The following is a 57,311-nucleotide window of genomic DNA, read 5'->3' on the forward strand; positions in this document are numbered from 1 at the left end:
ATTTTACGTATCGTTTTGCCCAACCTAAACCGAAATTCGATGAAATCTGAATGTGTCGAAGGCTGAGCGCAAAGACTTTTTAGAATAAAAATTTGAGTCCCGATAGCTATCGGGATAGTTCCGATAGCTATCGGAATCATGACGTTCACCATTTTACGTATCGTTTTGCCCAACCTAAACCGAAATTCGATGAAACCTGAATGTGTCGAAGGCTGAGCGCAAAGACTTTTTAGTATTAAGATTTGAGTCCCGATAGCTATCGGGATAGTCCCGATGGCTATCGGGATTGCGACGTTCGCCATCTTACGTTTCGTTTTGCCCAGCCTAACCACAAATTCGATGGTGCATGAGCCGGTCGAAGGCGAATCTTTCACTTTTTTTCACTTTTTTCCCTTCTTTCGCTTCTTTTCATTTTTTCCATTTTTTTTCATTTTTTTCCATTTTTTCCTTGCGTAGCATTTCCGCGCGAACGGGTGCAGCGGCATCCTTTGGGCGATTTGGGATTTCCACTAAAGTTCTGGCCCAAAGATATAGCGGAACACGTGACGGCTTGCACCTCTTTTGCGCAGCGACGACTCGTTTGCCGGCGCGCCCAAAAAACAAAAAACAAGACTGTGAATTTTACCTAAAAGCGTCGTTGAAAACAAAAGAAGCTTAATTTCGCAGCCATGAAGCCGACTTTTAGCTACTGGGAAAAGGAGACGTTTTTGAAGCGCTACGACTATGTAATCGTGGGTTCTGGGATCGTTGGTTTATTTGCCGCGCTTAAGCTCCGAGATGCGCATCCTAACGCATCGATTGCGATACTTGAAAAAGGCATTTTACCCGAAGGCGCAAGCACAAAAAATGCTGGATTTGCCTGCTTTGGCAGCAGTAGCGAATTGCTCGACGACTTAAACACCTCGAACGAAGAAGCTGTTATTGAACTTGTTAGCAAACGAAAAGAAGGCTTAAACCTACTTCGCAAAACGCTGGGCGACAGCGCAATAAACTACGAGCCATTTGGTGGTTATGAAGTATTTCTTGAAAAAGACGAATCTCTTTTTAACAGCTGTTTCCTGCGTCTCGACTATCTGAACGAACTGCTACATCCCGTTTTTAAAGGAGCGGTATTCTCAAAAGTTATCGATCGATTTAACTTTTCGAACACTAAAGAATACCTGATTTACAACCAGTTCGAAGGACAATTACACACGGGTAAAATGATGCAGGCGCTCTTGCAAAAGGTGCAGGCAGCAGGCGTAGTTATTTTTACAAAACAAAACGTAACAAATTATCACGAAAGCGGTTCTCACGTTAGTATTTCTACAGACGATTTCGAACTAGAATGCCACAAATTGTTATTCGCCACAAATGCATTTGCATCGCAGTTACTTCCCGTTGCCGTGACACCCGGACGCGCACAAGTTTTGGTAACTAAACCAATACCCAATCTCGACATTAAAGGTTCTTTTCACCTCGATCGCGGCTACTTTTACTTCCGGAACATCGAAAACCGCATTTTATTTGGTGGCGGAAGAAACCTAGATTTCGAGAGCGAAACAACAACCGATTTCGGCACTACAAACCAAATTCAAAACCAACTAAAAACCTATTTAGAATCGGTAATTTTACCCAATACCCGCTTTGAAATCGACTATTCTTGGAGCGGAATCATGGGCTTAGGCGCAGAAAAGCGTCCGATTGTTCAACAACTAACTGAACGCACCTATTGCGGTGTGCGTCTAGGCGGCATGGGCGTAGCAATTGGCAGCTTAGTAGGAACCGAACTTGCAGCTTTAGTATGAAAAAACAAAACAAAACCACAGCAACGAAATCTACCCAAAAATTACCTTGGCATAAAAAGTTACTTCGAATTTTATGGAAGTCGGCTTTATACTTTTTTGCCATTTCAATTGGATTGGTCATTTTATTCAAATGGGTTCCAGTGCCATTTACACCACTAATGATTACCCGAGCTTTTGAACAAAATAGCGCAGGAAAAGACATGATTTGTATGCACGATTGGGTTCCGATAGAAGAGATATCGCCGAACATGCAACGCGCGGTTATCGCAGCAGAAGACGGCACTTTTAAAACCCATCATGGTTTCGATTTTAGAGCTATGCGAATGGCGTACGAACACAACAAAAAAGGAAAAAAAATCAAAGGCGGCAGCACGATTAGTCAGCAGACAGCAAAAAATGTCTTTCTCTGGCAAGGAAGAAGCTATTTGCGCAAGGGCTTAGAAGCTTATTTCACTTTTTTGATCGAACTAATTTGGGGTAAAGAACGTATTATGGAAGTTTACTTGAACAGCATTGAAATGGGCGATGGCGTTTATGGCGTGCAAGCGGCGTCGAAGTACTGGTACCGCAAAGACGCTTCTAAACTAACCAAACGGGAAGCAGCGGGCATTGCCGCTATACTTCCAAACCCGAGAAAATACACTGCTACCAACTCATCTTCTTATATTGAACGGCGAAAAAGTAGAATCGTAAAACACATGCGCTATGTCGGAAATCTCGATTACTAAATCGCTTCTTACACTTTATTTGACATTTATTTTTGGCGCTGTTTTTGGGCAAGAATCGCGTAATGAAATTGGTTTTGTAACAGAAAACGATTTGTACACGAGTTCGGTATACGATCGATACTACACAAACGGCTTAGAGATTTATTTTATTAAACCCATTTCAGCCCGAAAAGCTAAGAAAAGACTGTTGGGTTTTCGCGCGGGACAATACTTGTATAATCCACAAACGCGAGATGCCGATAATTTATTGGTTAACGATCGTCCGTTTTGTGGCTTACTGTTTGGCGAAGCAAGTATTTCGAGGTACTACAAATCGGAAAACTACCTTAGGACCGAGGTTCAGCTAGGTTGTATTGGCCCGAATTCGTTTGGAGAAGAAATGCAAGAAACCTTCCACAAGCTGTTCAATTTTAAAACCGTTCGCGGATGGCAAAATCAAATACATAATGCGTTCCTTGCGCAATTCAACGCCACGCATTACCTCGCTTTACCTTGGGTTAGCAATTCGAAATTTTCTTTTGGTTGGCAAAACAAAGTTCAGCTGGGAACAATATTGACAGGTGTTACATCGGGTTTTAATGCACGCATCGCCATTCATAAATTGCTTCCGATTTACGAAAGTAATTTATACCAAGCCTCGGCGGGAAAGCAAACGCAGCCAAAACCACGTGAACTCTATTTCTTTCTGAATCCAAACTTCAACTATCAGTTCTACGACGCGACAATTCAGGGAAGCTTATTTAGCGATTCAAGTCCGGTAACGTTCGATTTAATTCCGATTCGCTTTGTTTTTGAAGCGGGATTTAAATACCGATATAACCGTTTCAACGCACATTACACGTTTAATTACCGCAGTCAGGAAGTCGACAATAACGTAAATATGGCTTATTTTTACGGTTCCATCAAATTGGGATATTTGTTTTAATGGAAGCTGAAAAAGAACGTTGTGCTTGGTGTTTAAAGACACCGCTGTATCGCGAATACCACGACTTAGAATGGGGAAAACCCGTTCGCGACGATGCGAAAATGTTTGAATTTCTAATTCTGGAGACCTTTCAAGCCGGTTTAAGTTGGCTTACTATCTTGAATAAACGCGAGCATTTTAGAGCTGCTTTTGATCAATTCGATGTGCAAAAAGTAGCCGCATACGAGCACGACAAGATTATGGAACTGCTCGAAAACCCGGGCATTATTCGCAACAAGCTAAAAATTTACGCAGCGATAACCAACGCACAGGCTTACATCCGAGTTCAACAAGAGTTTGGCACTTTTTGCGACTACATTTGGGGTTTTGTGAATCATAAACCTATTGAAAACGAATTTACTTCTTTGAAACAAATTCCGGCAAAAACAGCACTTTCAGATGCCATATCTAAAGATTTAAAAAAGCGCGGATTCAAATTTGTAGGATCAACCACCATTTACGCACATATGCAAGCTACCGGCATGGTTAATGACCATTTGCTGCAGTGCGACTTCAGGTAAATTTTACTTCTTCTTTTTTACGGAAAGCGCTACGCCAATAAAAATCAAAGCGCCTGCCAAAAGCTTGTCGGTTGTTAACGCGTCTTTTCCCAAACCAATAGCGAAAATTGCTGCAAATACGGGCTGTAAATAAATGAAAACAGCAACAATAGTTGGTGATAATTTTCGCATGGTAACCAGATTTAATAAGTAGGTAAGATAGGTCGAACCTGCTATAATAAACACAATTTTCCACCAAATTGAAAAATCAAAAGCTGAAAATGGAACTTGCTGAAATTCGTTAAAGCCAAAAGGCAAAACCATCAGAAAACCAATTGTATAAATCCATCCAACAAAAGTGAATGCATTGTATTTATCCATTAATTTTTTGACGATAATCAGATAAAAACCATACGACAGCGCGTTGATGAAAACTAGTAAATTTCCCAAATTTTCGTTACTTCCAACGACAACTGCTTTCTTTCCAACAATCAGTAAAATAGTTCCTGCCAATCCTAAGATAATGCCAACCGATTTCACCAAATTTATGCGTTCTTTCAGCAATATGGCCGAAAGTATCATAACAATTAAAGGTGTAGAAACCATCAGTACTGCGGCACTAATTGGCGAGGTGTAACTCAATCCTTTAAAAAAAGTAAGCATGTTAAGCGCTACGCCAAAAAACGCAGCAGAAATAACAACGGGAATGTCTGCTTGACTCAGCTTTTCTTTCGGAATCTTACCAAAAAAGCGCAACAAGAAGAATGTAATCCAAAACAACAAACAAGCACCTGCAACTCGAATGAGTATAAAACCAAACGGCTGAATATGCGCAGGCATTACATCTTTTGCAATTGTGAATGTAACTCCGTAGATAATCGACACCAACGTGGCGCCAGCTAAAGCCGCAACCCTACTCTGCATCAGGTCAGTTTATTTACCATTGCTGCAACCGTTGAGCTGCTGTTTCCGATATAAATATGCGAATCGATTACCAAAATCGGACGCGCTAAATAACTGTAATGGGTAACTAATAGCTGTTCGCTTTGTGCTTCGGTAAGATCTTTCGAACTTATGCCCGAAATCTTGAATTGTTGCGATCTTTTATTAATCAATGCCGTAAAACTTCCGGAAAGTGCTGCTAATTGGCGAACCTCTTCCAGACTTAACGGATTTACTTTTACATCTCTAAAATTCAGATCTTTATGCTTGGGCAACAACTGCATGATGCGTTTACACGTACTGCAGGTCGACAGATACAAAAACTCCATTTCTTTTTTGGGTAAAATTACGGATAAGAAACCGGATGCAGGATCAAAACGTGCCGAATTTCGCGGTAATAAAAGGCTCCAGAATCACAATTGTGAAAATCGAAAATGGGAAATTGACTGGAATTGCAACTAAAATAGCTGTCGATTTAAACCAAAACGCCTACTTTTAACAATTATCTACTAACCGACTATAAACCCATGACCGATTTAGAACTCACGCTCGCAAACCGCAAAGTTTTATATGCGTATTTAGTAAACTATTCTACCGAAGAACTCAACACTATTCCGCCCGGACAGTCAAACAATTTGATTTGGAACATCGGTCATACCATAGTTATTCAACAACTATTAGTCTACCAATTATCTGGAAATAAATTACTTATTCCCGCAGAAATGGTTGGTTTATACAACAGAGGTACTATTCCGACGGGCACAACTAGTGAAGCAGAAATCGAAATGATTAAATCGCTTGTGTGCAACACCATCGAACAAACCAGTGCCGATTTAGCAGCAGGAAAATTCAGTAATTACACGACGTATCAAACCCTTTTGGGAATTCCGCTCGAAAAAGTAGAAGACGCGATTAAATTCAACAACTTCCACGAAGCTTTGCATTTGGCTTTCTGCTTGAAAATCAAAAAGGGATTGCGATAAACGGTTTGGCTTCTTCGTAGGAAATCAGAACTTCCTGCGGACCTTGCGCGTACGAAGCGATTTCGTAAACGTTGTAGTATAATAACAGTCCGTTTTTTGTGAAGAAATACGTTTGCGGTAGCTGAAATCTTTCAGTTTCAAACATAAATCCAGCTTCATTTAAAGGAGTTGTATTTGCAATTTTATATTTCTTACGAAAAGCGATTTCGGCAATTTTTAGAAATTCGGCCGGATTGGAAATCAGATCCTCCTCCGTAATACTTTTCCCACTTCCCGCATCAAACAGCAGCGAGCGCTTGCCCGAGTAGCCGTGTGCACCGCCTGTAAAAGTATAATAGTCGATTTCCAAATTTAATAGCGCATCCGATTCGTAACAAAACTTACCCACTGCTTTAGCTTCCCAAGCCATCTTATCGCCAGGAAATTCGGCCGATACCTTGTCGTACGTACTTATAAAATCATTGGCTAGTTCTTGGTAATTCTTTGAGGTAAAAGGTGTTTCGCCGTAGTTTATAATCTCTTTCATAACCGATAGGATTTTACGGTTTATCGAATCGGCTACTATAGGCTTATTCGAAGCAACAGGCAACGAAATTTCAACGCGAGCACCCTTGTTCTCATCAGCTCCTTTCGAGGTCGCCAAATACTGCTTTTGTTCAAACTTTAGTTCATTGTCGCAAGAAAAACAAAGCACCGCCAGCAGCAGCAAAACCAATCGATTCATAACACAAAAATTAAAATCTAAAGTTAAGGGATTTAAATCCGCGAAATAAAAAAATTACCTTTGCATCGCAATAAAATGTTATGAAATTTAATACCAAAGTAATCCACGGAAATCAGCATCACGACCCAGCAACAGGCGCGGTCATGACACCTGTATATCAAACCTCAACTTTTGTTCAAACTTCGCCCGGCAAGCCCGTAAACGAATTCGAATACAGCCGCGCTTCAAATCCAACGCGCTCTGCACTCGAAAACGCCCTGGCAAGTATCGAGAATGGCGGACGCGGCTTGGCGTTTTCCTCAGGTTTAGCTGCAACCGATTGCGTTTTACGCGGTTTGAAAGCTGGCGATGAAGTTATTGCATCCGACGATCTGTACGGCGGAACGTTCCGACTCTTCTCGCGCATTTACAAAGATTCAGGCATTGTTTTTCACTTTCTCGATTTAAATGAAATTGCTGCCGTTCAGCAGTTAATCAACGATAATACTAAGTTGATTTGGCTCGAAACGCCCACCAATCCGTTGATGAAAATCACCGATATCGAAGCCGTCGCCAAATTAGCCAATGCACGGAAAATCCTATTTGCTGTAGACAATACTTTTGCCACGCCTTATCTGCAAAAACCGCTCGATTTGGGAGCCGATATCGTAATGCATTCCGCAACAAAATACTTAGGCGGTCATTCCGATGTGATTGCAGGAGCTCTTGTAGTTAAAGATGCTACTTTAGGAGAACAACTACATTTTCAGCAGTTTGCAACTGGAGCAACCTTAGGGCCCATGGATTCGTACTTGGTACTGCGCGGAATCAAAACTTTGCATTTACGCGTTCAAAGACACAGCGAAAACGGACGGAAAGTTGCCGACTACCTGACGCAACATCCAGCTGTAGCGAATGTTTATTATCCAGGTTTGAAAACACATCCCAATCACGAAATTGCCGCAAAGCAAATGAGCGATTTCGGAGGCATGGTTTCGTTTACGTTTAAATCGGCACAAAAAGCCGATGCGATTAGCTTTCTTGAAAAACTGAAGGTTTTTACGTTGGCCGAGAGCTTGGGCGGCGTTGAATCTTTGGCAAATCATCCAGCGTTAATGACACACGCATCGATTCCCGAAGAAAAGCGCAAAGCCATCGGTATCACCGACGATTTGGTGCGACTGAGCGTAGGTGTAGAAGATATCGACGATTTACTCGCCGATTTAGAACAAGCTTTTCAGTAAGATTTTAGACATTTTTAGGGCGGCAAACGCGCTTTCGCTCATAGTCCTCGCCCATCCAAACACAAAAAATCCCAACCAAACGGGCTTCTTACAGGCGCCGTTTCGTTGGGTTTTTTGTTATTTGTCTTTGCTGCGGGCTAATCCGCTCTATCGCTGCCGCAAAACCGTTGCCAAAATGAGTGTTCTAATAGTAGGTTAATCGATATAATAAATGTAGCCTACATTAAACCACACCAACCAATCGTTTGCTTTATTTTCTTTGTAGATATCCGGATTCGGGTTTAAACCATCCACCCAATTACTGAAATAATATTGAAAACGTAAATCCACTAATAAATCGGATAAGGGCGCTAATTTGTAACGCGTTCCGATACTACTCACAATCGACCAAGTGCTCTCTGGATCGTTTGAAAATCCGTGGGGCTTTCCATCTGATGGAGTTAAATATTTTGGGAAAGTAGTTTGTGGCGAACCTAAAGGTCCAAGTTCTGATTTAGCCGTCGGATTGAAATAGTTGTAATGCGCTCCTAAACTCACAAACGGACCAAAACTGCCTACCGTAGCCGTAAAATCGCGTATACTTAGCGGGTAGTACTCTAACTGCATACCTGCCGATAATGTTGAAGCCGAACCGTAATGAGCGCGCAACTGTTGGACATCAAGCGAGCCATTGTCGCGATCTACCCATTGTCCGAAATGCTCTAATTTTGTATAGCTGTACGAAAGCTCAGTACGTAATTTGAAGTGGTCGTTCCAGAAGGTTTCAGGCGTATAATAGCTAGATCCTGCCGAGTACGAAAAGTTTAAGTAATGTACAATCCCTATTCCAAAGCCCGTATTTCCATCATTGGTGTCAAAATTGTATCGCTCGCCGTAATCCGACTGCATAGTTACTGGACCCATAATTAATCCTACCTCGGAAGATAAATCAAACTGAGCGACTGAGAGGCCGGGAAAACCTATCGCAAAAAGCAGCGCAAAAAGCATTTTCTTAAGCATTGGGACGATAATTCTTTCTAATTGTGACAAATATATAAAACAAGCTTCGACTTAGCCAATAAATATGTTAACATAACTTCTTTAGTACACGACAAAAAACATAATTGATTAAAAATCAATAAAATAAGTTCTTAAAAATTTTGACAAAAAGCTGATATTCAGTATATTAAAGGATTATTTACCAAGTAATGCCTTTAAAAAAGAACATCAGCTTAGTACACGAAGATACGCAATTATTAACCGTATTTCAAAGCCATTTTAGCAATCATTTAAATTTAGCTAGAATCCGTCTTATTTGTTTGTTTATTAANATTAAGCGTTACGATACAATTCCAACAATTGTTGTACCGCTGTTCGAGGTGTAATTTTACCGGTTTCTAAATCGACTACAACCGTTTCCCATTTGGCTTTTACGTTTGGATTGTTGGTAAAATCAAAGAGCAGTGCCTGTTCAATCATGCTTTGAAAGGCTTTAAGCACTTGTTTTTTGCGATGCCCTTCGAAATGTCCGTTTTCCTTTGCTTGTTCAAAATAGGTTGTAATTTCATCGAATACATCGGAAATGCCGCTGTGTTCCAAAGCACTCGCCGTAAGCACTTTACTTTCGTAGAAGTTTGTTTTGGGTGGAAACAAAGACAATGCGCTTTTGAGTTGCGCTTGCGCACGTTTTGCAGGTTTTACATTTGCGCCATCGGCTTTATTGATCACAATTAAATCGGCCATTTCCATGATGCCGCGTTTAATGCCTTGCAGTTCGTCGCCGGCTCCAGCGAGATGTAGTAATAGAAAGAAATCGGTTAGATCGGCTACTGTAGTTTCGCTCTGCCCTACTCCAACGGTTTCAATGATAATGAAGTTGTAGCCTGCCGCTTCGCAAAGTGCAATGATTTCGCGTGTACTTGCCGCAACACCGCCCAAGGTAGTTCCAGATGCCGACGGACGAATAAATGCCGACTCGGATTTTACCAGCTCTTCCATACGAGTTTTATCGCCGAGAATACTGCCGCGCGTGAGCTGACTGCTCGGATCGACCGCCAGCACAGCCACTTTATACCCTTTAGAAATGGCGTACAAACCAAAAGCTTCGATAAATGTACTTTTTCCAACGCCCGGAACGCCCGTAATTCCTAGCCGAAGGGTATTTTGTTTGGGCTCGAGCGTGTTTAAAAGCTGTGCCGCTTCGAGTTTGTGTTCGGGCAAACTACTTTCGATGAGTGTGATGCACCGACTCAAAGCCGCACGATCGCCGGAGCGCAAATCGGTTTGCAATTGTTGCACATCGATTTTGGATTTACGTAAATCTTTGATTCGTTGCGCGGCGTCGGAACTTAAAAAATCTGGGATTGCATCCACAACTATTGAATTTGCTCGTAAAATTAACGTGAATTCGCATTAAACCTACTGCTGGAAACGAATTTTCGGTAACGATTTTCCGCAAAAGCGATTGCAGTGGAAATCCTGCTTTGCCTTTGGGCTTGCGGACGGGACAAAGCAGATTGCAACGGAAAGCGCGACCCGACGGGCGGATTCAGGAAGGCGGAGGGATTTGCCCAAATAAAAATAGGCAGCAGAAAAACTATTTTTCTCTTAAAACTGTATCTTGTGAAAAAATAAACACAGATGGGATATTCAGATAAAATGCTGCGCGACGGCGCTTTAGAAGGCAAAACGATTATAGTTACAGGTGGCGGAAGTGGTTTGGGAAAGGCCATGAGTACCTACTTTTTGGAATTGGGAGCACAGGTGGTGATTACCTCGCGAAACTTTGAAAAGATTAGCGCTGCCGCAGAAGAAATGTCGGCTAAAACCGGCGGAAAATGTTTAGCAATTGCCTGCGATGTTCGCGATTATGCCCAAGTGGAGCAGATGATTCAGACTACTGTGGCGGAGTTTGGAACTGTTGACGTTTTGGTGAATAATGCCGCTGGGAATTTTATTTCGCCTACTGAACGATTGTCGGCAAATGCCTTTGATACGATTATTGATATAGTTTTGAAAGGCTCGAAAAATTGTACGCTCGCCGCAGGAAAATATTGGATTTCGGAAAAGAAAACCAACGTAAGTGTGTTGAATATTGTGACCACTTATGCGTGGACGGGCTCGGCATACGTAGTTCCGAGCGCTACTGCAAAGGCAGGCGTTTTGGCGATGACGCGTAGTTTGGCGGTAGAATGGGCGAAATACGGCATACGTATGAATGCGATTGCTCCGGGACCGTTTCCGACCAAAGGTGCGTGGGATCGGTTGTTGCCGGGCGATTTAGCGCAGCAGTTCGACATGTCGAAAAAAGTGCCGTTAAAACGCGTGGGCGATCATCAGGAGTTGGCCAACTTAGCGGCGTATTTGGTATCTGACTTTGCTGCTTATGTGAATGGCGAAGTAGTTACCATTGACGGCGGTGAGTGGTTACAAGGTGCTGGACAATTTAATTTGTTGGAGAAAATTCCGGCGGATATGTGGGACATGCTCGAAGCGATGATTAAAGCGAAGAAATCGAATTAAAACTGAAATTGTTGGTTACGAAACAGCGAAAATAATTGGTTTTCAGGCAGCTTACAGAAATTGAAAAATCTGATTTAAAAAAAGAGTCGCAGGAAGTATTGATTACGAACTTGTTAGTAGAACATGAAGGAATTGTTTACTAAAAAAAGACTTGTAATCAATGACTTAAAACAATTTTGAAATTGGTTAATAAAACGCGACTTGGTTAACAAATTAGACTTGATTACGCGGTAAATAATCGTACTTTTACGCCACAAAAATCAGACTACTGAATGGGTAAAATAATTGCTGTCGCCAACCAAAAAGGCGGTGTTGGAAAAACCACAACCACTGTGAATTTAGCTGCGGCGCTCGGTGTTTTGGAGAAGAAAGTATTGCTGATAGATGCCGACCCACAGGCCAATGCCAGTTCGGGATTAGGAATCGATGTAGATCAGGTTGAAATTGGTACATACCAAATTTTAGAACACAGCAACACACCGGAAGAAGCGATACAACAATGTACCGCTCCGAACGTGGATGTGATTCCGGCGCATATCGACTTGGTGGCGATTGAAATTGAGTTGGTTGACAAGGAAAATCGCGAGTACATGCTTAAGGAAGCGCTTGCGGAAATTAAAGATAAGTACGATTACATACTCATTGATTGTGCGCCCTCGTTGGGATTATTGACTTTAAATGCGCTAACCGCTGCAGATTCGGTACTCATTCCAATTCAATGTGAGTATTTTGCGTTGGAAGGTTTAGGAAAATTGCTCAATACGATTAAGAGTGTTCAGAAAATTCACAACGAGCATTTAGATATTGAAGGACTTTTACTTACGATGTACGACTCGCGTTTGCGACTGTCGAATCAGGTTGTAGAAGAAGTTCAAAAACACTTTGCCGATATGGTGTTTAAGACCATCATTCAACGAAATGTTAAATTGAGTGAAGCCCCGAGTTTTGGAGAAAGTATCATTAATTTTGATGCCACAAGCAAAGGAGCTACCAATTATTTGAGTTTGGCTCAGGAAATTATAAAGAAGATTAGCTAGTATGACCAAAGCAATCAAAAAACAAGCGCTTGGCCGCGGATTATCGGCATTGTTGAAAGATCCGAACAACGATATTAAATCGGCCGACGACAAGAACGCCGAACAAGTGGTTGGAAATATAATCGAGTTGGATTTAGATTTTATCGAAATCAACCCGTTTCAACCGCGCAGTAACTTTAACGAAGAAGCTTTAAACGAATTAGCGAGTTCGATTAAAGAACTTGGTGTTATTCAACCAATTACCGTAAGAAAACTCGACTTTAATAAATATCAGTTGATTTCGGGCGAGCGACGTATGCGCGCTTCGAAAATTGCTGGATTGACTACGATTCCGGCTTACGTTCGTTTAGCAAACGACAACGAATCGTTGGTTATGGCTTTGGTAGAGAATATTCAGCGTCATGATTTAGATCCGATTGAAATTGCATTGTCGTACCAGCGTTTGATTGACGAAATTCAGCTTACTCAAGAACAAATGAGCGAACGTGTAGGCAAAAAACGTTCGACGATCACAAATTACTTACGATTGTTAAAACTTGATCCGATTATCCAAACCGGTATTCGCGATGGTTTTATCTCGATGGGACACGGTCGTGCGTTGATTTCGGTAGAAAACCAAGACGATCAAGCCGACATTTACCAGAAAATCATTTCAAGAAATCTTTCCGTTCGCGAAACCGAGCAGTTGGTGAAAGAATATCAGGAAAAAGGACAACAAACCGCAACAGGAAAAGCACCAAAGCCCAGTGTTACGCCGCATACCGACAAAGTTTCGGACTTGGCAGCAAAAATAGCGGTGAAGATTGACGTAAAAGTAGGTGCAAACGGTAAAGGTAAACTTACCATTCCGTTTAAATCGGAAGCCGACTTAGCGCGAATTCTCGAATTACTACAAGGCTCTTGAAGCGATACTTTTACATATTAGTACTTTTTTTGCCTTTGTTTGCTTTCGCACAAGGGCCTGGCACACCTTTAAAACTTCCAGATACGCTAAAGCCGCAACAAATTGATCCGTTACGACCAGCTAAAGCAGCGTTTTACTCGGCGATTTTACCTGGTTTAGGACAGGCTTATAACAAAAAATACTGGAAAATACCGATTGTTTATGGCGCTTTGGGTACAGGTTTCTTTATTTACCAGCGAAATAACAATGAGTATCACAAATTTCGCACAGCATACAAACAGCGACTTGCCGGGCAGCCCGATCAATTCTTAGGACAATATAACGACCAAACATTGATCAGTGCGCAACGAACGTTTCAGCGCAATCGCGATTTATCGTTATTAGTGACCGTGGGGTTGTATGTGTTGAACATCATCGATGCCAATGTCGACGCACATTTAAAGCAATATAATGTCAATGAAACGCTCACTGTGGTGCCAGAAATATTTCCTTCTGAGATTTCAAATGTGCAAAATATAGGTTTGACACTTCAATATCAATTCTGATGAAAATAGCACTGCTTGGATATGGAAAGATGGGTAAAATTATCGAAGTTATCGCACAAAGTCGCGGTCACGAGATTGTTTTACGAAAGAACAGCAGCACATCGTTTTCGGGCTTAGAAACAGCCGATGTAGCTATTGAATTCAGCACACCGGAAACTGCAGTTAGCAATATTTCGGAAGCACTGATGTTGGGAATTCCTGTAGTTTCAGGAACCACAGGTTGGTTAGCTGATTACCATAAAATGGAAGCGCTGTGTAAAGAAAAAGATACTGCTTTTTTATACGGTTCGAATTTTAGTTTAGGCGTGAATTTATTGTTCGAAATCAACCAATTTGCCAGTAAACTCATCGGAAGATTTCCTGAATATAAAATCGAGTTAGAAGAAATTCATCATACACAAAAGCTTGATGCACCCAGTGGTACGGCAATTAGTTTGGCAAACCAGGTGATTAGCAACACGCGTTACGACAAGTGGAGTTTAGAACCCACGCAAGAAACCGATTTAAAAATAAACGCCATTCGGGAAGATGCTGTTCCGGGAACGCATTATGTAACATTTTCGTCGAATATCGACCAATTGCAAATAAGCCACATTGCTTTTAATCGCGAAGGCTTTGCGCACGGCGCCGTCTTAGCTGCCGAATTTTTAAACGACAAGAAAGGAATTTACACCATGAAAGATGTTTTACGATTAAACGAAAACATTTTTCCTTAATACATTTTAGACTATGACATTTAGTGAATGGCTTATCGTAATACTCATTTTTCAGATAATTCACTTTTTAGGTACTTGGAAACTATACGTTCGAGCTGGTCGTAAGGCTTGGGAAGCCGCCATTCCGATTTACAATGCTATTGTTTTGATGAAAATTATCAATCGCCCAACCTACTGGGTGATTTTACTGTTTGTACCTGTTGTTAACCTAATAATGTTCCCTGTCATTTGGGTCGAAACGGCGCGCAGTTTTGGCAAAAACACGCTCACCGACACTTGGTTAACTTTATTGACTTTCGGCTTTTACCTCTATGTTCTAAACTACGCAGCAAATTTAACTTACGTAGAAAATAGAAGTCTCATTGCTCGAACAAAAACTGGCGATACGGTAAGCTCAATTTTATTTGCCATTGTGGTGGCTACTCTGGTACATACGTATGTGATGCAACCTTTTCAAATTCCAACTTCTTCGTTAGAGAAAACGCTTTTAGTTGGCGATTTTCTATTTGTAAGTAAATTTCATTACGGAGCGCGGCCGCAGATGTCGGCAGTTTCGTTCCCAATGGTTCATGATACGATTCCGGTGGCGAAAGTTAAATCTTACGTGTACGACGATGCTAATAAAGATTCGTGGAAGAACAAATTGCAATATCCTTACGTACGAATTCCGGGGTTTCAAACCATAAAAAATAATGATATTGTGGTGTTTAACTGGCCTTGCGATACGCTGTTTCACATGTACGAGCGAGCTGATCGCAGATACGATAAGCCCATTGATAAGAAAACTAATTACGTAAAACGTTGTGTTGGTATTGCGGGCGACAAGTTAGAAATCAAACAAGGGACTGTTTACATAAATGGCAAAGCTGTTGTTTATCCCGAGCGTGCTAAAATTCAATATGTATATCAAGCTGCTTTTGATCGATCGAAGCCAGTGGATTTTAACTATGTTATGAAAACGATTGGATCAACGGAACAAGTTGGTTCTAATACGAAAGGAGATACCATCTTTTTCAGCGCTCTTACAGAAGAGGGTGTAGAAAAACTAAAATCTTTTTCGGCCTTTTCGGGAATCAAACGCAGAATTGAAACGCGAACTGATTCAAGAATATTTGGTGGTCAATTGAGTTGGAATGCAGATAATATGGGACCGATTTACATTCCAAAAGCGGGAACAACGATTGCATTAACGCCAGAAAATTTGCCTTTTTACAAGAAAGTAATTACGGAATATGAAGGTCCGCATTTAGTGAAAGTAGTTGGCAATGATGTGTATATCGACAACAAGCTCGCAAAATCTTATACTTTTCAGAAGGATTATTACTGGATGATGGGTGACAATCGTGGAAATTCACTCGATTCGCGTTATTGGGGTTTTGTACCCGAAGATCACGTGGTTGGTAAAGCCGTTTTTGTTTGGTTAAGCTTAGATGGTACTGCCTCTGGATTAGATAAAATTCGTTGGTCGCGTATGTTTACGACTGTGAACGGAGACGGACCTGCAACAAGTTACCTTTGGGTATTTGGCCTTGCCGTGCTTGCGTATTTTGGCTTAACGCGATTTGTATTCAAAAAGAAGGCAGCGTAATTTATGGCAATACTGTTGATTCCTTCCTATTTCGGCTCAATTTCCGAATACGTTGCGCTTGTGCAGCATGAAGAAGTACTTTTTGAATTCGACGATAACTTCCAAAAACAAACCAACAGAAATCGGGCCTTTATTTACAGTCCGAATGGCTTGCAGCTTTTGAACGTACCAGTTATTCACAAAAAACAGTTGCACCAAAAAACGCGCGACATGCGTATTGAATACGCCGAAGATTGGCGCAAACAACATTTCAAATCGCTTGAAGCAGCTTACCGCAGCTCGCCTTATTTTGAATTTTACGAAGATTTCTTTCGAGATTTGTATTCTAAAAAATACGAATTCTTAACCGACTTACAATTCCATACGATTGATCTAACGTTGAAGTGTTTGCAAGTGAACAAATCGTACACCAAAACAACGGAATTCTTTAAAAATCCGTTGCAAACAAACGGTCGTGAACTGGCAAATAGAAAAAAAGACACGCACGAATTTGAATCGTATCATCAGGTTTTCATAGAAAAACACGGATTTTTGAACAATTTGAGTATCCTTGATTTACTTTTTAATGAAGGAAGAAAAGCGGGCGAGTATCTGAAACGCCAAACGCTTAATTTGTAAAAGCTAGCACGGTCGCGATCGGAAAATGATCGCTGTCTTGAATTTCGTTAAACGTATCAAAATCTTTTACCTCGAAACGTTTATCGGCAAGTATGTAATCAATTCGTGCTGGATAATATTTAAAGTCGTACGTTTTGCCCAAACCTGATCCTGCTTCCACGAAAGTGTCGTTTAAATCGCCCTTAATTTGTCGATACACGTAAGAAAACGCCGAATTATTCATATCGCCGCAAACAATCGTTCTAAATCGAATGTCGGCACGATGCAAACGTAGCTTTTCGGCCTGATTTTGCTGCTTGCGGAACGCTCTTCCGATTCGACGCAGCATAAACTCCGACTTAGACTGATCGAGTTCGTTAATGTCGTTGTTAATTTTATTGACGCTTGGCGTTATCCGGACCGACTCTAAATGCATATTATACACGCGCACGGTATCTGCTTTAATTAAAACGTCTGCAAATATGGCTTCTGCATCAGAATTTGGAAAGCTCACCACGCCGCTATTGATGATTTTATATTTGGAAAAAATGGCTTGTCCGGTTTTTATCTTTTTATGGCGTAAAGTGGTGTGCTTGTATGGAAACTGCTCGGTATGGAAATCGGCATTGGCACTAAATTCTTGAATACACAGAATATCTGGGTTTTGTTCCTTGACAAAGTCCGAAATTTCCAACGGTACCGCACGCTTGTCGGACCAACGGAATTTATTGAATAACCGAACATTATAAGAGACAATTTTTACCTCATTGGCTTGCTTTTCGTGATTGGTATTCGATCGAAAACCATAAAATTTATTGACGAAGGTGATGCCTATGAGCAAGACAATTAAGGAAAGTGCTGCTTGGCGTTTCAGTTGAATTACCCAAAAAATAAGAAACAAGCCGTTTCCAATAAGCAAAGCTGGTAGAAACAGCGTTAATGCAGCGAGAACGGGATACAAACTTGGCGCAATTCGTGGCAATAGGTAAGCAATAATAGTAGCTGCCGCCAGCAACCAATTAAAGAAAAAGACCACTTTATTAAACCAAGACAATTTTGCCATACTTCAAATATAGCAACAAGCTTTGGTTTGAGAACTATTGATTTTGTCCGACGCGAAACAAAAACTCTTTTTCTTCGGTCGATAAACTGTCGTAGCCCGATTTACTGATCTTGTCCAAAATCTCGTCGACACGTTGTTGTTGAGAATCTTTTACGGGTTTATTTGTTGGTTTAGAAGCAGTTTGACGGTGAACTGTGCGCATTTTAGCAGGCTTTTTTGCTTGCTTTATACCTAGACAAAAATTTGCTAATCGATCGAAAAGGTTGAAGAAATTTCCGCCGTTTTGCAGATTCTTCATGTACAAATACCCCATTAGAGCACCTGCCAAATGGGCGAACCGGCCGCCCGTGTTCGAGGTAAACAATTGAATGATATCGAGACATACTAAAACCAAAGCGATGTGCCACAATTTTACGTTTCCGATCAGTAAAAGTCGAACTTCCATTAGCGGATTGTACGTTGCCGTTGCAAGAACAATTGCCATGATTGCTCCTGAAGCACCTACCATGGGAACTGTATGGTATTGCAAAACCGGAATCAAATTGTAAGCAAGAATAAAGATAAGTCCGGCGAAAATGGCTGCGGCGAGATAGATCGACAACAGCTGTGCTTCTTTAAAATACGTCAAAAACAAACGTCCCGAAAAATTCAGGATGAGCATATTGAAAAGCAAATGAAGGAAATCTACGTGAAAGAATGCATAAGTAAGCAAAGACCAAGGTTTAAACAACAAGTTTGTAGGATCGGAACTTACATTTACCCAAGAAAGGTAATCGATCGACAGCCCTAAAATTTTCAGAATCGTAAATAAAACCTCCGGTATTAAATACAAAGCGACATTTAAAATAATCAGTTGCAGTACAATTCCGCCGCTTCGATATTGCCATTTTAAATCATTTACAATGGTACTCATATTAATTCCATCTGTTTTTGTTAAACTGAATTCTTTTCCAATACCACATCATTAAAAAACCCATAGCTGCTCCACCTAAGTGCGCGAAATGGGCAATGTTTCCGAAACCGAATAGCGAACTTCCTTTTAAAGCTAAAAACAAGTCGATCGCTACAATTCCAGACACAAAATACTTAGCCGCGATTGGAACAGGTAAAAACAGCATAGCTAAACGGGCTTCGGGAAACAAAAAGGCGTAAGCCACCATCAGTCCGTAGATAGCGCCAGAAGCACCAACCATTGGTGTTTGAACATCAATAGCTGTTGAGAACAATAAATTAAAATCAGCCTGCTGAATTTTAGAAATATCCGAACCTAAGACTTGTCGAATTCCTTCTTCAAATAACCTACCGTCGTAATAATTTCCAGATAAAAACTGTACATTTAAAACACTTCGAATTTGATTTGGATTAAGTCCGAGCTCTTGCATATGATTTACAACCTGGCTAACTTCAAAGAAATTTACACCCGCTTGAACCAATGCACCTGCAACGCCACATGAGAAATAAAAGAACAGGAACTTCTTACCTTTCCAAAATTGCTCAATAACTGAACCAAATGAAACCAAAGCAAGCATATTGAATAGAATGTGAAATTCACCGCCATGCATAAAAATATGCGTAACCAATTGCCACCATTGAAAACGAGCATCGTAAAAGCTATGCATTGCAAGGAGGTCGTTTAAAGCCGGAACAAAAAACCGACCTACAAATAGAATTACATTGATGATCAGCAAATGCTTAACGGTTTCGGTAATTTGTATCATAATGTGAATTTACGATCTAACTCTTCTTGAGTAAAAGTGTACTGAATAGGTTTTCCAAAGGGCGATACGGTTGAATCCATACAAGAAAAAAGTCGTTGCAATATCGATTCCAACTCCGACTGCGATAATGACTGTCCGTTTCGAACGGCAACACTCATTGCCAAACTCTTTGCTATTTTATCATTTAAATCGAACGCATCCGACACGCTTCCTTCTGAAATAACGGTAATTAACTGATTGATCACATCTTCTGCGTCCGATTCTTGAATAAGTGGCGGAATTCCCAAAATAGAAATTACTCCGTCGGAATTTGTTGTATCAAATTGAAAACCGATGTGATACAAAGCGTCTTTCATATCGTCAAACAACATTTTTTTTGGACCGCTTAAATGCATTTCGATAGGAAAAAGCAACTGTTGCGAAAAGCCTTTGGTTACGGTGATATTTTTTAAGAAATCTTCGTACAAGATACGCTGATGTGCTCTATTTTGATCGACAATTAACAAGCCATTAGCTGTTTTTGCAAGCACGTATTTATTGAACAACTGTTGTACTTGCGCAAATTCGGTCTCCACTCGGGTACTTTCAAACAAGTTGGTTTGTGAGGGAACAAATTCTGCTTCAATAACAGGCAAATCATTGGGCAAATCGGTGTACAAGGCTTTCCAAGCGGGTTCTGGTCCTTTGTAGTACGATGAAGTTCCGCGCTGTTGTTTGGGTGCTTCGCCGAACGGATTGAAATTCGGATCTACTTGAATTGTGGGTATACTAACTTCCTTTCCATACAATTCATACGGAGTTTCCAGACTCGGATCTTTCTCAAAATCGAGTGCGGGCGCTACTTTAAACTGACCTAAACAGTGCTTCACCGCCGAGCGCAATATGGCGTAGATCGTGTGTTCGTCGTCGAATTTTATTTCTGTTTTTGTTGGATGAATATTGATATCGAGGTGTTTCGGATCGATTTGCAGGTAGATGAAATACGAAGGTTGCAGTCCTTCGCGAATCAGTCCTTCGAACCCCCCCATGATGGCGTGATGCAAATAGCCGCTTTTGATGAAACGATCGTTTACAAACAAAAACTGTTCTGTACGCGATTTCTTGGCGAACTCAGGTTTTCCGATAAAGCCGTTAATACCTACAACTTCGGTATGTTCTTGCAGCGGCAAAATACGCTCGTTCATCTTTCCTGAAAAAACAGCCACAATCCGTTGACGTAAATTCCCAGCGGGCAGATTATACACTTCGCTCCCATTCACGTACAAGAAAAAATGAATATTAGGATGTGCGAGTACAACGCGTTGAAATTCGTCTATAATATGTTTATTTTCAACAACATCTGATTTAAGGAAATTGCGTCGCGCGGGTATGTTGAAAAAAAGATTTTTAACGGCAATGCTCGTTCCCTGAGGTGTAACTGTAGGTTGCTGCGAAACGATTTTACTACCTTCTATAACGATTTGAGTTCCTAATTGGTCGTTATTTTGTCGCGTTTTTAATTCAACATACGCAATTGCGGCAATAGAAGCTAGGGCTTCGCCACGGAAACCTTTGGTATTTAATTGAAATAAGTCTTCGGCCAATCGGATTTTGCTGGTAGCATGACGTTCAAAGCACATGCGGGCATCGGTAACCGACATTCCTATACCGTTATCAATTACTTGAACGAGCGCTTTACCCGCTTCTTTAATCAATAATTTAATTTCGGTAGCTTGTGCGTCAACAGCATTTTCCAGTAATTCTTTTACAACAGAAGCCGGTCTTTGTACCACTTCTCCGGCAGCTATCTGATTGGCAACGTGATCGGGAAGTAATTGTATAATACTGGACATTTCAAAAAACTAATGAAACGTAAAGATAACTAAAGCGAATCGAAGAATGCTATACTTTTTCGACTTCCTTTGCCCTATTTTGTATCAATTTTTGGAACAGCGGCTTCTAAGTTTGGTGTAGCGGTAAATCCTACTTTTTTTGTGGAAGATTTTTGATTAGCCTTACGGCGAAGTTCGGCCATTTTGATTGCCGTAATGGCAGCTTCTACACCTTTATTTCCGTGCTTCCCGCCACTTCTATCAAGAGATTGCTGCATAGAATTATCCGTCAGGACACAAAAAATAACTGGCGTATCACTTAAAATATTAAGGTCTTTAATTCCTTGAGTAACTCCCTCACAAACAAACTCGAAATGCATGGTTTCGCCTTTAATCACGCAACCGATAACTATAAGCGCGTCGGGCTTTTCAATTTCAAGCATTTTCTTAGCGCCGTATATCAATTCAAAACTACCAGGAACATCCCAACGTACAATGTTCTGCGGTTGCGCACCACAGTCGGTTAGGGCTTGAACGGCACCCGCGTATAATCCTTCAGTAACGGTATCGTTCCACTCTGAAACAACAATCCCAAACCGAAAATCATTCGCGTTTGGGATTGAGGCTTTATCGTAGTTCGACAGATTGGTGTTTGCTGTCGCCATAGATTTTTATTTATTGAGCTAGACCAATAAACGTGTCTGCTTGCTGTCCTTCTGGAGTATTCTCGTACGATTCTTTAATCGACGTGAAAAATTTCAATGCCTCGGCCTTTTTGCCCAAAGCTAAAGCTGCCTTTCCTGCTTTGAACAAGAAACGAGGTGTTGTAAAGTCGTTTTGCTCCATTTCAGACGCTTTCACGTATTGATCTAAAGCTTGTTGAAGTTGATTTTTTTCCGCATAAGCGTCGCCAATCGCACCAGCAGCTAGAATCGAAAGGAAGCGATCTTTACCTTGGAACTTTTCCAAATACGAAATAGCCTTGTCGAATTCTTTCAAATTCAAATAAGCCATACCAGCGTAGTAGTTCGCCATGTTTCCAGCGTCGGTTCCGCTGTATTCGTCGGCTATTTTAACAAAACCAAATTTACCTTCGCTACCGTTTAATGCTAATTTAAAAAGCGAATCGCTCTTAGTTCCATCAAGTGCTTTGGTGAAGTTTTGTTGAGCTAAATACATTTGGCTTCCCGCATCTTCTTCCTTAGGCTCTACAATAAATTTTGTGTAGGCAAAGTAACCAACAACTGCCAGAGTTACGGCTCCGATAACACCTAAGATAATATTCTGATTTTTAGCAACAAAAGCTTCTGTTTTTGAAGCAGTTTCGTCTAAAGTATTAAAAACACCAGCAGTCGTACTTTGGCTTTCGTCGATATTGATATCTTCAATTACCTCAACTTGCTCTTTCTCCTCTTTTGGTTTCGGTGCCTTATAACCTCTTTTATTGTATGTTGCCATTAGTAATTGTTCTAAATTTGTGAGGTGCAAAAATATAATTTTTTGTCAAACCAAAAAGCCCAATTTTTCGATTTATTAAATACCTTTCCGCCGCAACCGCAATTTGGTTTTCTGCAGAGGCCTTTCGGCGAAATTATTTTATGGTACTACAAAAGCTACATTTGCTGAATTACAAGAATTTTGAAGATGCATCCTTCGAGTTTGATGCGGGTTTAAACGCCATTGTAGGAAAAAATGGCATCGGAAAAACCAATGTGCTCGACGCCATTTACCACTTAAGCTACGGCAAAAGTTACTTTAATCCGCTGGCGGTTCAGAATATTCGTCACGAGGCCGACTTCTTTGTCATCGACGGGAAATACAACGTTGACAATAAAAATGAACAATTAATTTGCAGTCTGAAACGCGGACAAAAAAAGGTGCTCAAACGAAACGGCAAGGCTTATGAAAAGTTCTCTGAACATTTAGGTTTCGTGCCTGCCGTTCTAATTTCGCCCGCCGATCGCGATTTAATTACCGATGGAAGTGAAAACAGACGGAAATTTGTGGACACCATTCTTGCTTCCACCGACCCACTCTATCTGCAAGCCGTAATTCAATACCAACGCATTTTGGCGCAACGAAACGCCTTGCTAAAGTTCTTTGCTAAAAATCTGACTTTCGACAACGATACACTCCAAATCTACAACGCGCAACTCGACCGCGAAGCACAACTAATTTTCGAACGGCGTTTAGCATTCATTGAACCTTTCAACGCTTTGTTTCAAGAATATTATGCAGCCATTTCTGGACAGGCTGAAAGCGCTGAAATCTCTTATAAATCGGATTTAAGTACTGGCAGATTTATGGATTTGCTTCACGAAAGTTTGCCCAAAGATCGCGTACTTCAATTTACGACGGTTGGAACTCATCGTGACGATTTCGAATTCAAACTCAACAATCACAACATTAAAAAGTTTGGTTCGCAAGGACAGCAAAAGTCGTTTCTGATCGCTTTGAAATTGGCACAATTTACCCTGTTGCATCAAAAAATTGGCAAGAAACCTATTTTTCTATTTGATGACATTTTCGACAAACTCGACGAATTCCGCGTTCAATACATTATCGATCTGGTAGCAAAAAGTAGCTTCGGACAGATTTTCGTGACCGATACCCACGAAGACCGAACATTGAAAGTACTTACAGCTGCTGGAATTTCATATAAAATCTTTAATCTGTAATTTATAATCATTTACCTTCGTACTATGAGAATACTTCATCTAATTTCATATGCTATTTTACTGTTTATCGGTTCCGCGTGTCAAGGACAACCAACCGATTTCAAACAAGTAGATGTGACTGAATTCCAAAAACTTGCGCTACAAAAAGACGCGCAACTATTGGACGTGCGTACTCCGGGAGAATTCAAAAACGGAACGATTTCCAAATCAAAAAATATCGATTGGAACGGTGACAATTTCAATACAGAAGTACAACAACTCGACAAAGAAAAACCTGTTTTAGTTTTTTGTTTGAGTGGTGGAAGAAGCAAAAAAGCAGCAGCGGCTTTGGTGGCAAGTGGCTTTAAGAACGTTTACGAACTTAAGGGAGGTTACAGTGCGTATCAAAACCAAGCACAATTACCCATTCCAGAAAATCAAAAAGGAATGTCTTTAAGCGATTTTAAAGCAAAATTACGCGCGCAAAAAAAGACTTTGGTTGTATTTTCGGCCTCATGGTGCGCACCTTGCATTAAAATGAAACCCGAAGTGGAAGCTTTTGAAAAAGCGCATCCAGAAGTACAAGTGTTGCGATTAGACGTAGAAGCAAATAAAATGCTTGCCAGAGAATTTAACGTAACCACACTTCCGTACGTGCAATTTTATGAGGCTGGCGAACAAAAGTGGGCAGAAATAGGTTCATTTACAACAGCTCAATTTGAAGAAAAAACAAAATGATACAGCAAGAAGCGATAGCATTTTTAAAGGATCTGGCCGAAAACAACAACCGCGATTGGTTTCAAAGTAAGCAAGATAGCTACCAAAAATATCGAAAACACTATTTGGAATTGGCACAAGAATTACTGTCAGGCGTCCAAGAATTCGATTTAGGAATGGCCGATGTAGAAGCTAAAAAAGTGGTTTTTCGCATCAATCGCGACATTCGATTCTCCAAAGATAAATCGCCTTACAAAACACATATGGGCTTTTGGATTTCGCCCGCGCATGCCAACAATCCGAAAGCCGGGTATTATTTACACGTTGATCCCAAAGGAAGTTTCCTTGCCGGCGGAATTTACATGCCTGAGGCTAAAGATTTAAAGAAAATCCGCACAGAAATAGCTTTCTTCTACGACGATTTACAAGAAATACTTTCGGAAAAGAAATTTAAGACTGCCTTTGACGATTTACAACGCGACGAGCACACATTAAAAACAGCTCCAAAAGATTTTGAAAAAGACCATCCTGCCATCAAACACTTGCAATTAAAGAGTTTTATCGTACAGCGCGATATTCCGTTCGACGATTTATTTAAGAGCAATTTCATTTCTGATGTTGTCGCGAATTTCAAAATAATAAAACCTTTAAACGACTTTTTAAATCGCGCTTTCGACGTTGCCGACTAATGAAAAGAAAGATTTTATTTTTAGGTGAAGTGTACCGTGCCGACGCACAAACTTGGATGCGCGGGCTCGAAACCTATGGTGATTTTGAATTCGTAACTTGGGAATTAGGACAAGGAGGTTACAGTTTTAAGGATCGCACAAAACGGATTTTTGAGTATTTATTTTGTTTGCCGAAAATCCGACGTATTGTTCGAGAAGAACGACCAGATATGGTAATTGCAGAGCGAACAACCAGTTACGGATTTCTAGCTGCACTTTCGCAAGTAAAACCCTGCGTGATTGCTCAACAAGGACGAACCGACCTATGGCCTGAAAATTCGATACTTCATCCGTTAAAAAAAGCCATCCAAAGCTACGCTTTCAAAAAAGCGGATTTGATTCATGCTTGGGGTACCGTTATGACGCATTCGATGAAGGCAGCTGGTGTAGATATGAATAAGGTTCTGGTTTTACCGAAAGGTATCGACACCGATCGCTTTTATTTTACGCGTTTTCCCGATTCGGAAGCGAAATTAAAGTGCATCGTTACGCGAAGCTTACTTCCTGAATATCGACACGATTTAGTGTTAAAGGCGTTTGGAATAGTAAAGCAAAGAAATGTTGATTTTCAACTAACTATAATTGGTGATGGTGCGCAGAAAGAACAATTGGAAACCCTTGCTCGCGAGCTAAACATTAGCGAAGAGGTTGTTTTCACAGGCCGCATTCCCAATACAGCATTACCGAAATTATTATCAGAACACCCTATTTATGTTTCAATGCCGGAAACCGAGGGCGTTTCAGCCTCGCTTTTTGAGGCCATGGCTGCGGGTTGTTTTCCAGTGGTTAGCGATATTCTTGGAAATCAGTCTTTTATTGCTAATTTAGTAAACGGATTGCTCGTTTCTGCATCCCCACAGAAACTAGCAGATTCGCTATTATGGATCGGCGAAAACAGAGATAAAATCGTTGAAGCCACACAAAAAAATAGAGAATTTGTAGTCCAAAATGCGAATTATCACGTAAATATGAAGATAATCGCAGCGCGCTATCACAAACTAATCGACCAAAAACAACATGTGTGGAATAACCGGAATATTTAAAATTAAAGATAACCTCTTTACAGAAAGAGCGCTTCTTGAAAAAATGACGCTGACATTGGAGCATCGCGGTCCGGACGTCTACGGTTATTACACCGCTTCGAATTGCGGATTAGGTCACCGACGCTTATCCATACTCGACCTATCATCGGCGGCGCATCAACCATTTACATCCGCAAATGGGCGTTTTGTAATAACATATAATGGTGAAATCTACAATTTCAAAGAATTAGCCAACGAGCTTCGCGCCGACGGTTTTCAGCTAAAATCAAATTCGGAAACTGAAGTTTTAGTTGAATGCTACAGCAAATATGGAACTGCCATTTTACCTCGCTTACGCGGAATGTTTGCTTTTGCCGTTTACGATACGCAAGAGCGCAGCCTCACGCTTGTTCGCGACCGCATGGGTGTGAAACCACTCTATTATACATCGCACGGAAATTCGTATCTATTTGCAAGTGAACAAAAAGCGTTATTTAGTGCCGATATTCCGATTGTTCTAGCTACCGAAAGTATCAAAGAGTACTTCTTTAACCGGTTTGCCACTGGTACGAATACCCTTTTTGCGAACATCAAAAAAGTGTTACCCGGTCATTTTATAAAAATCAGCGCACAAGGCTACAGTAGCGAAACTCGATGGTGGAATTTGGGTGAAGAAATTGCAAAGTCGTCTCAAATCAATGACCCAGTAGCGTGGTTTACAGAAACTTTCGACGAATCGGTGGCATTACGTATGGTTAGCGACGTTCCTGTTGGATTAATGCTTAGCGGCGGACTCGATTCGACAGCAGTAGCGGCTTCCTTGTTTCAACAACATTTTAAAAACATCAATACCTTTAATGTTGCTTTCGCAGAAGCCGAACACGACGAATCGCAGTTAGCTCGCAAAGTATCGAACCAGTTTGGTTTCAAACACCATGAGTTGGAAATTAATGGCAGCGATTTTTACGGCAATTTATTGCAATCCATTTATTTACAAGACGAACCGCTTACGCATTTGAGCGAACCGCATTTGCTAGCTTTAGCTGGTTTGGCGAAATCGAATGTGAAAGTATTGCTTTCGGGTGAAGGTGCCGACGAATTGTTTGGCGGTTATGTGCGCTACAAACCACTCGCCTATCCAAATTTAATTCATGCGGCTCGAGTAAGCTGTGCCTTAGAATTTTTCCGAAGTTCTAAAAGATGGGATAAACTTTACCGCTATTCGCAAATAAGCTCGAATGATGCTCGCGTTATCTATAACGGCAGTAACTTATACCCGAACGATTTAAAAAAGCAGTACAATTTGGCTTCCGAGCCTGAAAACGCTTATCGTTATCAAATTTTGGCGGAAGCGAAACAATTGTATCCCAATAATTTACAAAGACAGGCGTTGTACTTTGATCAGCATACGTACCTGGCATCGTTGCTTGATCGAAACGACCGCTGTACCATGGGAGCATCGATTGAATGTCGAGAGCCTTTTCTGGATCACAAACTGATTATCGGCGCAGGAAAATTAGCCGATCGTTGGCTGTTTACTGGAAAAAAAGGCAAGTATGTACAGAAACAATCATTGATGAAACGCTTGCCAAAAGAAGTAACCGATTTCAGAAAAGTTGGCTTAAGTGCACCCTACGCCAAGTATTTAACCCAAATAGACATCTTGCGAAACGACGTTGAAGAGTTGCGAAAAAGTCCGATTTTCGAGCTGCCTTACTTCAAAAATATTGACAAGAACCGTTTAGTAAATGAGTTTTTCAAAAATCCGAACCAATATACAGCTGTAATAACGCCTTTATTGGTTTTTCACTTGTGGTATAAAATCTATAACGCGAAATTTGGCAGCATAATTACCGACGCACCAATTGAATTTATATGACGCCCGACAAAAACGTATCGCTAAAGCCATTCAACACCTTTGGAATTGATGTTATCGCTAAAGAAGTTTATACTGCAAACAGTTTAACTGATTTGGTCGCTATTGTGGAAGAATTAAAAGACAGTAACTACTTCGTTTTAAACGGAGGCAGTAATATATTGTTGAGTCGCGATATTGAAATTCCGGTAGTGCGAATTAATTTTCCAGGAATTGAAGTTCTTGATGAAGACGACGACTTTGTTTGGATAAAAGCTCAAGCCGGACAAAATTGGCACGAATTGGTGGTGTATAGTTTAAAACATGGCTACGGCGGATTAGAGAATTTATCGCTCATTCCCGGAAACACGGGAACGGCACCGATGCAAAACATTGGTGCCTACGGCGTAGAAATCAAAGACGTAATGGTGTATTGCGAAGCTTTGCACCGAAAAACAGCAGAATTTAAAACTTTCCGTACCGACGATTGCCAATTTGCGTATCGCGAAAGCATTTTCAAAGGAGCGCTAAAAGGTATGTACATCATTACCGCAGTTGTATTCAAACTCACAAAACGAAACCACCAGTTACATTTGAATTACGGCGATATCTTGCAAGAATTGGAAATTGCCGGCATCAGCGAACCTACGCCGATCGATGTAAGTCGTGCGGTGATTAAAATTAGACAATCGAAACTTCCCGATCCAAAAGTAATGGGCAACAGCGGTAGTTTTTTCAAAAATCCGATTATCAGTGCCGATAAATTTGCGGAAGTACTGGCCAAACATCCCGATATTAAATATTACTTACTCGAAGATGGAACAGTAAAAGTACCTGCGGGATATCTGATCGAAAAGTCTGGTTACAAAGGATTTCGTCGCGGCGACGCAGGAGTACATGAAAAACAAGCGTTGGTACTTGTAAATTACGGTTCGGCAAGCGGACCTGAATTGTACCAATTAGCTTTGGAAGTCAAACAAGTGGTTTTCGAAACGTTTGATATAACCATTGAACCTGAGGTAAATTTAGTTCCTGAATCGGTTTAAAGTAAACAATACTGGATTTATTCGGTTTACGTTGTTTTACTCGATAAGTAGCCGACTGAAATTTTACAAAATTTTTTAATCGACAGCAGCTTTGTACCTTTGCCGCCGACAAAACTGAACAGCTAGCTATGTATGCCATTTTACTTTGTGTTTTTGCCGTTGTGGTTGTGCTGCAACTCCTTTATTATTGGGCTGTTTTTGCGAAATTTAGCTTTAAACCCGTTCGCAGTGGTACGCCAAAAAAAATTGGTGTTTCGGTTTTAGTTTGCGCTAAGAATGAAGAGAAAAACGTAGAGCGACTCATTCCACTTTTAGCTGCGCAAGAGTATCACGACTTTGAAATTGTTTTGATTGACGATGCTTCTAGCGATGATACTTTAGAGGTCTTTGAACGGTTTCAGGCGCAATACCCCATGATTAAAATCGTTAAAGTAGTTAATAACGAAGCTTTTTGGGGCAACAAGAAATTTGCACTGACATTAGGCATTAAAGCAGCCACAAAAGAATATTTACTTTTTATTGATGCCGATTGCGTTCCGGCGTCAAATCAGTGGTTAAAGGAAATGGCCGGACAGTTTACCATGCAAAAAACCATTGTTTTAGGCTATGGAAAATACCGAAAAATACCCAATTCATTTTTGAATAAACTGATTCGATACGAAACCTTGTTAGCTGCCGTTCAATATTTTGGATGGACGTTAGCCGGAAAACCGTACATGGGAGTTGGCCGAAATTTAGCCTATAAGCGCGAGGAGTTCTTCAAAGTAGATGGATTTAGAGATCATTTAAAATTGCGTTCGGGCGACGACGATTTATTTGTGAATCAAGTAGCCACCAAGAAAAATACGACCTATGCCGACGCACCACATGCGTTTACCATTAGTGAACCAAAGACAAGTTTTAGAACTTGGTTCCGCCAAAAGCGCAGACATTCGACTACTGCGAACTACTATAAGGCCTTTGATCGCTTGCAGTTATCTATTTTTTATGCTACGCAACTAGCGTTTCCTGTTTTGGCAACCGTTTTGCTTATTGCCCAATTTGAATGGATTATTGTAGTTTCACTTATTGGTTTGCGGTATTTATCAACCTGGTTGTGCCTAGGTTTCACGGCCGGAAAACTACAGGAAAAAGATACGATGTATTTTTATCCCATTCTTGAAATAGCGTTGGTTTTCACACAATTGTGTATCTTCATTGCCAATACGTTTTCAAAACCAGTTCAGTGGAAATAAATCAGTACATACAATTAGCTATTGCAGGCGATCAAACGGCTTTTACGCACTTGCTCGACAGGTACTGGAATGAAGTTTATGGCTTTATGCTGAAACGAACTGAAAACGAAACGGATGCAGAAGATATTACTATTGAAACATTTGCTAAAGCGTTCGATAAGCTAAAAACCTACAATCCCGAGTTTAAGTTCAATACCTGGCTGATTGCCATCGCCAAGAATGTACACATTGACCTGATTCGCAAGCGAAAAGCTTTGCATGAAATTCACAATTTAGGCGATGAAGAATTGGCGTATGGCGTTATCGACGATACACCATCTGCGGAAGATGTGCTCATTACAGAGCAAAATTTATCGAACTTGCTTCGACAAATCAAGCAGCTCAAACCACATTACCAGCAAGTAATTCAAATGCGGTACTTCCAGGAATTGTCGTATCAAGAAATTGCGAACAAAACCAATGAACCGCTCAATAACGTGAAAATTAAATTGCTTCGCGCGAAGAAATTACTGGCGGAAATCATTGCCAACGAAGGCGAATATTAGCCAAGAAATTGAGTTGAAACGACTGTGCTGAAGCAGATTTACCGAATGCGTTTTCTGGTAATCGATTTTTGATTTCAAAGATTTAAACTATTGAGTAAGCGGATTGCATTAGGCTTTTTTCACAAACTCAGTTCGTAAAACCATAGCAACTTTATTTACCCGGCAATCGATTTCCGCAGGGTCATCGGTTAAGCGAATGTTTTTAACAACTGTTCCGCGTTTTATGACTGCCGAACTACCTTTCACTTTTAAATCTTTAATAACGGTTACGGTATCTCCGTCTTGTAGCAATGTGCCGTTGGTATCTTTTACTTCCATGGTTTCGAATTAAATTTGCTGCTATTTTAAGCGGCCAAAGGTAACAGAATAAAATTTGTTAAAGTACCCTAAACAAGATACAACAAAGCTTAAACAGCAACTAAATTTGCGCACAAACTAACAGAACTTATGGAATACGAGTTACTTATTTCGTTACTCAGCTTAATTGCCTTAGAGGTTGTTCTAGGAATAGACAACGTAATCTTTATCAGTATTTTAGCCAACAGATTACCTGCTAGCGAACAGAAAAAAGCACGCCGATTGGGATTAATTCTTGCCGGAATTTTGCGAATTGGTTTACTGCTGATTATTGGCATTATTCTCAAACTCGAAGAACCTTTGTTTCATGTTTTTGAAAAAGGATTTTCGGGTAAAGACCTGATTTTAGTGGCGGGAGGTTTGTTTTTGTTGTACAAGAGCGCAACTGAAATTCACCATAAAATGGAAGGTGTTAGTGGCGATCAAACCGTAAAAACAGCGGCGGTAACCTTTGGAAAAGTGCTGGTTCAGATTTTAATAATGGACATGGTTTTCTCGATTGATTCGATTATAACAGCTATAGGAATGGTTCGCGAAGTGTGGGTTATGTATGTTGCGGTGATTGTAACAGTTGCCATAATGATGTTTGCTGCCGAACCTATCAGTAATTTCGTAAACAAGCATCCGGCGTTTAAAATGCTGGCGTTGGCCTTTCTTTTGTTGATCGGATTTTCGCTTGTAGCGGAAGGTTGCGGTGTGGAAATTCCGAAGGGATATATCTATTTTGCCATGGCGTTTTCGCTTTTGGTTGACGTGTTGCAAATGCGTATGCACGGTGGTGCTAAGCCCGTTGAGATTCGGGAACACTACGACAAGAAGGAAGCGGAAGAATCGGATAAGACTGTGTTGTAACGCTTTTGCGGCCCCGATTGCAACGGAAAGCGCGCAAAAAGCAATTTGCTGCGTGAACCGAAGCAAAACGGCGACCGCAGGAAGCCCGTTGTGCGCCGAGTGAACGCGCATATTGCTTTGCGTACTTGAAGTGAAAAGCGGGAATTGCCGCCCACAAAAAACAAGATTTTAAACGTATCTTTACCTCGTAATTTGAAACTATGGAGACGGTTTTAGAACAACAAAACACTACGCAAGCCAAGCCAAAATGGCTAAAGGTGAAACTGCCGATCGGGAAAAAATACACCGAATTACGCGGTTTGGTAGATCAATATAAATTAAACACGATTTGCACCTCGGGAAGTTGCCCGAATATGGGCGAATGTTGGGGAGAAGGAACGGCAACGTTTATGATTCTCGGCAATATTTGTACGCGCTCGTGTGGTTTTTGTGGCGTAAAAACAGGCCGACCCGAGACCGTTGATTGGGAAGAACCTGAAAAAGTTGCGCGTTCCATTAAAATCATGAATATCAAACACGCAGTTATAACTAGCGTAGATCGCGACGACTTGAAGGACGGTGGATCGATCATTTGGGAAGAAACGGTGGCTGCCATCCGACGTATGAGTCCGGGAACCACTTTAGAAACGCTTATCCCCGATTTTCAAGGAAACGAGCGACAGCTTGACCGCATTGTTGCAGCCAATCCAGAAGTGGTATCGCACAATATGGAAACGGTACGCCGACTAACACGTGAAGTACGTATTCAGGCGAAATACGATCGTTCGTTAGCCGTTTTAAAATATTTGAAAGCCAACGGAATTAACCGAACAAAAAGCGGAATTATGCTTGGTTTGGGAGAAACTGAGGCGGAAGTTATGGAAACCATGCGCGATTTACGTGCCAACGATGTTGACGTAGTAACGATTGGCCAATACTTGCAGCCGAGTAAAAAACACCTGCCTGTGAAAGAATTTATCACACCTGAGCAGTTTAAGAAATACGAAGAATACGGCTACAGCTTAGGATTTAGACACGTTGAAAGCGGTGCCTTGGTTCGCTCGTCGTATAAAGCACAAAAGCACATTTTATAAGTGGCAAAAATTAGAGTTGGCATTAACGGTTTTGGCCGTATTGGTCGCACTGTATTGCGTTTACTGGCGCGAGAAACCGACATTGAAGTAGTTGCTATAAACGACGTTGCCGACAAAAGTACGATGCTTCATTTGTTGAAATACGACAGTATTCACGGTATTTTATCGGATGAAATTGTTAGTACTGAAGAAGGTTTTAAACTTAATGAGCATCAGATTAGTTATTCGCAACACGGCAATCCGGCCGATATTGCTTGGGATCGGCACTCGGTGGATTACGTTATTGAAAGTTCTGGAAAGTTTAAAACCGTAGACGAGCTTTCGCAACATTTGAAAACGGGTGTACAGAAGGTTGTTTTAGCTGCACCATCGGAAACAGAAGCTATCAAAATGGTGGTTTTAGGTGTGAATGAAGCGGTTTTAGACGGCAGTGAAAAACTGATTTCTAATGCGAGTTGTACGACGAATAACGCGGCACCCATGTTGAAAATTATCGACGAGTTGTGTGGCATTGAGCAGGCGTACATTACCACGGTTCACTCCTACACTACCGATCAGAGTTTGCATGATCAACCACATAAAGATTTGCGTAGAGCGCGAGCTGCATCGCAATCGATTGTTCCGACGACAACGGGAGCAGCAAAAGCTTTGACACGTATTTTTCCAAATTTATCGAATAAAATGGGCGGAGGCGGTATTCGCGTTCCGGTTCCCGACGGTTCGTTAACGGATATTACTTGCTATGTGAGTCGGGAAACTAGTGTTTCAGAAATTAATGCAGCGTTCCGATTCGCAGCCGAAAACAGGTATCAGGGAATTCTTGCTTACACCGAAGATCCAATTGTTTCGGTAGATATTTTGGGAAACCGAAATTCGTGTTTATTTGATGCGCAACTAACCTCGGTCATCGATCGAATGGTCAAAATTGTTGGTTGGTACGATAACGAAACCGGTTATTCGTCGAGAATAATTGACCTTTTGCGGCACATAGCCAAAAAATAATGCTACTTTTGAACAGTAACTTATAAATTTTGCAAGGTTTTCTCAGACATAAATCTTTAGTTCTCGTAGTTGCACTATTGCTGTGTAACGGCTACTTGTTTGCTATCCAGTCTAGCTTTTCTGTGAAGCCTATTTTATTCTCATCATTAAACGAACCGACAAAAGAACAGGGTATTAATGCCAATATCAAGGCCGACGTTTCTTTAGATCACGCGGGAGAGCGATTTTCTAAGTTAATAAACATCTTGAGCTTTTCATCGGTTGCGATTTTGTCGTTGCTTTGTATGTCGTTGTACCGAAATAATCGCATTCGAAAGCAAAGTAATAAAGCACTGAAAGAGAAAAACCAAGAACTGCAAATCGCTAAAGAGCGCGCAGAAAAAGCCTCGGCAGTTCGATCTGAGTTTTTATCGACAGTTAGTCATGAGCTGCGAACGCCTTTGCACGCCATCACTGGATTAACACACTTGCTATTATCTGAAAAACCGGAAGCACATCAACTAGAGTATTTGAATTCGTTGAAATTCAGCGCCAATCACCTGCTGAATTACATAAATGAAATTCTCGAAATCACACGAATTGAATCGAATACCTTAGAGTTGGACGAAAACTATTTCGATTTTCGCATATTGCTGTCAGACTTGGTAAACTCTATTCAAGAGCTCGCCAAAGAGCACAAAAACGAATTAATTTTAGACATTGACGATCGAATTCCTACACGGACTTTTGGCGATCGGATTAAGCTGTCGCAAGTGCTATTGAATTTGCTCAATAACTCTTTGAAGTTTACCTCTAACGGGAGCGTCAAACTACATGCGCGTGTTGGCGCGTTTGATAAAGATTGGGTATCGATAGAATTCATCATCAGTGATACGGGAATTGGAATTCCTAAAGATAAGATCGAGACTGTATTTGAGAGCTTTAAGCAAGGGAGTAACGAAATTAATCGCAAGTACGGCGGAACCGGTTTGGGCTTGGCCATTGTTAAACGCATTTTAAGCGTTATGGGTTCTAAAATTAAGGTAGAAAGTGAAATGGGAAAAGGAAGTACCTTTAGTTTTACTTGCTATTTTAAATACGAAGAGCAAGCAAGCGTACAAATACCCGAAAAAGTTGTAGATGAAAGTGTGCTCATGGAAAAGAAAGTGCTTTTAGTTGAAGACAATAAAATCAACCAAATGATCACCAAGCGCATGCTGGAAAAGAAATCGATTTTATGCGAAATTGTCGAAACCGGCGAAGATGCAGTTTCTATACTAAAAGAGCGCAAATTTGATTTGGTTTTGATGGATGTTCACTTACCTGGAATGAATGGAACCACGGCTACCGAACAAATCAGAAATTTCGATTCCACCACGCCAATAATTGCTTTAACGGCAATTTCTTTATTGGAAAATCGAGATATGCTCATGGGATATGGAATGTCGGAAGTGATTACAAAACCATTTGAACCGACTACGTTTTACAAAACGATCGCCCAGTTTATGAACGTTTCCGTAGAATAGCGGCACATTTTGTGAACTTGCGCTCGAACGCCGCTAAAAAATTTGCCTCGTCGACGAACTGCACTTGAATAGGTAAATAACACAAACCCGGCTTTTCCCAAACCGATTTTACCCGAACATAATCTTTCTCGGTCGTTACAACCAGATCGGCACTTTTTTGAATCATCGCCCGTTCCGACTCCGTCAAATCATGGTGATCAGCAAATTCAAACACAGCATCGGTTGGGTTTAAAATCTGAGCTACGAAGGGATTTGGCTGTGCAATCCCTGTAAAAATCGCTTTTTTAAGTTGCGGAAGTTCGGATGTTTTAAGCTGAAAATCGCCTTCCGTTTGCTCGGCATAGCCAACAGTACTGAAAAAAACTTCGGCTTTTGAATAGCGCTTTATTTCAGACACATACGAAGCTAAAACCTGAGCATTTAAATCTGGCGGACATTTGGTAATTACGATCAAATCTGCTCGCTTGGCGCCGCTGCGGTATTCGCGCAAGTTTCCTGTCGGCAGTAAAAAATCGGAAAAAAAAGGTTGCTCAAAAGTGCTCAGTAAAATCTGAACATCCGGCTTTACATAACGGTGTTGAAAAGCATCGTCGAGCAAAATGATTTCAGGTTGGAAAGAACTCCGACTCAACAATTCGATTCCCCGACGCCGATTCGCATCAACGGCCACTTGAATTTGCGGGAATTTTCGATGGTATTGGAAAGGTTCATCACCTAGGTCGGCTACTGTAGAATTGGCCGAAGCGAGCACAAAACCTTGCGATTTCCGTTTGTAACCGCGGCTGAGAACAGCTACACGATGAGATGCACTCAATGTGCGAATTAGATATTCAACATGTGGTGTTTTACCTGTTCCGCCGACCGACAAATTTCCAACGCTGATAACCGGTACATCAAACGTTTTTCCACGCAGCAGCTGAAAATCGAACAGCAAATTGCGTACAGCGGTAATCCAACCGTAAATGACAGCAAAAGGAAAGAGAAGAAACCGAAGAAATTTCATAGGCGTTTGCAGTAACCCACAGCGAATGGTTTCGTTGCTGCGCAAATATCGATACTTTAGCGAAAATTTTAGTGTATGAAAGTAGGTGAAATTTTAAAAGTGCTGGAAAGCCTTGCTCCATTGCGGCGTGCGGAAGATTTCGACAACGTTGGCTTATTATTGGGAAATACCCAGCAAACAGTGACGGGCGTTCTGGTTTGTCACGATGCTTTGGAAGCAGTAGTCGATGAAGCCGTGGCTAAAAACTGCAATTTTATTGTAGCGTTTCACCCCATTATTTTCGGTGGTTTGAAGTCGATTACCGGCAAAAACTACGTGGAACGTGCTGTTTTGAAAATGATCAAAAACGATATTGCACTCTATGCTATTCACACGGCTTTAGACAACGATGCGGCGGGCGTAAGTGCGTACTTGGCCGAAGCCTTGGGTTTGCAAAATTGTCGGTTTCTCGTTCCTAAAAAAGAACAACTCCGACAGTTAACTACTTACGTACCCGAAGCCAATGTTAACCAAGTAAAAGATGCGCTTTTTATGGCGGGGGGTGGCCACATCAGTAACTACAGCGAATGTAGTTTTTCAAACAACGGAACGGGAACGTTTAAACCGGAGGAAGACGCGACGCCCGTTATTGGTGCTGTTGGCAAGCGTTCTGAGGTAAATGAAGTTCGCTTGGAAATGCTGTTTGAAGCCGGACAGGAAGCCGCACTGTTAAACGCATTGAAACAGGCGCATCCGTACGAAGAAGTTGCCTACCAAATTTACAAATTGGAAAACGAAAGTTCGAACGCAGGTTTGGGATTGATAGGCGAATTTGAAAACGAGCTTAGCGAAGCCGATTTTTTACAACTGACGAAAAGTGTTTTGAAAACACCCGTTTTGCGTCACAGTGCTTTCATTAATAAGAAGATAAAGCGCGTGGCAGTACTTGGTGGTTCGGGAAGTTCGGCAATACACGCGGCAAAAAGAGCGAAAGCCGATGCATATATTACGGCCGATTTAAAGTATCACGACTTCTTTAGCGCTGAAAATCAGCTGCTTTTAGTTGACGGTGGACATTACGAAACCGAGCAATTTACAAAATACAAAATCGCTGATTTTCTTAAAGAAAAATTGCCTAATTTTGCAATCATTTTAGCGAATACGAATACTAATCCGGTAAATTACCTGTAATATATGGCTAGCACAAAAGAATTGACTGTAGAAGATAAGTTAAGAGCGATTTACGATTTACAATTAATTGACTCACGAATTGACGAAATCCGCAGCGTGCGTGGTGAATTACCTTTGGAAGTGGAAGATTTAGAAGACGAAGTTGCGGGTTTGAAGTCGCGTACGGAAAAACTTAAATCGGAACTCGATGTTATTGAAGACCAAATTAAAGAGCGCAAAAACGCTATCGAGGAGCACCGTGAAGCAATTAAAAAATACACCAAACAGCAAGAATCAGTTCGCAACAACCGCGAATTTAATTCTTTAGCTAAAGAAATTGAATACCAAGAATTGGAAATTCAATTGGCGGAAAAGCACATTAAAGAAATGCGTGCTTCTATCGAATACAAAAAGCAAGTTGTAGAACAATCGGAAGAGAAACTTTCACAGAAAGTAGAACACTTGAACCACAAGAAATCGGAACTGGAAGCGATCATGAACGAAACTTCGAAAGAAGAAACTGCGCTTCAAGCAAAATCTGAAGAGTTTCGTGCGGCTATCGAACCGCGCTTGCTCGCTGCTTACGACCGCATCAGAAACAGCGTTCGCAACGGTTTAGCGGTAGTTTCTATCGAACGTGGTGCTAGCGCCGGATCGTTCTTTACTATTCCACCACAAACACAAGTGGAAATTGCTGCGCGCAAGAAAATCATCGCCAACGAGCATTCTGGAAGAATCCTTGTAGATGCTGCTTTGGCTAACGAAGAGCGCGAAAAAATTGAAGCCTTGATTGCAAGCTTGTAATAGCAGACACTTAGCATACAAAGCCGTTCGTTTGAACGGCTTTTTTTATGTTCGACATTTCATTATATCCGTAATGTCCAAGCGGCCGCACTGATTTAGCCGCGTATTTTATACAACACCGCCGAAAACCACAAGAATTTCCGACCTTTACCGCAGTTATTTTATATGCATCCGTTTTTGTACCGCATTCTCACCAAATCTATAGGCGCATTTTTAAACGTCTTGCACCTAGTTGCGCCCAAGAAAAGTGATGCTTTAGCTTTCCAGATTTTTTGTACGCCGCGAAAAGGCAAAATTCAGCTCGGAAAAATTCCTAAAGTCTTACAAACTGCCGAGAAAGAAATACACAACATTGCCGATCACGATATTGCCGTGTACCGCTTTCCAGGAAACGGTAAGAAAATTTTGTTGGTTCACGGTTGGGAAAGCAACAGCAAACGTTGGAAGAAACTCCTTCCCTACCTCAAAAAAGCCCAATTTGATATTTATGCAATCGATGCTCCAGCACACGGAAAATCGTCGGGTACGCTCTTTACCGTTCCGCTTTACGCAGAAGTCATAGCCGCTATGATTCAGAAATTCGGAATACAACAGCTTATCGCGCATTCTATCGGCGGATCGGCAAGTATTTACGCTTTGCACAAAAGCAATCCGGAAACGGTCGAAAAAGCGGCTATTTTAGGTGCGCCATCCGATTTAGATGTACTCATTTCTAATTACGCCCGCATTTTATCGCTGCGTCCGAGAAATGTTCGCGGACTCACACAAACGTTTTCAACGAGATTTAATGTAGAAACACAGTTGTTCTCCAGTAAAATCTTCGTTAAGTCGCTGCAAATTAAAGGTTTCGTTGCGCACGACGCCCACGACGATGTAGTTGCCTTCAGCGAAAGCGAAAAAATTATTGCTAACTGGAAAGATGTTACCTTCGTACCGACCAAAAAATTAGGTCATTCGTTGCACGATGCGAATCTCTACCAACAATTACTCAGCTTTTTAAAAGCCTCATAAATGACCAAACGAATCAATAAGTACATTTCCGAAAGCGGTTTTTGTTCGCGAAGAGAGGCCGACAAGCTGGTTGCCGAAGGTCGGGTTCGAATTAACGATTCCCTAGCCGAACCCGGAAGCCAAGTTGCCGAATCCGATGTGGTTTATGTCGACGGAAAAAGCATTAAACTACAGCAAAGAAACGTGTACTTAGCGTTTTACAAGCCAGTGGGAATCGAAACTACCACCAACCAAAATGTGCGCAACAACGTTATTGATTACATTAAGTATCCCGAACGCATTTTTCCGATTGGCCGACTCGACAAAGCCAGCGAAGGATTATTACTACTAACCAACGACGGCGATATCGTCAATAAAATATTGCGATCGCGAAACAACCACGAAAAAGAATACACCGTCACGGTAAACAAACCCATAACCGAACGCTTTATTAGCCGCATGGCCAACGGCGTACCGATTTTAGATACGGTGACTAAAAAATGTAAAGTCACGCAAATTAGTCAATACGTTTTTAAAATTGTGCTTACGCAAGGTTTAAACCGCCAAATTCGCCGCATGTGCGAGTATTTGGGTTACGAGGTTACTGCGCTCAAACGCATACGAATCATGAACATTGTTTTGGATTTGCCTGTCGGAAAATTTCGAGAATTGCGTGTCGACGAACTGACCGAATTGCAGCAGTTAATTGCCGAATCACACGGAACTGCCGAAAATTCCGAGATCGACGATTTCGATTAGATTTTGTTGGTAACACCCGATAACTAAAGGTTTTTTTCTAATTTTAAGGCAGAATCCTGCGCGCTATGAGTTACAAATTTTACAAAATCTTACTTTTTCTTGCAACGGCATTTATGCTGTATGGCAATTACCTCACTGGCTCAGGAAACTACCACGGCAGCAGTATCGGCGCGGTTTCGGCACAGTATCAAACCTTGCTAACACCGCCGGGTTACACCTTTGGAATATGGAGTTTGATCTTCCTTTTTCAAATTGGTTTTTCGATTTATTTACTCGTAAAACCTACGTTGCCGCTCGATAAAATCAAAAAAGTGATGGCCGTTTTAATCGTACATCACGTGGCAAATGCCACTTGGGGTTTTCTGTTCATCGATGGTTATACCACGGTGGCGCTGCTTTCCCTAGTCACTCAGGTATTGTGTTTGCTGTACGCCGCCGATCGTTTGCTTTCCGAGTCGAACGAGAGTTTTACGTACGCCAAATATCTCGCCTGGGCTCCAGCTTTAAACTTGGGTTGGGTTACGTTGGCAACGGTTTTAAATGCCGCGATCGTGTGTTTAAAATCGGGCTTCGAATTTTTCAAAACGCTCGAGCAACCTATTGCAATTGTTATGGCCGTTGTGGCTACGGCAATTGTTTTTCAAATTTTCTACCACCGCGTAAAAACCATAATCGTTATTTTACCCGCTTTGTGGGCATTCGGAACGCGTGCAGCTGAAAGTGAAATTCCGGTTGCTATCCAAATTACGCTGATACTATGCGCATTAGCACTGGTTGCGGGCTACTTTTGGAGAATTAACAAAGACAAATTAGCGTTGTAATTTTTTGGGCGGCATTTCGCGCTTTCCGTTTCAATAAAGCTTTGCAACAGCCGTTTTTGCAGTTACCAGCAAAGCTTCCGCAGGTCGCTTTTCCTGCAACGCAAACACAGGCCGTTGCCACAACTTTATTTCCTCTGCAATCGCGGCCGCGGGCAATCGTTACCGGAAAAATCGTTGGGAACGAGCGTGTTTTAAAACGTTTTGTTTGGGTTCGTTCTGATTTGGAATTTTTATGTTTTGGTGAGGGATGTTGTGGAGGGGTTAGGTGTGTTAGTTGTTATTTTTCTCTTTCATTTTTAGGAAATTCAACGGAGTCATCACAGCAATTGAAGAATTTCTGTAATCTTTTATATTTCTCGTGATAATCACATCTAAGTCTTTTATGGTTAGAGCGGAAGAATATTGAATAGAATCTTCATAATCAGAAAAATCATTTTTTAATGCTCGAACAATTTCTGTTTTAGTTGTTCCAATGATTTCAGTCATTTCTGTCAACGTTTCTATAACTTCAATTTTTTTTTATGACCTAAAAATCTTCGAACTACGTAGTATATATTGTTAATACTAACAGCAGACAAAAAGAGTTTAACACTTCCTTGTTCATTCAGTTCAAAAAGCTCACTTGCAGGATTCGCATGCGGTTCTCTGTCGGTGAAAAAATCGATCACAACATCAGAGTCTACAAAAAGTTTATATGCCATATTTTTTAGAAAGTTCTTCAGTTAAAATTTGTTTGTAGTCGAAATTATCATCCGTTTTGATAATTCCTCTTAACTTTCTAACTTTCGGTGAGAGCTGTTTTTCTTTTATTTCTGCTCGATTGACAGTAACAAACTTGAAATAGTTTTCAACCATTTCTGAAAGGCTTTGTCCTTTTTCTTTTGCGTATTCTTTCGCAATTTTAATGACTTCTTTTTCGATTGTCAACGTTAATTTGGTGTTCATTTTCCTTTCATTTTCAACAAAGATACGTGCTTATTTTTACTAATACGACACGTGTTAAAATGATGGTTAACTCATTAATTGGCGTGATTCCCTTCACTTTCTTAATTTTTAAAAACAAGATTAAATCATTTAATAACAACACCTTGCATCAAAAAATTTATGCGTGTTTTGAATGTGCTAAACTGAAAACTTGTTTCGCCTTTTGTGCTACTCATTACATTTGTACCTCGCTAATTTATGGGATTATCTCCTGCTAAAACTACCTACTTATAGGTATTTTTCCACTAAACGTTAGTAACGTATGCCCTAGCCCCGGTTGCAGCGGCAGCCCAGAGTGCAGAAAGCGTGTGTGAATTGGGCTAAAAACGGCGACCCAAGAAGCCNAATACTTTACATTGACCCAGATGGAAGAGATCCAATCATAACCATAACAAATAAAGTTGTAGGTTACGCATATCAAAAAATAGTTGGTTCTTATAACGCAGGCAAATTTGCTTATTATACAATAAAGGTACCTATATATCAAGTTAATGTGACCGACGATGAAGATCCAAAATTCAAGATGAGCTTCATGGTTACAAGAGATGCTTGGAAAGTAAACAAAGATGGTGGAAACACTATGACTTTAGATAATCTTGCGTTTGAACCGGCAGCAGAAAGTTCAAATGAATATGTTACAGATTACATTGCTCCATATCCACACAAAAACGATACAGCAGCATTTGAATTAGAGCAAAATGGTAGTAATATTTTGAATTCCGCACCAAGAAAAAATGATAAAGGAGAGAATAGCACAACTGCAAGTAGTGTTATGCTTCATGTAGGAGGTATTTATAAAAATGAAGAAGAAAATAGGATTAGACACTCGGGTTCGTTGGCTTGTTTCACTATTGTTAACCCAAATAATTCTTCTACAAATACCTCAGACGCAGAAACTAAAAGAGTTATTAATGGCATTACTAAGCAAGCGAATAAAACTAATTCGGTTGTAAAAATAATAGTCCAACCTAGAAAATATGTACAAAGAACAAAAACAGTTATTAAACCTACTAAGTAATTTATTTCTATTGTCTTTGGTTGTTATTTCCTGTAAAAGCGAATATAGCGGCAATTTAAAGATCATTTATGCTTATTATACTGAAAATTCAGGCTGTCCTGCATTTATTAAACAAGAGGGAAGAACATTAACAATTGAAAAAACATATAAATATAAAGATGGTAAATTAACAGAATTTCAGGCTTGTGCATCAGAAGGACTTTACACAAAATTTTTTGAGAAAGACAATCATTATACAAATGAGGATTTGTTAGTTAAAGATCTTTCTTTAAAAAAGGTAAACGGTGATGTAATTTTATTTAATAAAGTATATCCTATACTTCGGATAAATAGTGATACCATATTTGCAGAAATTACAAAAAACAAAGATTATTTGATTATCACAGGTAACATCCCAAATTAAAATAGTAAATCCTTAAAGTAGGGGCTTTTTTATATCCGCACGAATCCCGAGGCGTGGTTGTAGATAGTGTATTAAAATAGTATAGTAGTGTTAACTTTATGGCGCAATTGTGTTACCTATATAAAAAAGTGAATTTACCTCATCTGCTCGGCAAAGCCTCCAATGCAATCCCTGCCAAATTACCAGAGTCACCCGATAGCACGGTAGCGGATAATTAGTTATGGCGAAGTTGCCCAAAAAAGAACGGGTTAGTACTTTTGTATTTTTTAATGGAAAGAGTTACCTACTAGCTATTCTTAAATTTACCCTTTGAGGAAATCGTAGCTTTAGCGGAGATTCTTCGAACACCGATAAAAAATGTATTTCAATTTGAAAAAATTACTACTCATTTTTGTCTTTATTCTGTCATTCTACTCCTGTTCCAATCAGAAAGTGAACGAAAAAGCAGAAGCAGAAAAAGACTTCTCGCTCTTGAAAATAGAATTTTTCTTCTCTGAGGCGAAACAACTTAATAGAATTTACGACAAGGTGGAATGTTATGCAACGGGCGAAAATGGTGATGTCTCCATGATTAGTACCATTCCAAAAAACAACTGGGAGTATTTTATGATCGATGTTAAAATGAAAACAGCATGGAATTCTAAAGCTGATAATGTAACCCTAACGGCAGAGGTAGAAGATACAGGAGTTTACGTTCAATTTATTTTTAAATATATCAATTCTAAATGGCAACTCATAAAGATTATTGACTCAAGTACTTAAAATTTAAACCCTGCACTAATTATTACAATTCAAGCTACAATGTTTTCTTTTAGGTCATTGAAAACCACTCACTCCTTTTTTGACCAAAATAACGATCCGGTGAGCGGCGCAATCCTTGATCCAAAATCTCGGGAAGGACAGGATTTTGTGNAGAGTGCAGAAAGCGTGTGTGAATTGGGCTAAAAACGGCGACCCAAGAAGCCGGTTTTGGCCCTATGAACACCGCTTTTTGCACGAGGACTATAGCGTAAAACGGGATGAGCTGCTTAAAAATACAGCAACTTAAAGCTTTGATAATTTTGCTGATGCTTACCTATTAAATCAAACACCGTTATATTTGTTGTTGTAGTAAATTATGCTCTATCACATCGAAAGCTTTGTTTTGAGCCGCATTATTATTTTTATGACACTAAATAAGCTTCTAGAAGAAAATAAAAACAAACTAAAAACAGCTAAAAAACTAACTGTTCGCGATTTAGATCAAACAGACGAAGATACTTTTGTTGCTTACGTAGATGAAAACAAGGAAAGTTTCGATGTTCAAATAATTTTTGATGCGAAAAAAAACATAAAGGGAACCAATTGCGATTGTGAAAATGGTGGTATTTGCAATCACATTATTGCGCTGGCCCATTTTTTATCGGAGAAAAAAACCGAGAAAGTTATCGTAAAAAAGACACCTAAAAAGAAATTGACGGAAATTGAGTTAGTACTCGAAACCGTATCAAACGACGATTTACGTCTTTGGCTTGCGGAACTCTTGAAAAAGAACAAAGAAATTGCCTTTATTTTTAAAAATGAATTTGATTTAAAAGCAGCTGTTATTGACGAAGCAACCATAAAAAAGACCATTCAAGATTGTATTTTTTCAGTCGTAGCAAAAAGAAGAAAAATCGAAACGAATGAGCTTAAAAAAATAACCGACGCTTTGTTACTCGCATTAAAACCCATAGAAGATTTTATTTTTAGTACTGTGATAGATGAGTCTAAATATAAACTCGTGAAAGCATTGACTACTGAGATTGTAGATTTTAGACGCAGATACTACATTTCGAGTCCTCGAATAACAAAATTGATCGAAAACATTTACAACAATTTAGTACTGTCGTTATTTAAAATTAGCGATTTTGACGTATGGCAAACGAGTATGCAATTTTATTTTTCACTCTTGTTCGAGCAAGAAATGTATACTACTGATATTGAGCTTTGCCAAAGCATTTACGAACATTCAAAATCAAATGAAATTCAAAAAAATGCTATTGCAAGATTTGTTGCACAGCAAGTAAATGCAATTCACGTTAAAGCTCAAACCGACTATTTTGGTTTTAACTATGAATTGGAAAAACTCTTTTTTAGAATTTTTATAGATAACAACTTGTTCGACGAGAACTACAGTAAATTTAGACCGAGAAGTTATCAAAACGACTACAATTGCGCGTTGATTGGAGCCTTAATTAAATGCCGACAATTTGAAAAGGCCGAAGAATATTGTATCGAGCAAATAAATAGGAATGTCAATGAAAATTATAACATACCGTATGTTAAGTTTTTGATTGGCATTTACGAGGAAAGAAACGATGTTCAAAAACTTACTTCTTTGTTAAGTTCTCACGGAAAACACATCTATGAAATTGAAAAGTATCTTTTCATGCAGGCAAATGCTCCAGCTGAGGCATTTAAAAAATACCGAGTTGCCATTTTAAACAAGGCGAGATATGCGATCCAAAATGGAAGTACGCAAGCTTTTGACTTTTATTTTGAGGTAAAAAAACTCGATGGAAAAACCTTTGATTTGCTAGAGCTATTGCGAACTAGTTACCATAGTGGTATCATAGATAAGTACAAAGAAACTGCTTTACAACTCAGTGAATCAAAATTTGTTAAGGATGTTTGTAGTATGTCGTTTTACTATTCTACAAATGAATCGGATTTCACAAATATTGCCAAGTACATCTATAACCATGTAGAAAGAAATAAACTTAAAGTATACCTTTCTAGCGTATCAGCCTATTATAGAAACGATGTATTTAGAATTGTTGAGCAACTATTGCAGTAGAGCAAGCGTAAAAAAATGAGTTAAAAAAACCGCAAACCAACTTCTTTGACTATCTAACTGCAATTCCGCAACTTTAAAAAACTGTAGCTAAAAAAGTTACTTCACCAACCTGCGTTGCTCTCTTGCTAAAAGCGTATTTTTTAGAAGCATTGCAATTGTCATCGGACCAACACCACCGGGAACGGGAGTAATGTACGAGGTTTTCTTGCTTACGTTTTCAAAATCAACGTCGCCCGTAATGCGGTAACCTTTTGGTGTTGTATCGTCGGCAATGCGCGTAATTCCCACATCGATAACTACGGCGCCGTCTTTAACCATCTCGGCTTTTAAGTAGTTGGGAACGCCCAAAGCTGTGATGATGATATCGGCTTGGGTAGTAATTTGTGCGATGTTCTTTGTGTAACTGTGCGTGAGTGTAACAGTCGAATTTCCGGGAAACCCTTTTCTACCCATGAGAATACTCATCGGGCGGCCAACAATGTGCGAGCGACCGATAACTACGGTGTGTTTCCCTTTGGTTTCTACGTTGTAACGCTCTAATAATTCGAGAATTCCGAAGGGCGTGGCAGGAATGAATGTCGACATATCGAGCGCCATTTTTCCAAAATTCTCCGGATGAAACCCGTCGACATCTTTGCTCGGATCGATAGCGTTAATGACTTCCTGCGTATCGATTTGATCCGGTAGAGGAAGCTGAACGATGAATCCATCGATGTTATCGTCGGCGTTAAGTTGATTGATTTTTTTGAGTAGTTCGGTTTCGGAAGTAGTGCTGGGCATCCGAATGAGGGTCGACTCAAATCCAACGCGTTCGCAGGCTTTTACCTTACTGTTTACGTAGGTTAAACTCGCGCCGTCGTTTCCAACGATGATTGCAGCCAAGTGCGGTACTTTTTCGCCTTTGGCTTTCATGGCTGCAACCTCAGCTGCGATTTCGTTTTTTATGTCTTCCGCTGTTTGTTTCCCGTCTAAAATATTCATAGTAGTTGTGTTGTTGTGTTATCGGGAGAAAATGCGGCTTGCTTATCGCATACCTTTCATGCCGCCCATCATCTTCATCATTTGCTTACCGCCGGGGCCTTGCATCATTTTCATCATTTTACTCATTTGATCGAACTGTTTCATCAATTGATTTACTTGTTCGATTTTGGTTCCAGAACCTTTTGCAATTCGGTTTTTACGTCTTGTATCAATTAACGTTGGTTTGCTGCGTTCTTCAGGAGTCATCGAATAGATAATGGCTTCGATGTGCTTGAATGCATCGTCTTGAATGTCGATATCTTTCATTGCTTTGGAAGCGCCGGGAATCATTCCGATAAGGTCTTTCATGTTACCCATTTTCTTCACTTGTTGAATTTGGGCAAGGAAATCGTCGAATCCGAATTGGTTCTTTGCGATTTTCTTTTGAAGTTTTCGTGCTTCTTCCTCATCGAATTGAGCTTGGGCACGTTCTACAAGCGAAACCACGTCGCCCATTCCCAAAATACGATCGGCCATACGTGAAGGGTAAAACGCGTCGATCGCGTCCATTTTCTCGCCAGTACCGATAAATTTAATGGGTTTATTTACGACCGATTTAATCGACAATGCTGCTCCGCCACGTGTATCACCATCGAGCTTTGTAAGAACAACTCCATCGAAATTTAGTCGATCGTTAAAGGCTTTTGCTGTATTAACGGCATCTTGACCTGTCATCGAATCCACGACAAATAGCGTTTCATGCGGTTGGATGGCTTGATGCACGCGGGCAATTTCGTCCATCATTTCCTCATCAACAGCTAAACGCCCAGCGGTATCGACAATTACTAAGTTAAAACCGTTAGCTTTTGCGTATTTGATGGCGTTTTGCGCGATTTCGACCGGATTTTTGTTCTCGATTTCCGAGTAAACCTCCACGTCAATCGACTTACCTACTACGTGCAACTGGTTAATTGCCGCCGGACGGTAAATGTCGCAAGCCACCAAAAGTGGTTTTTTATTTTTCTTGGTTTTAAGGTAGTTGGCTAATTTTCCGGAAAAGGTTGTTTTACCAGAACCTTGCAAACCAGACATCAATATTACAGTTGGATTGCCGGAGAGGTTAACACCTGCAACATCGCCGCCCATAAGGTCTACCAATTCGTCTTTCACTAATTTCACGAGCAGTTGTCCCGGCTGTAGTGTCGTTAAAACGTTTTGTCCAATAGCTTTATCTCTAACGCGTGCGGTAAAATCTTTCGCAATTTTAAAGTTAACGTCGGCATCGAGTAAAGCACGACGAACCTCTTTCAAGGTTTCAGCTACGTTGATCTCGGTAATTTTACCGTGTCCTTTTAGTATGTGAAATGCTTTGTCGAGTTTTTCGCTCAGATTATCAAACATGGTCTTTCGGAATTTTGAGGTGCAAAGATAATCGAATCAACTTGTTTTTGGAATAATGAGGTGGTATTTGACACCAATTGCTTATCATTTTGTTTAGCTATTGACTTACGAAGAAGTATCTTTTTGGTTTTAGGCCAGAGATAAAATGACAATAACGAAACAAGAATTAATATCGATAAAAAGCTGGAACTGCTTAAACACTAAATTGATTGCGACAATAGGACTGAAAAGTACTAATAGATTTAAAAACTCAGGCAGTTCATTGAATAACCGCATTTATTTTTTGCCACAGCGCATCGTCAAAATCGGATAAGGCAAAGTTAGTACCATCGGCCGAATCGCCCATGCGTATAATAACGAGCTTTCGAGAAGGAACGATATAAATTTTTTGATCGTTTTTACCCAGCGCACAATACATATCTGCCGGAGCACTTGGAATCAAACTTCCGTTAAATTGAAACTGTAATTGAGGCAAGCGGTACGTGCTTTCTCCGTTAATCCACCACATATAACCATACGCCCGATTCAAATTTTGCGAGGTTTGGGTAGCAGCATCACAAAACGCTTCGGGTACAATTTGCTGATCAAACCACTTTCCTTTTCTACTCATCAACAAACCAAAACGTGCCATACTTTTTGTATTGCTGCTGTACACACTCAAGTCTTCACCCGAGCTAAACCAAAATCCGTTCATGCCAATTTTGTCGCGAAGGTTCTCGTTAAAATATGTAGCCCAGGTTTTGTTTGCAACCTCCGAAACAACGTCTTGCAATTTCACATAAACATTGTGATACGCCCAACGCGTGCCCGCATCGGCTACGTATTGTAAATTTTCTGGTGCTACACTATTTCCCAACGAATCATCGAGACCGCTGGTCATGGTTAGTAAATTCGAAACTTTAATCAATTGCTCTTTGTTTGCGGGTAAAGACGTCCAGCCTGCGCCTAAATAGGTCGAAACTGCTGCGTTTACATCGAGTAATCCTTGCTCGGCGGCAATTCCGGTACAAGCCGTTGTAAGCGTTTTTCCTGCGCTGGCCCAATACCAAAGCGACTGTGCCGAATGTCCGTTAAAATACTGCTCACTAACAATCCTTCCGTCGTACAAAATCATGAAACTTTTGGTGTTTTTGAGTTCCAAAAAGGCGTACAAATCCGAAAATGCTGCTGTATTCCAGCCCAAAGATTCGGCCGTAACTGTCTCCCACGTTGCGTCGGTAGTTGGGTAATACAGCGTGTCGGGCTGCGGATTATTATCCGAATCGTTGTTGCCATCGGCAACTGCAAGCAAATAATGCCAAAACAAAGACAAGTGGTAGTATTGAAAGTTTCATAAGAAAAACATTTATAATCGTATGACTATTTCCTTTAGCAAAGGTTTAAAGTACGGCAATAATTAGATAATTTTACAGCTATGAAGCTTTTAATTAAATCGGCATTTTTATTTGTTTGCCTTGGGGTAGTGAGTTGTAAAGATAGCATTCCGGAATCGGATTTGGCTTACTTAAACGGTTATTGGGAAATCGAAAAAGTAGAATTACCCGACGGCGATAAGAAAGAGTATAAAGTAAACGAGTCCATTGATTTCATACAGGTAAAATCGCGCAACGGCATTCGAAAAAAAGTGTATCCCCAAATCGATGGGCGCTACTTAGTTAACGACGTTCAGGAACGTTTTACAGTTACCGACAGCGCAGGAATTTGGTTATTGCGCTACGAAACCCGATACGGAAAATGGTCGGAAAAAATCATTGCTATAGACAGCTCTTCCTTAGAAATCGAAGGAGCGGCTGGAGCGATCTATTTCTACAAGCGTCCGCAACCTTTTAGTATCAAGTAAGATGAAATCCAACGAAAATTCGATTGCAGCCGTATTGCAAGAACTCATTGCACGAAATAAATGGCAACGCGGACTCGACAAAACCGAGGTACCAGCCGCGTGGTTCGACGTGATGGGATCGGGCGTAAAAAGTTACACACTCTCCGTCGATTTTAATGAAGGTACGTTGTATGTGCAATTATCATCGTCGGTGTTGCGTCAGGAGTTGCAATTCGGAAAGGATAAAATTGTAAAGATGCTTAACGAGCACTTACGTCGGGATGTTGTTAAAGAAGTGGTACTTCGTTAGGTAACGGTTTTCTTGCAGCAGGGATGGCAGTGAAAATCCTGCCACGAGCGGCAGTTGCCGAGTGGCACCCAGATAGCTATCGGGGGCAGCGTACAGCCCGGTGCCGACCACGGCGATTTTCGATGAAGCAGCAATTCTGGGAGGCAGCTGCCATAAAAAAAGTCGACCCTAAAGCCGACTTTCTTATATCTAAACTTCTACTAAATTAGAATATTTCACGACCTGCGAAGTGAAATGCTGCTTCGATGGCTGCATTTTCGTCGCTATCAGAACCGTGAACGGCATTCTCACCGATTGATTTTGCATATGCTTTACGGATGGTACCTTCAGCGGCTTCTGCTGGATTGGTAGCGCCGATCAGTGCACGGAAATCTTCTACTGCATTTTCTTTTTCAAGAATTGCTGCTACGATTGGTCCGCGCGACATGAATTCTACTAATTCTCCGTAAAACGGACGTGCAGCGTGCACAGCGTAGAATTTTTTCGCATCGGTTTCCGACAAGTGCGTTAATTTCATTGCGACGATTTTAAAACCGCCGTCGGTAATCATTTTCAAGATGTTTCCGATATTACCTGCTTCAACTGCGTCAGGTTTAATCATCGTAAAAGTACGATTCGTTGCCATGTTTTTAAATTTTCGGCAAAAGTACAACATACATTTTACTTTTCGGCAATAAAAAAAGCCCCGTTGAAACTAAATCAACGAGGCTCTTTTCGTATCTAATTCAAATTCTAGTTGCGTACTAATTTTGCGGTATAGCTTCCGATTTCGGTTGAAATCTTGGCAAAATACATTCCAATCGGCAAGTTACTGGCATTTACTTTTGCTTGTACATCGTTTACTTGAGCTTCGTAAACTAATTTTCCAGTGATATCGAAAACGCTTACTGATTTAATTTGTGTAGAAGCTGCATCGATTGTCCAGCTATTATTTGATGGATTTGGATACGTTTTGATGTTTGCTTTATTGAATTCACCGACAGATGCAGGAATTTCGAAGTTGAATGCACCTGTAAGTCTGTTAAAGCTTACGTTATAGGTTCCTTCTTCAACTGGAAATTCGCTTCCGGCGAGATTCGCAGTTCCTTGTGGGAAAGTACCGTTACCCCATTTAGTTTCATCTGTTTGGTTTTGGCGGAAATAAAGCGAACCGTTAACAAGTACTACTGCTTCTCGCGTGTAGTTGATACCATCGGTGGATATGAATAAAAGATCATTTCCAGACGTTTCAGAAACCGCACTTCCAATTAAACTAATTTCAACAAAATCAAAGCTGTATGCCTTCGTACTTAAGTTGTAGTTAACGTTGAACACGTTTTCTGTAGTAGGAATATTTGGACCGTTTAATACGGCGATACCAGAAGGGAACGTATCAGAACTGAAATCTCCAGAACCAGGACCATTGTTTACCACAAAACGAACCGGACCACCAACAAACGCAATCGCTTTAGAAGAGAAGCTAACATTGTCTGTTGTAGTCATCATTATTGAACTTTCTTGTTCAAGTAAACCTGCACCTGCAATTTGAACACTTATTTGAGGAGTAACGTTTTCAAGTTCGAAAGTGTATGCGCCTGTAATTCGGTTAAACGTAATGGTATAAGAACCCGTTTCAGGAATATTGATTTCAGGACCATCTTGTGTTCCGATACCACTTGGGAAATCGGCGCTTCCCCAGTTTACAGCCCAGTTAGCATTTTCTCTGAATTTAAGCTGACCTGCAGTAAGGTCTGCACCAGAAGCCTGGTAATTGATGCCGTCGGTTGTTGCTAAAAATCCATCAGGCCCGTCCCAACCAGCAACTGCTGGTCCGACGATACCGATTTCCACAAATTTGAAATCGTACGCGCCAGTTGATCTATTGAAATCTACGTTATAACGATTCGCTACAACAGGAATATCTGGTCCACCTTGTACACCAGTTCCTGTTGGGAAATCAGCGCTTCCCCAATTGTTGCCATTCCAGTTTCCACCTTCGCGGAATTTAACAGGACCTCCAACGAAATTACGTGCATTCAATGTGTAATTTACTCCGTTTGTAGTGGCCATAGCTACTGGTGTATTCCAATTGATAAAGCCATCTCCCAACAATTCGATTAGTGGGAAACCGGCGCCAGCAAAGTCGTACGCACCTGTAAGGCGATTAAATGTTACTGAATATGTTCCTGCTGGTACAGGAATATCGCCACCGTCTTGAACACCTACTCCGTTTGGAAAACCAGTAGCACCCCAGTTTACTGTCCAAGCATCGTTTTGTCTAAACTTAACTGTTCCCGCAAGGAAAGTAGTTTCTGGAAGTGTGTAAATAATTCCGTTTGTAGTGGTTAAATTTAAATCAGTGTCGGAAGTTAGTGTTCCGTCTAACGCTGATCCGATTAGTCCGATTGATGGGAACTCGCCCACAGCTGCAAATTGATATGCTCCAGTTGAACGTGTAAACGTAACATTGTACGTTCCTGCAATCACAGGAATATTATCGCCCCCTTGGTTACCGATACCTTCTGGGAACAGTGTACTACCCCAGTTTGTATCCCAAGCATCGTTTAATCTGAATTTAGCTAATCCGTTTGTGAATGTATAATTAGAAAGTGTGTATGTTTCACCATCGGTTGTAACTAGATTAACGTCTGGACCTGCAAATCCGTTTGCGTTTACTGCTGTTCCAAGAATACCAACTGTTGGGTGTGTTGGGGTTCCGATAAACTCGTATTGTAAATTAGTCGAGTAGAATTTAACAGTATAAACACCTGCAGTTACAGGAATATTTACTCCCGGATTCTGTGCAAAACCATTAGGGAAGTTTGGTCCTCCGTATGAAGTTACCCAAGCATCGTCTAAACGAAACTTGGCTTCACCGTTTGTAAATGTGTAGTTTTCGAGTACGTAAGTGATTCCATCTGTAGTGGTCATATTCACATCATCACCATCAAAACCAGAAGCTGAAACTGCAGTTCCTATGATACCTACATTTAAGGCAGGAATCGGTGTTTCGAAACTATATGCACCGGTGATTCTATTGAAGTTGACAGTGTAATCGCTTTCTGAAACAGGGATATTTGGACCATTTTGTGTTCCAACTCCGGTAGGGAATGCGTCTGCACCCCAATTTAAAGACCAAGAATCGTCTTGACGGAATTTCAATAGACCATCTACAAATGGATAATTGTAGAGCGTGTAATTAATACCATCTGTGGTAGTTAAGTTAATGTCCGGTCCATCAAATCCGTTCGTAGCGCCTGTAGCAGTACCAATCATACCAATACTTGGTAGAGTAAAGGAGTATTCGCCGGTTTGTAGGTTGAAATACACTTTGTAAAGACCTGCTGGTACGTTGATGTTTGCACCGTTAATAGTTGCAGTACCGTTCGGGAAAGTAGTTCCACCGTAGTTGGTATCCAAAGCATTGTCTAGTCTAAATTTAACCTGACCTGCAGAGAATTGCGTATACGTTAGGTAATAATTGATTCCGTCTGTAGTGGCAAGATCGGTATCAGCTACATCAAATCCTCCCAAAGCAGTTCCCAAGATGCCTACAGAAGGAAAATTCGCTGTCGGTACAAAGGTGTAAGCTCCTGTATTCGAATTGAAGGTAACATTGTAAACACCACCAACCGTTTGAATATTCTGCCCGTTGTTTACGGCAGTGCCCGCCGGAAATTCAAGGACACCCCAGGTAATTGTCCAAGCATTATTAGCTCGGAACTTAATACCACCTTCAACTCCCGTAGGCGAATTAGCTGTGGTAAGAACTAAATTCTCGTACGTCCAATTCACACCATCCGTAGAAACCATTTGGTGCACGTCTGTCGGACCCGGATTTCCTGGTTCGTTCGGCCAACCTCCGGCTGCTTCCCCCACAATTGCAACCGATGTAACCTGCCCAAAAGTTAGCGCAGTAAACAACATTGCGATAAAAACGTAGATTTTTTTCATATCTGTACTTTTAAAGTGATTTTGACGCTAAAAGTACAAATATTTAACATTAAGAAATTACACGGAAATCGCTAATACAAAAGCGAAAACGTTTTCGTGCTGATAACTTTTTGAAATAGTTTTACGTGTCGGCAATGAAGACCGCTAATTCAGACTTAAAAGGTTCAAATTCTTGAAGTAAGGTATCGATAAATGCGGCGCCGAATTCCGCATAAAAAACCGAAAAATTCAAAATGCGTTCCTGAAACTGATTAAATGGAAAAACAAACTGCCGCAATGCTAAAGCTCGCACAATTTCATCGGCACTTTTTCGCTTCTGCGCAAGCAATAAACGCTTCTCTAATTTATCTAAACCGTTAAGCTGCTTTTTCTTCTGGGCCGCAACCGCGCCAGCAAACGACTTATCGGTCCGAGCAATCAAGCCCTCTAAATGTGCAAACGTACTTTCAATAACAGCTCGTTCGCGATCTAAACTCAATGGAAAATCTGCCGACTGTATTGCTACGCGATTACTTAAATCGGTAACCGACCGAAGTAAATCGTTTATTTCTAACTGCAAGCGTTCGATTTTTTGAAACTGTTTTCGCTGTAATACAACGGCAGCGTTTCTAAGTTTTAGGATGGGAAAAGTAACGCCAACAGCTTCGAACATGGATTTCAACTGCAACCAATACGCCAACTCCCCTGCTCCACCGATATAAACCAAGTTGGGAAGAATTACTTCCTCGTAAAGCGGACGTAATATAACATTCGGACTAAATCGCTCCGGAAACTCTTGCAATTCATTTCGCAATTCGGTTTCAGTAAAAACAATATCAGTGTCTACTACGCGAAAGCGCTGTTCTTCTTTAACGATTCGGTTTCGCAAACCAGACGTTAGATAAAACAAATTGATTTCTCGCGGATTTACTTGAACCGAATACGATTTTAGCTTTTCGTTGGTTTGGCTAACTGCTTTAAAAGAAAATTGTTCGAACAACTCGCGTTCTACATTAGGAACAAAAAGTTGTTTGAGCGCCCGATCGTCGCCATCAACAATAATCAGACCGGTATCACCAAAAAGCGTGTTTACCAGCAAGCGCGTTGCAGCGGCTAAACTGGTTTCTTGTAAATATACTTTTTTGAATAAATGTGCAATTTCTTGCGCATTCTTACCCGTATTGAATTCCGATTCTAGAAGTTTAGCTATTTGTTCAAGACCAGCAGTATCTAATCGGCCAACAGCTCCTTGCGCTTCCTTTTGCCATTTGAGCTTGCCTTTATTGGTTACTAAGCTCGATATTTCTTCAAAATCGTGATCTTCGGTGGCCATCCAATACACCGGAACAAATTGATAATCGGGATATTGAACTTGCAAAGCTTTTGCTGTATTTATTGCCGAAACAATTTTATAAACGAAATATAGCGGCCCAGTGAACAAGCTCAGTTGATGTCCTGTTGTAACCGTAAACGTATGCGATTCTCGCAGTGCAGTTAAATTTGTTCGAACCGCCTCCGTGAGCTCAAAACCTTGATATTGAACTTCTAACGCAGCAACTAAGGTTTTCCTGTGGTAATCTGAATAGTTTTCCGACTTTTCTCGAATTTGATCTGCATAAGATTCAAGCCGATCCGGACGATGATAAAAATCCCGAACCGCAGCTGCTTCTTGCAAATAATCGACGATAAGTTTGCTGAACAAACCAGTCTCTGTATACGGAATAACGCGCTTTTCGAATGTTGGCATATCAGGCAAAGTTACGCAAATTGAACGGCTTGATGTAGCATCGTAATTACATAACTTTGCACGCAAATCCGCAACGCTTGTCTGTCGTACTTTTCATACCGCCGTTTACCCAACTCAATACGCCTTATCCGGCTACGGCCTACATTAAAGGCTTTTTAAATACACAAGGTATTGAAGCATTTCAAGCCGATTTAGGACTACAAGTTGCTACTCGTATTTTGTCGAAAGCGGGTTTAGAAACTATTTTTTCTTCCACTTACGTGAATGGAAAAGCAGTTGCCCGAGATGTCGTTTCCGAACGGATCTTACAACTGAAAGAACAATACATCCAGTACGTGGATCCGGTGGTGCGTTTTTTACAGGGAAAGAATCAAACTTTTGCCAACCAAATTGTTAACGGAATTTTGCCGGATGCTCAGCGAACCCAAGACGATACCGATTTGGAATTTAGTTTTGGCAGTTTGGGAATTACCGACAAAGCAAAATAT

58 protein-coding genes (1 of these 58 running past the window's edge) are annotated in these 57,311 nt (G+C 40.7%); 36 read left to right on the top strand and 22 right to left on the bottom strand.

Translation table 11 applies throughout. From position 1 onward, the window contains the following. The first annotated feature begins 668 nt into the window (after nt 1-668). Genes CHX27_RS14390 through CHX27_RS14405 form a run of 4 tightly spaced genes read left to right on the top strand, consistent with a single transcriptional unit; the run spans nt 669 to nt 4,000 of the window. Nucleotides 669-1,787 (top strand): NAD(P)/FAD-dependent oxidoreductase, encoded by a 1,119-nt coding sequence (locus tag CHX27_RS14390; protein ID WP_094487455.1) that lies wholly within the window; start codon nt 669-671, stop codon nt 1,785-1,787. Continuing rightward, nucleotides 1,784-2,515 carry a monofunctional biosynthetic peptidoglycan transglycosylase gene (mtgA, locus tag CHX27_RS14395; RefSeq protein WP_094487456.1) on the top strand — a complete coding sequence of 244 codons (732 nt, stop codon included), beginning with the start codon at nt 1,784-1,786 and terminating at the stop codon, nt 2,513-2,515. Before CHX27_RS14390 ends, mtgA begins: the two co-directional genes overlap by 4 nt. After that, the gene (locus tag CHX27_RS14400) at nt 2,493-3,440 is read left to right on the top strand and encodes a lipid A deacylase LpxR family protein (protein ID WP_094487457.1); all 948 of its coding nucleotides are present in this window, start codon (nt 2,493-2,495) and stop codon (nt 3,438-3,440) included. Before mtgA ends, CHX27_RS14400 begins: the two co-directional genes overlap by 23 nt. After that, nucleotides 3,440-4,000: a DNA-3-methyladenine glycosylase I gene (locus CHX27_RS14405; protein ID WP_094487458.1), complete on the top strand. Its 561-nt coding sequence runs from the start codon at nt 3,440-3,442 to the stop codon at nt 3,998-4,000. The genes CHX27_RS14400 and CHX27_RS14405 overlap by 1 nt, the downstream gene beginning before the upstream one ends. Nucleotides 4,001-4,003: 3 nt before the next feature. Here the strand turns inward: CHX27_RS14405 and CHX27_RS14410 are convergent, their stop codons facing one another. Next, the gene (locus CHX27_RS14410; RefSeq protein WP_094487459.1) at nt 4,004-4,903 is read right to left on the bottom strand and encodes a DMT family transporter; all 900 of its coding nucleotides are present in this window, start codon (nt 4,901-4,903) and stop codon (nt 4,004-4,006) included. After that, entirely contained in the window at nt 4,903-5,250 is a 348-nt protein-coding gene (locus tag CHX27_RS14415; RefSeq protein WP_094487460.1) for an arsenate reductase family protein, read from the bottom strand. Before CHX27_RS14415 ends, CHX27_RS14410 begins: the two co-directional genes overlap by 1 nt. Before the next feature lie 198 nt (nt 5,251-5,448). Between CHX27_RS14415 and CHX27_RS14420 the strand changes: the two genes are divergently transcribed. Next, complete coding sequence (locus CHX27_RS14420) at nt 5,449-5,904, top strand: DinB family protein (protein ID WP_094487461.1); 456 nt, start codon at nt 5,449-5,451, stop codon at nt 5,902-5,904. On the opposite strand, the gene CHX27_RS14425 is transcribed toward CHX27_RS14420, so the two are convergent. Beyond that, nucleotides 5,885-6,628 (bottom strand): DUF3298 and DUF4163 domain-containing protein, encoded by a 744-nt coding sequence (locus CHX27_RS14425; protein ID WP_094487462.1) that lies wholly within the window; start codon nt 6,626-6,628, stop codon nt 5,885-5,887. The two genes, CHX27_RS14420 and CHX27_RS14425, sit on opposite strands and share 20 nt — an antisense overlap. Before the next feature lie 80 nt (nt 6,629-6,708). Between CHX27_RS14425 and CHX27_RS14430 the strand changes: the two genes are divergently transcribed. Continuing rightward, nucleotides 6,709-7,851: a cystathionine gamma-synthase gene (locus CHX27_RS14430; RefSeq protein WP_094487463.1), complete on the top strand. Its 1,143-nt coding sequence runs from the start codon at nt 6,709-6,711 to the stop codon at nt 7,849-7,851. A 195-nt stretch (nt 7,852-8,046) separates the two neighbouring features. On the opposite strand, the gene CHX27_RS14435 is transcribed toward CHX27_RS14430, so the two are convergent. Both CHX27_RS14435 and meaB read right to left on the bottom strand, forming a co-directional pair. Continuing rightward, nucleotides 8,047-8,850 carry a THC0290_0291 family protein gene (locus tag CHX27_RS14435; protein WP_094487464.1) on the bottom strand — a complete coding sequence of 268 codons (804 nt, stop codon included), beginning with the start codon at nt 8,848-8,850 and terminating at the stop codon, nt 8,047-8,049. Nucleotides 8,851-9,162: 312 nt separating this feature from the next. After that, nucleotides 9,163-10,203, bottom strand: coding sequence for a methylmalonyl Co-A mutase-associated GTPase MeaB (meaB, locus tag CHX27_RS14440; protein ID WP_243389020.1), 1,041 nt, complete (start codon nt 10,201-10,203; stop codon nt 9,163-9,165). 267 nt (nt 10,204-10,470) lie between these two features. On the opposite strand from meaB, the gene CHX27_RS14445 reads away from it, so the two are divergent. From CHX27_RS14445 to CHX27_RS14475, 7 genes are all read left to right on the top strand, one after another. Then, a complete protein-coding gene (locus CHX27_RS14445) occupies nt 10,471-11,352 on the top strand; it encodes an SDR family oxidoreductase (protein ID WP_094487466.1) in 882 nt (293 codons plus the stop codon). A gap of 272 nt (nt 11,353-11,624) precedes the next feature. Next, the gene (locus tag CHX27_RS14450) at nt 11,625-12,389 is read left to right on the top strand and encodes a ParA family protein (RefSeq protein WP_094487467.1); all 765 of its coding nucleotides are present in this window, start codon (nt 11,625-11,627) and stop codon (nt 12,387-12,389) included. Between the two features lies 1 nt (nt 12,390). Further along, nucleotides 12,391-13,293, top strand: a complete 903-nt coding sequence (locus CHX27_RS14455) for a ParB/RepB/Spo0J family partition protein (protein WP_094487468.1) — start codon at nt 12,391-12,393, stop codon at nt 13,291-13,293. A gap of 35 nt (nt 13,294-13,328) precedes the next feature. Then, a complete protein-coding gene (locus tag CHX27_RS14460) occupies nt 13,329-13,838 on the top strand; it encodes a DUF5683 domain-containing protein (protein ID WP_243389021.1) in 510 nt (169 codons plus the stop codon). Further along, nucleotides 13,838-14,554, top strand: coding sequence for a 4-hydroxy-tetrahydrodipicolinate reductase (gene dapB, locus CHX27_RS14465; protein ID WP_094487469.1), 717 nt, complete (start codon nt 13,838-13,840; stop codon nt 14,552-14,554). The genes CHX27_RS14460 and dapB overlap by 1 nt, the downstream gene beginning before the upstream one ends. 13 nt (nt 14,555-14,567) lie before the next feature. Next, a complete protein-coding gene (gene lepB, locus CHX27_RS14470) occupies nt 14,568-16,142 on the top strand; it encodes a signal peptidase I (protein ID WP_094487470.1) in 1,575 nt (524 codons plus the stop codon). 3 nt (nt 16,143-16,145) lie between these two features. Then, nucleotides 16,146-16,760: a WbqC family protein gene (locus CHX27_RS14475; protein WP_094487471.1), complete on the top strand. Its 615-nt coding sequence runs from the start codon at nt 16,146-16,148 to the stop codon at nt 16,758-16,760. Here the strand turns inward: CHX27_RS14475 and CHX27_RS14480 are convergent. The 6 genes from CHX27_RS14480 to CHX27_RS14505 form a co-directional block, all read right to left on the bottom strand. After that, on the bottom strand, nt 16,750-17,802 hold the full coding sequence (locus CHX27_RS14480) for an endonuclease/exonuclease/phosphatase family protein (RefSeq protein ID WP_094487472.1): 1,053 nt from the start codon (nt 17,800-17,802) through the stop codon (nt 16,750-16,752). The two genes, CHX27_RS14475 and CHX27_RS14480, sit on opposite strands and share 11 nt — an antisense overlap. A gap of 34 nt (nt 17,803-17,836) precedes the next feature. After that, the gene (locus tag CHX27_RS14485; RefSeq protein ID WP_094487473.1) at nt 17,837-18,715 is read right to left on the bottom strand and encodes a rhomboid family intramembrane serine protease; all 879 of its coding nucleotides are present in this window, start codon (nt 18,713-18,715) and stop codon (nt 17,837-17,839) included. Between the two features lies 1 nt (nt 18,716). Continuing rightward, a complete protein-coding gene (locus tag CHX27_RS14490; RefSeq protein WP_094487474.1) occupies nt 18,717-19,520 on the bottom strand; it encodes a rhomboid family intramembrane serine protease in 804 nt (267 codons plus the stop codon). Then, complete coding sequence (mutL, locus tag CHX27_RS14495; protein ID WP_094487475.1) at nt 19,517-21,352, bottom strand: DNA mismatch repair endonuclease MutL; 1,836 nt, start codon at nt 21,350-21,352, stop codon at nt 19,517-19,519. Before mutL ends, CHX27_RS14490 begins: the two co-directional genes overlap by 4 nt. 74 nt (nt 21,353-21,426) lie before the next feature. Further along, the gene (ribH, locus tag CHX27_RS14500) at nt 21,427-21,996 is read right to left on the bottom strand and encodes a 6,7-dimethyl-8-ribityllumazine synthase (protein ID WP_094487476.1); all 570 of its coding nucleotides are present in this window, start codon (nt 21,994-21,996) and stop codon (nt 21,427-21,429) included. Between the two features lie 10 nt (nt 21,997-22,006). Next, nucleotides 22,007-22,789 carry a tetratricopeptide repeat protein gene (locus CHX27_RS14505; RefSeq protein WP_094487477.1) on the bottom strand — a complete coding sequence of 261 codons (783 nt, stop codon included), beginning with the start codon at nt 22,787-22,789 and terminating at the stop codon, nt 22,007-22,009. A gap of 140 nt (nt 22,790-22,929) precedes the next feature. Here CHX27_RS14505 and recF point away from each other — a divergent pair, with 140 nt between their 5' ends. The 8 genes from recF to CHX27_RS14545 all read left to right on the top strand — a co-directional run bounded on the left by recF (nt 22,930) and on the right by CHX27_RS14545 (nt 31,136). After that, nucleotides 22,930-24,009, top strand: a complete 1,080-nt coding sequence (gene recF / locus CHX27_RS14510; protein ID WP_094487478.1) for a DNA replication/repair protein RecF — start codon at nt 22,930-22,932, stop codon at nt 24,007-24,009. 24 nt (nt 24,010-24,033) lie between these two features. After that, the gene (locus tag CHX27_RS14515) at nt 24,034-24,726 is read left to right on the top strand and encodes a rhodanese-like domain-containing protein (RefSeq protein WP_094487479.1); all 693 of its coding nucleotides are present in this window, start codon (nt 24,034-24,036) and stop codon (nt 24,724-24,726) included. Then, on the top strand, nt 24,723-25,394 hold the full coding sequence (locus CHX27_RS14520) for a DUF2461 domain-containing protein (RefSeq protein WP_094487480.1): 672 nt from the start codon (nt 24,723-24,725) through the stop codon (nt 25,392-25,394). The genes CHX27_RS14515 and CHX27_RS14520 overlap by 4 nt, the downstream gene beginning before the upstream one ends. Then, nucleotides 25,394-26,476 carry a glycosyltransferase gene (locus tag CHX27_RS14525; protein ID WP_094487481.1) on the top strand — a complete coding sequence of 361 codons (1,083 nt, stop codon included), beginning with the start codon at nt 25,394-25,396 and terminating at the stop codon, nt 26,474-26,476. Before CHX27_RS14520 ends, CHX27_RS14525 begins: the two co-directional genes overlap by 1 nt. After that, nucleotides 26,451-28,334, top strand: a complete 1,884-nt coding sequence (gene asnB, locus CHX27_RS14530; RefSeq protein ID WP_094487482.1) for an asparagine synthase (glutamine-hydrolyzing) — start codon at nt 26,451-26,453, stop codon at nt 28,332-28,334. The genes CHX27_RS14525 and asnB overlap by 26 nt, the downstream gene beginning before the upstream one ends. Next, nucleotides 28,331-29,356 carry a UDP-N-acetylmuramate dehydrogenase gene (gene murB, locus CHX27_RS14535; protein WP_094487483.1) on the top strand — a complete coding sequence of 342 codons (1,026 nt, stop codon included), beginning with the start codon at nt 28,331-28,333 and terminating at the stop codon, nt 29,354-29,356. The genes asnB and murB overlap by 4 nt, the downstream gene beginning before the upstream one ends. Before the next feature lie 128 nt (nt 29,357-29,484). After that, complete coding sequence (locus CHX27_RS14540; protein WP_094487484.1) at nt 29,485-30,591, top strand: glycosyltransferase; 1,107 nt, start codon at nt 29,485-29,487, stop codon at nt 30,589-30,591. Next, nucleotides 30,582-31,136 carry an RNA polymerase sigma factor gene (locus CHX27_RS14545; RefSeq protein WP_094487485.1) on the top strand — a complete coding sequence of 185 codons (555 nt, stop codon included), beginning with the start codon at nt 30,582-30,584 and terminating at the stop codon, nt 31,134-31,136. The genes CHX27_RS14540 and CHX27_RS14545 overlap by 10 nt, the downstream gene beginning before the upstream one ends. Nucleotides 31,137-31,244: 108 nt before the next feature. On the opposite strand, the gene CHX27_RS14550 is transcribed toward CHX27_RS14545, so the two are convergent. Continuing rightward, on the bottom strand, nt 31,245-31,454 hold the full coding sequence (locus tag CHX27_RS14550) for a zinc ribbon domain-containing protein YjdM (RefSeq protein ID WP_094487486.1): 210 nt from the start codon (nt 31,452-31,454) through the stop codon (nt 31,245-31,247). Between the two features lie 129 nt (nt 31,455-31,583). On the opposite strand from CHX27_RS14550, the gene CHX27_RS14555 reads away from it, so the two are divergent. From CHX27_RS14555 to CHX27_RS14570, 4 genes are all read left to right on the top strand, one after another. Further along, a complete protein-coding gene (locus CHX27_RS14555; RefSeq protein WP_094487487.1) occupies nt 31,584-32,345 on the top strand; it encodes a TerC family protein in 762 nt (253 codons plus the stop codon). 200 nt (nt 32,346-32,545) lie between these two features. Beyond that, nucleotides 32,546-33,418 (top strand): lipoyl synthase, encoded by an 873-nt coding sequence (gene lipA / locus CHX27_RS14560; RefSeq protein ID WP_094487488.1) that lies wholly within the window; start codon nt 32,546-32,548, stop codon nt 33,416-33,418. Next, nucleotides 33,419-34,420, top strand: a complete 1,002-nt coding sequence (gene gap / locus CHX27_RS14565) for a type I glyceraldehyde-3-phosphate dehydrogenase (protein WP_094487489.1) — start codon at nt 33,419-33,421, stop codon at nt 34,418-34,420. 29 nt (nt 34,421-34,449) lie between these two features. Beyond that, on the top strand, nt 34,450-35,925 hold the full coding sequence (locus tag CHX27_RS14570; protein WP_094487490.1) for an ATP-binding protein: 1,476 nt from the start codon (nt 34,450-34,452) through the stop codon (nt 35,923-35,925). Here the strand turns inward: CHX27_RS14570 and lpxK are convergent. Further along, nucleotides 35,903-36,973, bottom strand: a complete 1,071-nt coding sequence (gene lpxK, locus CHX27_RS14575; RefSeq protein WP_243389022.1) for a tetraacyldisaccharide 4'-kinase — start codon at nt 36,971-36,973, stop codon at nt 35,903-35,905. The genes CHX27_RS14570 and lpxK overlap by 23 nt on opposite strands. A gap of 30 nt (nt 36,974-37,003) precedes the next feature. Here lpxK and CHX27_RS14580 point away from each other — a divergent pair, with 30 nt between their 5' ends. From CHX27_RS14580 to CHX27_RS14600, 5 genes are all read left to right on the top strand, one after another. After that, on the top strand, nt 37,004-38,098 hold the full coding sequence (locus CHX27_RS14580; RefSeq protein ID WP_094487492.1) for a Nif3-like dinuclear metal center hexameric protein: 1,095 nt from the start codon (nt 37,004-37,006) through the stop codon (nt 38,096-38,098). 3 nt (nt 38,099-38,101) lie between these two features. Next, entirely contained in the window at nt 38,102-38,881 is a 780-nt protein-coding gene (locus tag CHX27_RS14585; protein WP_094487493.1) for a zinc ribbon domain-containing protein, read from the top strand. A gap of 165 nt (nt 38,882-39,046) precedes the next feature. Then, a complete protein-coding gene (locus tag CHX27_RS14590; RefSeq protein WP_094487494.1) occupies nt 39,047-39,892 on the top strand; it encodes an alpha/beta fold hydrolase in 846 nt (281 codons plus the stop codon). Further along, nucleotides 39,893-40,630 (top strand): 23S rRNA pseudouridine(2604) synthase RluF, encoded by a 738-nt coding sequence (gene rluF / locus CHX27_RS14595; protein WP_094487495.1) that lies wholly within the window; start codon nt 39,893-39,895, stop codon nt 40,628-40,630. It abuts the gene before it with no gap. Between the two features lie 65 nt (nt 40,631-40,695). Further along, on the top strand, nt 40,696-41,451 hold the full coding sequence (locus tag CHX27_RS14600; RefSeq protein ID WP_094487496.1) for a tryptophan-rich sensory protein: 756 nt from the start codon (nt 40,696-40,698) through the stop codon (nt 41,449-41,451). A 270-nt stretch (nt 41,452-41,721) separates the two neighbouring features. Here CHX27_RS14600 and CHX27_RS15855 read toward each other — a convergent pair whose 3' ends face one another. The 3 genes from CHX27_RS15855 to CHX27_RS14610 are packed head-to-tail and all read right to left on the bottom strand — an operon-like array spanning nt 41,722 to nt 42,396. Continuing rightward, on the bottom strand, nt 41,722-41,937 hold the full coding sequence (locus CHX27_RS15855; protein WP_243389023.1) for a hypothetical protein: 216 nt from the start codon (nt 41,935-41,937) through the stop codon (nt 41,722-41,724). A 14-nt stretch (nt 41,938-41,951) separates the two neighbouring features. Then, nucleotides 41,952-42,152: a type II toxin-antitoxin system VapC family toxin gene (locus CHX27_RS15980; RefSeq protein ID WP_394335708.1), complete on the bottom strand. Its 201-nt coding sequence runs from the start codon at nt 42,150-42,152 to the stop codon at nt 41,952-41,954. Beyond that, entirely contained in the window at nt 42,142-42,396 is a 255-nt protein-coding gene (locus tag CHX27_RS14610) for a DUF6364 family protein (RefSeq protein ID WP_094487497.1), read from the bottom strand. The genes CHX27_RS15980 and CHX27_RS14610 overlap by 11 nt, the downstream gene beginning before the upstream one ends. A 1,016-nt stretch (nt 42,397-43,412) precedes the next feature. On the opposite strand from CHX27_RS14610, the gene CHX27_RS14620 reads away from it, so the two are divergent. The 3 genes from CHX27_RS14620 (at nt 43,413) to CHX27_RS14630 (ending at nt 46,674) form a co-directional block, all read left to right on the top strand. Then, nucleotides 43,413-43,856 (top strand): hypothetical protein, encoded by a 444-nt coding sequence (locus CHX27_RS14620; RefSeq protein WP_094487499.1) that lies wholly within the window; start codon nt 43,413-43,415, stop codon nt 43,854-43,856. A 357-nt stretch (nt 43,857-44,213) separates the two neighbouring features. After that, nucleotides 44,214-44,618: a hypothetical protein gene (locus CHX27_RS14625; RefSeq protein WP_094487500.1), complete on the top strand. Its 405-nt coding sequence runs from the start codon at nt 44,214-44,216 to the stop codon at nt 44,616-44,618. A gap of 403 nt (nt 44,619-45,021) precedes the next feature. After that, entirely contained in the window at nt 45,022-46,674 is a 1,653-nt protein-coding gene (locus CHX27_RS14630; RefSeq protein WP_165764530.1) for a hypothetical protein, read from the top strand. A gap of 96 nt (nt 46,675-46,770) precedes the next feature. On the opposite strand, the gene CHX27_RS14635 is transcribed toward CHX27_RS14630, so the two are convergent. The 3 genes from CHX27_RS14635 to CHX27_RS14645 form a co-directional block, all read right to left on the bottom strand. Then, a complete protein-coding gene (locus CHX27_RS14635) occupies nt 46,771-47,655 on the bottom strand; it encodes a bifunctional 5,10-methylenetetrahydrofolate dehydrogenase/5,10-methenyltetrahydrofolate cyclohydrolase (RefSeq protein WP_094487502.1) in 885 nt (294 codons plus the stop codon). Between the two features lie 42 nt (nt 47,656-47,697). Then, on the bottom strand, nt 47,698-49,035 hold the full coding sequence (ffh, locus tag CHX27_RS14640) for a signal recognition particle protein (protein WP_094487503.1): 1,338 nt from the start codon (nt 49,033-49,035) through the stop codon (nt 47,698-47,700). A 259-nt stretch (nt 49,036-49,294) separates the two neighbouring features. Then, entirely contained in the window at nt 49,295-50,347 is a 1,053-nt protein-coding gene (locus CHX27_RS14645; protein WP_094487504.1) for a serine hydrolase domain-containing protein, read from the bottom strand. A gap of 102 nt (nt 50,348-50,449) precedes the next feature. Here CHX27_RS14645 and CHX27_RS14650 point away from each other — a divergent pair, with 102 nt between their 5' ends. Continuing rightward, on the top strand, nt 50,450-50,875 hold the full coding sequence (locus CHX27_RS14650; protein WP_094487505.1) for a hypothetical protein: 426 nt from the start codon (nt 50,450-50,452) through the stop codon (nt 50,873-50,875). A 1-nt stretch (nt 50,876) separates the two neighbouring features. Further along, the gene (locus CHX27_RS14655; RefSeq protein WP_094487506.1) at nt 50,877-51,164 is read left to right on the top strand and encodes a DUF721 domain-containing protein; all 288 of its coding nucleotides are present in this window, start codon (nt 50,877-50,879) and stop codon (nt 51,162-51,164) included. 205 nt (nt 51,165-51,369) lie between these two features. Here CHX27_RS14655 and CHX27_RS14665 read toward each other — a convergent pair whose 3' ends face one another. From CHX27_RS14665 to bshC, 3 genes are all read right to left on the bottom strand, one after another. Beyond that, entirely contained in the window at nt 51,370-51,789 is a 420-nt protein-coding gene (locus CHX27_RS14665) for a nucleoside-diphosphate kinase (RefSeq protein WP_094487508.1), read from the bottom strand. A gap of 107 nt (nt 51,790-51,896) precedes the next feature. Beyond that, nucleotides 51,897-55,097 (bottom strand): T9SS type A sorting domain-containing protein, encoded by a 3,201-nt coding sequence (locus CHX27_RS14670; protein ID WP_094487509.1) that lies wholly within the window; start codon nt 55,095-55,097, stop codon nt 51,897-51,899. A 121-nt stretch (nt 55,098-55,218) separates the two neighbouring features. After that, entirely contained in the window at nt 55,219-56,823 is a 1,605-nt protein-coding gene (bshC, locus tag CHX27_RS14675) for a bacillithiol biosynthesis cysteine-adding enzyme BshC (RefSeq protein WP_094487510.1), read from the bottom strand. Nucleotides 56,824-56,900: 77 nt separating this feature from the next. Here bshC and CHX27_RS14680 point away from each other — a divergent pair, with 77 nt between their 5' ends. Continuing rightward, nucleotides 56,901-57,311: the start of a B12-binding domain-containing radical SAM protein gene (locus CHX27_RS14680; protein ID WP_094487511.1), read on the top strand. It continues 1,782 nt past the right edge of the window; only the first 411 of its 2,193 coding nucleotides appear in the window; it begins with the start codon at nt 56,901-56,903; its stop codon lies off the right edge, out of view.

The sequence above is a fragment of the Flavobacterium aurantiibacter genome (assembly GCF_002251775.1).
Classification (GTDB): Bacteria; Bacteroidota; Bacteroidia; order Flavobacteriales; family Flavobacteriaceae; genus Flavobacterium; species Flavobacterium aurantiibacter.

What these genes read in the sequence shown, in the direction of transcription:
- CHX27_RS14430 (WP_094487463.1), top strand. Translation starts at nt 6,709, where the DNA reads ATGAAATTTAATACCAAAGTAATCCACGGAAATCAGCATCACGACCCA.
- mutL (WP_094487475.1), bottom strand. Translation starts at nt 21,352, where the DNA reads ATGTCCAGTATTATACAATTACTTCCCGATCACGTTGCCAATCAGATA.
- rluF (WP_094487495.1), top strand. Translation starts at nt 39,893, where the DNA reads ATGACCAAACGAATCAATAAGTACATTTCCGAAAGCGGTTTTTGTTCG.
- CHX27_RS14435 (WP_094487464.1), bottom strand. Translation starts at nt 8,850, where the DNA reads ATGCTTAAGAAAATGCTTTTTGCGCTGCTTTTTGCGATAGGTTTTCCC.
- CHX27_RS14475 (WP_094487471.1), top strand. Translation starts at nt 16,146, where the DNA reads ATGGCAATACTGTTGATTCCTTCCTATTTCGGCTCAATTTCCGAATAC.
- recF (WP_094487478.1), top strand. Translation starts at nt 22,930, where the DNA reads ATGGTACTACAAAAGCTACATTTGCTGAATTACAAGAATTTTGAAGAT.
- CHX27_RS14550 (WP_094487486.1), bottom strand. Translation starts at nt 31,454, where the DNA reads ATGGAAGTAAAAGATACCAACGGCACATTGCTACAAGACGGAGATACC.
- asnB (WP_094487482.1), top strand. Translation starts at nt 26,451, where the DNA reads ATGTGTGGAATAACCGGAATATTTAAAATTAAAGATAACCTCTTTACA.
- CHX27_RS14485 (WP_094487473.1), bottom strand. Translation starts at nt 18,715, where the DNA reads ATGAGTACCATTGTAAATGATTTAAAATGGCAATATCGAAGCGGCGGA.
- CHX27_RS14505 (WP_094487477.1), bottom strand. Translation starts at nt 22,789, where the DNA reads ATGGCAACATACAATAAAAGAGGTTATAAGGCACCGAAACCAAAAGAG.
- CHX27_RS14650 (WP_094487505.1), top strand. Translation starts at nt 50,450, where the DNA reads ATGAAGCTTTTAATTAAATCGGCATTTTTATTTGTTTGCCTTGGGGTA.
- CHX27_RS14455 (WP_094487468.1), top strand. Translation starts at nt 12,391, where the DNA reads ATGACCAAAGCAATCAAAAAACAAGCGCTTGGCCGCGGATTATCGGCA.
- CHX27_RS14670 (WP_094487509.1), bottom strand. Translation starts at nt 55,097, where the DNA reads ATGAAAAAAATCTACGTTTTTATCGCAATGTTGTTTACTGCGCTAACT.
- CHX27_RS15980 (WP_394335708.1), bottom strand. Translation starts at nt 42,152, where the DNA reads ATGGCATATAAACTTTTTGTAGACTCTGATGTTGTGATCGATTTTTTC.
- CHX27_RS14480 (WP_094487472.1), bottom strand. Translation starts at nt 17,802, where the DNA reads ATGGCAAAATTGTCTTGGTTTAATAAAGTGGTCTTTTTCTTTAATTGG.
- dapB (WP_094487469.1), top strand. Translation starts at nt 13,838, where the DNA reads ATGAAAATAGCACTGCTTGGATATGGAAAGATGGGTAAAATTATCGAA.
- CHX27_RS14400 (WP_094487457.1), top strand. Translation starts at nt 2,493, where the DNA reads ATGTCGGAAATCTCGATTACTAAATCGCTTCTTACACTTTATTTGACA.
- CHX27_RS14555 (WP_094487487.1), top strand. Translation starts at nt 31,584, where the DNA reads ATGGAATACGAGTTACTTATTTCGTTACTCAGCTTAATTGCCTTAGAG.
- mtgA (WP_094487456.1), top strand. Translation starts at nt 1,784, where the DNA reads ATGAAAAAACAAAACAAAACCACAGCAACGAAATCTACCCAAAAATTA.
- CHX27_RS14425 (WP_094487462.1), bottom strand. Translation starts at nt 6,628, where the DNA reads ATGAATCGATTGGTTTTGCTGCTGCTGGCGGTGCTTTGTTTTTCTTGC.
- CHX27_RS14420 (WP_094487461.1), top strand. Translation starts at nt 5,449, where the DNA reads ATGACCGATTTAGAACTCACGCTCGCAAACCGCAAAGTTTTATATGCG.
- CHX27_RS14405 (WP_094487458.1), top strand. Translation starts at nt 3,440, where the DNA reads ATGGAAGCTGAAAAAGAACGTTGTGCTTGGTGTTTAAAGACACCGCTG.
- CHX27_RS14415 (WP_094487460.1), bottom strand. Translation starts at nt 5,250, where the DNA reads ATGGAGTTTTTGTATCTGTCGACCTGCAGTACGTGTAAACGCATCATG.
- CHX27_RS14665 (WP_094487508.1), bottom strand. Translation starts at nt 51,789, where the DNA reads ATGGCAACGAATCGTACTTTTACGATGATTAAACCTGACGCAGTTGAA.
- CHX27_RS14610 (WP_094487497.1), bottom strand. Translation starts at nt 42,396, where the DNA reads ATGAACACCAAATTAACGTTGACAATCGAAAAAGAAGTCATTAAAATT.
- lepB (WP_094487470.1), top strand. Translation starts at nt 14,568, where the DNA reads ATGACATTTAGTGAATGGCTTATCGTAATACTCATTTTTCAGATAATT.
- CHX27_RS14520 (WP_094487480.1), top strand. Translation starts at nt 24,723, where the DNA reads ATGATACAGCAAGAAGCGATAGCATTTTTAAAGGATCTGGCCGAAAAC.
- CHX27_RS14630 (WP_165764530.1), top strand. Translation starts at nt 45,022, where the DNA reads ATGACACTAAATAAGCTTCTAGAAGAAAATAAAAACAAACTAAAAACA.
- CHX27_RS14515 (WP_094487479.1), top strand. Translation starts at nt 24,034, where the DNA reads ATGAGAATACTTCATCTAATTTCATATGCTATTTTACTGTTTATCGGT.
- CHX27_RS14525 (WP_094487481.1), top strand. Translation starts at nt 25,394, where the DNA reads ATGAAAAGAAAGATTTTATTTTTAGGTGAAGTGTACCGTGCCGACGCA.
- CHX27_RS14410 (WP_094487459.1), bottom strand. Translation starts at nt 4,903, where the DNA reads ATGCAGAGTAGGGTTGCGGCTTTAGCTGGCGCCACGTTGGTGTCGATT.
- CHX27_RS14585 (WP_094487493.1), top strand. Translation starts at nt 38,102, where the DNA reads ATGGCTAGCACAAAAGAATTGACTGTAGAAGATAAGTTAAGAGCGATT.
- CHX27_RS14580 (WP_094487492.1), top strand. Translation starts at nt 37,004, where the DNA reads ATGAAAGTAGGTGAAATTTTAAAAGTGCTGGAAAGCCTTGCTCCATTG.
- CHX27_RS14635 (WP_094487502.1), bottom strand. Translation starts at nt 47,655, where the DNA reads ATGAATATTTTAGACGGGAAACAAACAGCGGAAGACATAAAAAACGAA.
- CHX27_RS14590 (WP_094487494.1), top strand. Translation starts at nt 39,047, where the DNA reads ATGCATCCGTTTTTGTACCGCATTCTCACCAAATCTATAGGCGCATTT.
- CHX27_RS14620 (WP_094487499.1), top strand. Translation starts at nt 43,413, where the DNA reads ATGTACAAAGAACAAAAACAGTTATTAAACCTACTAAGTAATTTATTT.
- CHX27_RS14655 (WP_094487506.1), top strand. Translation starts at nt 50,877, where the DNA reads ATGAAATCCAACGAAAATTCGATTGCAGCCGTATTGCAAGAACTCATT.
- ribH (WP_094487476.1), bottom strand. Translation starts at nt 21,996, where the DNA reads ATGGCGACAGCAAACACCAATCTGTCGAACTACGATAAAGCCTCAATC.
- ffh (WP_094487503.1), bottom strand. Translation starts at nt 49,035, where the DNA reads ATGTTTGATAATCTGAGCGAAAAACTCGACAAAGCATTTCACATACTA.
- murB (WP_094487483.1), top strand. Translation starts at nt 28,331, where the DNA reads ATGACGCCCGACAAAAACGTATCGCTAAAGCCATTCAACACCTTTGGA.
- CHX27_RS14600 (WP_094487496.1), top strand. Translation starts at nt 40,696, where the DNA reads ATGAGTTACAAATTTTACAAAATCTTACTTTTTCTTGCAACGGCATTT.
- CHX27_RS14625 (WP_094487500.1), top strand. Translation starts at nt 44,214, where the DNA reads ATGTATTTCAATTTGAAAAAATTACTACTCATTTTTGTCTTTATTCTG.
- CHX27_RS14450 (WP_094487467.1), top strand. Translation starts at nt 11,625, where the DNA reads ATGGGTAAAATAATTGCTGTCGCCAACCAAAAAGGCGGTGTTGGAAAA.
- lipA (WP_094487488.1), top strand. Translation starts at nt 32,546, where the DNA reads ATGGAGACGGTTTTAGAACAACAAAACACTACGCAAGCCAAGCCAAAA.
- CHX27_RS14490 (WP_094487474.1), bottom strand. Translation starts at nt 19,520, where the DNA reads ATGATACAAATTACCGAAACCGTTAAGCATTTGCTGATCATCAATGTA.
- CHX27_RS15855 (WP_243389023.1), bottom strand. Translation starts at nt 41,937, where the DNA reads ATGACTGAAATCATTGGAACAACTAAAACAGAAATTGTTCGAGCATTA.
- CHX27_RS14445 (WP_094487466.1), top strand. Translation starts at nt 10,471, where the DNA reads ATGGGATATTCAGATAAAATGCTGCGCGACGGCGCTTTAGAAGGCAAA.
- CHX27_RS14390 (WP_094487455.1), top strand. Translation starts at nt 669, where the DNA reads ATGAAGCCGACTTTTAGCTACTGGGAAAAGGAGACGTTTTTGAAGCGC.
- bshC (WP_094487510.1), bottom strand. Translation starts at nt 56,823, where the DNA reads ATGCCAACATTCGAAAAGCGCGTTATTCCGTATACAGAGACTGGTTTG.
- CHX27_RS14540 (WP_094487484.1), top strand. Translation starts at nt 29,485, where the DNA reads ATGTATGCCATTTTACTTTGTGTTTTTGCCGTTGTGGTTGTGCTGCAA.